This is a genomic window from Nostoc sp. FACHB-888 (assembly GCF_014696655.1).
GTDB lineage: Bacteria > Cyanobacteriota > Cyanobacteriia > Cyanobacteriales > Nostocaceae > Nostoc.
Genome location: NZ_JACJQM010000015.1, coordinates 1 through 57,671 on the forward strand (window position 1 = coordinate 1; position 57,671 = coordinate 57,671).

At 42.3% G+C, this 57,671-nt stretch carries 52 protein-coding genes (1 of these 52 running past the window's edge); 22 read left to right on the top strand and 30 right to left on the bottom strand.

The features are described 5' to 3' along the window. Window positions 1–98: 98 nt before the first annotated feature. Entirely contained in the window at window positions 99–938 is an 840-nt protein-coding gene (locus H6G26_RS11815) for a DNA/RNA non-specific endonuclease (protein ID WP_190729440.1), read from the bottom strand. A gap of 582 nt (window positions 939–1,520) precedes the next feature. Then, window positions 1,521–2,015, bottom strand: coding sequence for a DUF6174 domain-containing protein (locus H6G26_RS11820; protein WP_190729441.1), 495 nt, complete (start codon window positions 2,013–2,015; stop codon window positions 1,521–1,523). Window positions 2,016–2,298: 283 nt separating this feature from the next. Here H6G26_RS11820 and H6G26_RS11825 point away from each other — a divergent pair, with 283 nt between their 5' ends. Continuing rightward, window positions 2,299–2,484 carry a transposase gene (locus tag H6G26_RS11825; protein ID WP_190729442.1) on the top strand — a complete coding sequence of 62 codons (186 nt, stop codon included), beginning with the start codon at window positions 2,299–2,301 and terminating at the stop codon, window positions 2,482–2,484. 135 nt (window positions 2,485–2,619) lie between these two features. Here H6G26_RS11825 and ctpC read toward each other — a convergent pair whose 3' ends face one another. Together ctpC and ispG are read right to left on the bottom strand one after the other, a co-directional pair. Continuing rightward, window positions 2,620–3,903 (bottom strand): carboxyl-terminal processing protease CtpC, encoded by a 1,284-nt coding sequence (gene ctpC / locus H6G26_RS11830; RefSeq protein ID WP_190729443.1) that lies wholly within the window; start codon window positions 3,901–3,903, stop codon window positions 2,620–2,622. Between the two features lie 254 nt (window positions 3,904–4,157). Then, window positions 4,158–5,384 (bottom strand): (E)-4-hydroxy-3-methylbut-2-enyl-diphosphate synthase, encoded by a 1,227-nt coding sequence (gene ispG, locus H6G26_RS11835; protein WP_190729444.1) that lies wholly within the window; start codon window positions 5,382–5,384, stop codon window positions 4,158–4,160. Window positions 5,385–5,870: 486 nt separating this feature from the next. On the opposite strand from ispG, the gene H6G26_RS11840 reads away from it, so the two are divergent. Next, complete coding sequence (locus H6G26_RS11840; protein WP_190729445.1) at window positions 5,871–6,905, top strand: isochorismatase; 1,035 nt, start codon at window positions 5,871–5,873, stop codon at window positions 6,903–6,905. Window positions 6,906–6,989: 84 nt separating this feature from the next. On the opposite strand, the gene H6G26_RS11845 is transcribed toward H6G26_RS11840, so the two are convergent. Then, a complete protein-coding gene (locus H6G26_RS11845; RefSeq protein WP_190729446.1) occupies window positions 6,990–7,883 on the bottom strand; it encodes a M23 family metallopeptidase in 894 nt (297 codons plus the stop codon). Between the two features lie 263 nt (window positions 7,884–8,146). Here H6G26_RS11845 and H6G26_RS11850 point away from each other — a divergent pair, with 263 nt between their 5' ends. Then, the gene (locus H6G26_RS11850; RefSeq protein ID WP_190729447.1) at window positions 8,147–9,355 is read left to right on the top strand and encodes an HhoA/HhoB/HtrA family serine endopeptidase; all 1,209 of its coding nucleotides are present in this window, start codon (window positions 8,147–8,149) and stop codon (window positions 9,353–9,355) included. A 519-nt stretch (window positions 9,356–9,874) separates the two neighbouring features. Here H6G26_RS11850 and H6G26_RS11855 read toward each other — a convergent pair. From H6G26_RS11855 to ispD, 3 genes are all read right to left on the bottom strand, one after another. Then, window positions 9,875–10,222, bottom strand: coding sequence for a DUF760 domain-containing protein (locus tag H6G26_RS11855; protein WP_190729448.1), 348 nt, complete (start codon window positions 10,220–10,222; stop codon window positions 9,875–9,877). Between the two features lie 171 nt (window positions 10,223–10,393). Next, the gene (gene scpB, locus H6G26_RS11860) at window positions 10,394–10,936 is read right to left on the bottom strand and encodes an SMC-Scp complex subunit ScpB (RefSeq protein WP_190729449.1); all 543 of its coding nucleotides are present in this window, start codon (window positions 10,934–10,936) and stop codon (window positions 10,394–10,396) included. A 206-nt stretch (window positions 10,937–11,142) separates the two neighbouring features. Next, window positions 11,143–11,826 (bottom strand): 2-C-methyl-D-erythritol 4-phosphate cytidylyltransferase, encoded by a 684-nt coding sequence (gene ispD, locus H6G26_RS11865; protein WP_190729450.1) that lies wholly within the window; start codon window positions 11,824–11,826, stop codon window positions 11,143–11,145. 69 nt (window positions 11,827–11,895) lie between these two features. Between ispD and H6G26_RS11870 the strand changes: the two genes are divergently transcribed. Then, the gene (locus H6G26_RS11870; RefSeq protein WP_190729451.1) at window positions 11,896–12,855 is read left to right on the top strand and encodes a glycosyltransferase family 9 protein; all 960 of its coding nucleotides are present in this window, start codon (window positions 11,896–11,898) and stop codon (window positions 12,853–12,855) included. Window positions 12,856–13,175: 320 nt separating this feature from the next. Here the strand turns inward: H6G26_RS11870 and H6G26_RS11875 are convergent, their stop codons facing one another. Then, a complete protein-coding gene (locus H6G26_RS11875; RefSeq protein WP_190729452.1) occupies window positions 13,176–13,664 on the bottom strand; it encodes a CRR6 family NdhI maturation factor in 489 nt (162 codons plus the stop codon). Window positions 13,665–14,115: 451 nt separating this feature from the next. Here H6G26_RS11875 and H6G26_RS11880 point away from each other — a divergent pair, with 451 nt between their 5' ends. Continuing rightward, window positions 14,116–14,562 carry a Fur family transcriptional regulator gene (locus H6G26_RS11880; RefSeq protein WP_190729453.1) on the top strand — a complete coding sequence of 149 codons (447 nt, stop codon included), beginning with the start codon at window positions 14,116–14,118 and terminating at the stop codon, window positions 14,560–14,562. An 87-nt stretch (window positions 14,563–14,649) separates the two neighbouring features. Here the strand turns inward: H6G26_RS11880 and H6G26_RS11885 are convergent, their stop codons facing one another. Then, the gene (locus H6G26_RS11885) at window positions 14,650–17,823 is read right to left on the bottom strand and encodes a pentapeptide repeat-containing protein (RefSeq protein WP_190729454.1); all 3,174 of its coding nucleotides are present in this window, start codon (window positions 17,821–17,823) and stop codon (window positions 14,650–14,652) included. A gap of 144 nt (window positions 17,824–17,967) precedes the next feature. Here H6G26_RS11885 and H6G26_RS11890 point away from each other — a divergent pair, with 144 nt between their 5' ends. Further along, window positions 17,968–19,719, top strand: a complete 1,752-nt coding sequence (locus H6G26_RS11890; protein ID WP_190729455.1) for a DUF3685 domain-containing protein — start codon at window positions 17,968–17,970, stop codon at window positions 19,717–19,719. A 49-nt stretch (window positions 19,720–19,768) separates the two neighbouring features. Then, window positions 19,769–20,476, top strand: coding sequence for a phosphatidate cytidylyltransferase (locus tag H6G26_RS11895; protein ID WP_190729456.1), 708 nt, complete (start codon window positions 19,769–19,771; stop codon window positions 20,474–20,476). A gap of 184 nt (window positions 20,477–20,660) precedes the next feature. Here H6G26_RS11895 and H6G26_RS11900 read toward each other — a convergent pair whose 3' ends face one another. The 6 genes from H6G26_RS11900 to H6G26_RS11925 form a co-directional block, all read right to left on the bottom strand. After that, window positions 20,661–20,864, bottom strand: a complete 204-nt coding sequence (locus tag H6G26_RS11900) for a hypothetical protein (RefSeq protein ID WP_206757538.1) — start codon at window positions 20,862–20,864, stop codon at window positions 20,661–20,663. A 136-nt stretch (window positions 20,865–21,000) separates the two neighbouring features. Beyond that, window positions 21,001–22,455: an NAD(P)/FAD-dependent oxidoreductase gene (locus tag H6G26_RS11905; protein ID WP_190729458.1), complete on the bottom strand. Its 1,455-nt coding sequence runs from the start codon at window positions 22,453–22,455 to the stop codon at window positions 21,001–21,003. Window positions 22,456–22,606: 151 nt separating this feature from the next. After that, window positions 22,607–23,701, bottom strand: a complete 1,095-nt coding sequence (gene cobD, locus H6G26_RS11910) for a threonine-phosphate decarboxylase CobD (RefSeq protein ID WP_190729459.1) — start codon at window positions 23,699–23,701, stop codon at window positions 22,607–22,609. A gap of 26 nt (window positions 23,702–23,727) precedes the next feature. Next, entirely contained in the window at window positions 23,728–24,012 is a 285-nt protein-coding gene (locus tag H6G26_RS11915) for an HU family DNA-binding protein (protein WP_010998076.1), read from the bottom strand. A gap of 489 nt (window positions 24,013–24,501) precedes the next feature. Then, window positions 24,502–25,200, bottom strand: coding sequence for a Crp/Fnr family transcriptional regulator (locus H6G26_RS11920; RefSeq protein WP_190729460.1), 699 nt, complete (start codon window positions 25,198–25,200; stop codon window positions 24,502–24,504). Window positions 25,201–25,208: 8 nt separating this feature from the next. After that, entirely contained in the window at window positions 25,209–26,606 is a 1,398-nt protein-coding gene (locus tag H6G26_RS11925; RefSeq protein WP_190729461.1) for an amidase, read from the bottom strand. Between the two features lie 208 nt (window positions 26,607–26,814). On the opposite strand from H6G26_RS11925, the gene H6G26_RS11930 reads away from it, so the two are divergent. Further along, window positions 26,815–28,257 carry a hypothetical protein gene (locus H6G26_RS11930; RefSeq protein WP_190729462.1) on the top strand — a complete coding sequence of 481 codons (1,443 nt, stop codon included), beginning with the start codon at window positions 26,815–26,817 and terminating at the stop codon, window positions 28,255–28,257. Window positions 28,258–28,440: 183 nt separating this feature from the next. On the opposite strand, the gene map is transcribed toward H6G26_RS11930, so the two are convergent. The 5 genes from map to H6G26_RS11955 form a co-directional block, all read right to left on the bottom strand. Further along, window positions 28,441–29,268 carry a type I methionyl aminopeptidase gene (map, locus tag H6G26_RS11935; RefSeq protein WP_190729463.1) on the bottom strand — a complete coding sequence of 276 codons (828 nt, stop codon included), beginning with the start codon at window positions 29,266–29,268 and terminating at the stop codon, window positions 28,441–28,443. Window positions 29,269–29,547: 279 nt separating this feature from the next. Further along, the gene (locus tag H6G26_RS11940) at window positions 29,548–30,072 is read right to left on the bottom strand and encodes a cupredoxin domain-containing protein (protein WP_190729464.1); all 525 of its coding nucleotides are present in this window, start codon (window positions 30,070–30,072) and stop codon (window positions 29,548–29,550) included. Window positions 30,073–30,175: 103 nt separating this feature from the next. After that, window positions 30,176–33,037, bottom strand: coding sequence for a pitrilysin family protein (locus H6G26_RS11945; protein WP_190729465.1), 2,862 nt, complete (start codon window positions 33,035–33,037; stop codon window positions 30,176–30,178). Between the two features lie 141 nt (window positions 33,038–33,178). Beyond that, window positions 33,179–33,622 carry a VOC family protein gene (locus tag H6G26_RS11950; RefSeq protein WP_190729466.1) on the bottom strand — a complete coding sequence of 148 codons (444 nt, stop codon included), beginning with the start codon at window positions 33,620–33,622 and terminating at the stop codon, window positions 33,179–33,181. A 116-nt stretch (window positions 33,623–33,738) separates the two neighbouring features. After that, on the bottom strand, window positions 33,739–34,251 hold the full coding sequence (locus H6G26_RS11955) for a TIGR02652 family protein (protein ID WP_190729467.1): 513 nt from the start codon (window positions 34,249–34,251) through the stop codon (window positions 33,739–33,741). Window positions 34,252–34,490: 239 nt separating this feature from the next. On the opposite strand from H6G26_RS11955, the gene H6G26_RS11960 reads away from it, so the two are divergent. The 3 genes from H6G26_RS11960 to H6G26_RS11970 all read left to right on the top strand — a co-directional run bounded on the left by H6G26_RS11960 (window position 34,491) and on the right by H6G26_RS11970 (window position 36,979). Continuing rightward, on the top strand, window positions 34,491–35,018 hold the full coding sequence (locus tag H6G26_RS11960; RefSeq protein ID WP_190729468.1) for a gamma carbonic anhydrase family protein: 528 nt from the start codon (window positions 34,491–34,493) through the stop codon (window positions 35,016–35,018). A 184-nt stretch (window positions 35,019–35,202) separates the two neighbouring features. Beyond that, a complete protein-coding gene (locus H6G26_RS11965) occupies window positions 35,203–35,328 on the top strand; it encodes a photosystem II protein Y (RefSeq protein ID WP_012411301.1) in 126 nt (41 codons plus the stop codon). 268 nt (window positions 35,329–35,596) lie between these two features. Next, entirely contained in the window at window positions 35,597–36,979 is a 1,383-nt protein-coding gene (locus tag H6G26_RS11970) for a folylpolyglutamate synthase/dihydrofolate synthase family protein (RefSeq protein WP_190729469.1), read from the top strand. Window positions 36,980–37,103: 124 nt separating this feature from the next. Here H6G26_RS11970 and H6G26_RS11975 read toward each other — a convergent pair whose 3' ends face one another. Beyond that, a complete protein-coding gene (locus H6G26_RS11975) occupies window positions 37,104–38,402 on the bottom strand; it encodes a sugar ABC transporter substrate-binding protein (protein WP_190729470.1) in 1,299 nt (432 codons plus the stop codon). A 143-nt stretch (window positions 38,403–38,545) separates the two neighbouring features. On the opposite strand from H6G26_RS11975, the gene H6G26_RS11980 reads away from it, so the two are divergent. From H6G26_RS11980 to H6G26_RS11995, 4 genes are all read left to right on the top strand, one after another. Next, on the top strand, window positions 38,546–39,652 hold the full coding sequence (locus H6G26_RS11980) for a type IV pilus biogenesis protein PilM (protein WP_190729471.1): 1,107 nt from the start codon (window positions 38,546–38,548) through the stop codon (window positions 39,650–39,652). Between the two features lie 4 nt (window positions 39,653–39,656). Then, the gene (locus H6G26_RS11985) at window positions 39,657–40,433 is read left to right on the top strand and encodes a PilN domain-containing protein (protein ID WP_190729472.1); all 777 of its coding nucleotides are present in this window, start codon (window positions 39,657–39,659) and stop codon (window positions 40,431–40,433) included. After that, on the top strand, window positions 40,430–41,209 hold the full coding sequence (locus H6G26_RS11990; RefSeq protein WP_190729473.1) for a pilus assembly protein PilO: 780 nt from the start codon (window positions 40,430–40,432) through the stop codon (window positions 41,207–41,209). The genes H6G26_RS11985 and H6G26_RS11990 overlap by 4 nt, the downstream gene beginning before the upstream one ends. A gap of 129 nt (window positions 41,210–41,338) precedes the next feature. After that, window positions 41,339–43,669, top strand: a complete 2,331-nt coding sequence (locus tag H6G26_RS11995) for an AMIN domain-containing protein (protein ID WP_190729474.1) — start codon at window positions 41,339–41,341, stop codon at window positions 43,667–43,669. A 535-nt stretch (window positions 43,670–44,204) separates the two neighbouring features. On the opposite strand, the gene H6G26_RS12000 is transcribed toward H6G26_RS11995, so the two are convergent. From H6G26_RS12000 to H6G26_RS12020, 5 genes are all read right to left on the bottom strand, one after another. Further along, window positions 44,205–44,552, bottom strand: coding sequence for a cupin domain-containing protein (locus H6G26_RS12000; RefSeq protein ID WP_190729475.1), 348 nt, complete (start codon window positions 44,550–44,552; stop codon window positions 44,205–44,207). A gap of 42 nt (window positions 44,553–44,594) precedes the next feature. Next, window positions 44,595–44,780 (bottom strand): hypothetical protein, encoded by a 186-nt coding sequence (locus H6G26_RS12005; RefSeq protein ID WP_242053678.1) that lies wholly within the window; start codon window positions 44,778–44,780, stop codon window positions 44,595–44,597. Window positions 44,781–44,863: 83 nt separating this feature from the next. After that, the gene (locus H6G26_RS12010; protein WP_190729476.1) at window positions 44,864–45,403 is read right to left on the bottom strand and encodes a GNAT family protein; all 540 of its coding nucleotides are present in this window, start codon (window positions 45,401–45,403) and stop codon (window positions 44,864–44,866) included. A gap of 15 nt (window positions 45,404–45,418) precedes the next feature. Next, window positions 45,419–46,210, bottom strand: a complete 792-nt coding sequence (locus H6G26_RS12015) for an EndoU domain-containing protein (protein WP_242053680.1) — start codon at window positions 46,208–46,210, stop codon at window positions 45,419–45,421. A gap of 270 nt (window positions 46,211–46,480) precedes the next feature. Continuing rightward, window positions 46,481–47,347, bottom strand: coding sequence for an aldo/keto reductase (locus tag H6G26_RS12020; protein WP_190729478.1), 867 nt, complete (start codon window positions 47,345–47,347; stop codon window positions 46,481–46,483). A gap of 386 nt (window positions 47,348–47,733) precedes the next feature. On the opposite strand from H6G26_RS12020, the gene H6G26_RS12025 reads away from it, so the two are divergent. Together H6G26_RS12025 and H6G26_RS12030 are read left to right on the top strand one after the other, a co-directional pair. After that, on the top strand, window positions 47,734–48,270 hold the full coding sequence (locus H6G26_RS12025) for a hypothetical protein (protein ID WP_242053681.1): 537 nt from the start codon (window positions 47,734–47,736) through the stop codon (window positions 48,268–48,270). Window positions 48,271–48,544: 274 nt separating this feature from the next. After that, on the top strand, window positions 48,545–48,811 hold the full coding sequence (locus tag H6G26_RS12030; RefSeq protein WP_190729480.1) for a DUF3146 family protein: 267 nt from the start codon (window positions 48,545–48,547) through the stop codon (window positions 48,809–48,811). Window positions 48,812–48,858: 47 nt separating this feature from the next. Here H6G26_RS12030 and H6G26_RS12035 read toward each other — a convergent pair whose 3' ends face one another. The 3 genes from H6G26_RS12035 to ntcA form a co-directional block, all read right to left on the bottom strand. After that, window positions 48,859–49,314 (bottom strand): pre-16S rRNA-processing nuclease YqgF, encoded by a 456-nt coding sequence (locus H6G26_RS12035; protein ID WP_190729481.1) that lies wholly within the window; start codon window positions 49,312–49,314, stop codon window positions 48,859–48,861. A 115-nt stretch (window positions 49,315–49,429) separates the two neighbouring features. Next, a complete protein-coding gene (locus tag H6G26_RS12040) occupies window positions 49,430–50,920 on the bottom strand; it encodes a DUF3084 domain-containing protein (protein ID WP_190729482.1) in 1,491 nt (496 codons plus the stop codon). A 168-nt stretch (window positions 50,921–51,088) separates the two neighbouring features. After that, window positions 51,089–51,760, bottom strand: a complete 672-nt coding sequence (gene ntcA, locus H6G26_RS12045) for a global nitrogen regulator NtcA (protein WP_017652326.1) — start codon at window positions 51,758–51,760, stop codon at window positions 51,089–51,091. A gap of 380 nt (window positions 51,761–52,140) precedes the next feature. On the opposite strand from ntcA, the gene fabI reads away from it, so the two are divergent. The 5 genes from fabI to H6G26_RS12070 all read left to right on the top strand — a co-directional run. Next, window positions 52,141–52,917 carry an enoyl-ACP reductase FabI gene (fabI, locus tag H6G26_RS12050; RefSeq protein ID WP_190729483.1) on the top strand — a complete coding sequence of 259 codons (777 nt, stop codon included), beginning with the start codon at window positions 52,141–52,143 and terminating at the stop codon, window positions 52,915–52,917. A gap of 87 nt (window positions 52,918–53,004) precedes the next feature. Beyond that, a complete protein-coding gene (gene hisB, locus H6G26_RS12055) occupies window positions 53,005–53,646 on the top strand; it encodes an imidazoleglycerol-phosphate dehydratase HisB (protein ID WP_190729484.1) in 642 nt (213 codons plus the stop codon). 159 nt (window positions 53,647–53,805) lie between these two features. Then, window positions 53,806–54,789 (top strand): ABC transporter ATP-binding protein, encoded by a 984-nt coding sequence (locus H6G26_RS12060; protein ID WP_190729485.1) that lies wholly within the window; start codon window positions 53,806–53,808, stop codon window positions 54,787–54,789. Window positions 54,790–55,289: 500 nt separating this feature from the next. Continuing rightward, on the top strand, window positions 55,290–56,765 hold the full coding sequence (locus H6G26_RS12065; RefSeq protein ID WP_190729486.1) for an SLBB domain-containing protein: 1,476 nt from the start codon (window positions 55,290–55,292) through the stop codon (window positions 56,763–56,765). A gap of 850 nt (window positions 56,766–57,615) precedes the next feature. Beyond that, window positions 57,616–57,671, top strand: the beginning of a protein-coding gene (locus H6G26_RS12070) for a right-handed parallel beta-helix repeat-containing protein (RefSeq protein ID WP_242053682.1). 1,318 nt of this gene lie beyond the right edge of the window; only the first 56 of its 1,374 coding nucleotides appear in the window; the start codon lies at window positions 57,616–57,618; its stop codon lies beyond the right edge, outside the window.

Sequence of the window (57,671 nt, forward strand, 5' to 3'; positions counted from 1 at the left end):
TTAAATTCGTTGAGTATTATTTTCTTAATTATCCTAATTTTTTGCGTTGTCATTAACTGAAATTAATTCATACTTCAAATTGAAGTGCGGAATGTGGGTTATAAATTATCGATTTGCGCTTCTATTACAGACTGAATAGATGTTGAAACTTGTGAGAGAAAATTGTATCCAGTTAGGGATTCTAATGAGTCAACGCTAACCCGATAGTTTCTCCAATCCGCTGTTCGCACCCCTTGTATATTGGGAATATTTACAGCAATGACTCTCGTGCTATTTGTCACGCCAGCAAGACCTAAACCTGGAGTATCGAGGACAACAATAATTTTCCAGGTTCTATTAGGGACTTGAACCCGTCCATTAGCTATTGTATAGAACCTTCCATTAGAACCAGTACCGCCCATCCCATATCCACCAGATATAATGTAGAGTTCTTTACCCTGTCTTACTAGAGTTCTGGCATATTCCTCTAGGTTTGCCCAAATCCCCTGATTGTTATCTGGGGCTTGAGCAATCATGTTGCTCATCAAAAAGGTGGCAGAATTATTGTTAACACTACTAGTCCTGTCACCACTAGGGGTCATGTGACCACGATCAAACCCACTTCCACTAAAATCGGTAGATTGAACTTGATAGCACCCAGAAGGAAGGGTTGTATCAGCCCGGAAATTATCTTGCCTTGATGTGCTACCTAACCAACTACTATTCAATTGCCAAGACACCCAATTTGCTCTACCTGTTCCGCAGTTGTAACCAATTACATACTGTGGTTTGACTAGCAAGTAGTTATTTAGGTTGAAAGTTCCAGCATTGCTTGGGTTGCCAAGGGTTAGGTGAACGCTTACTGATGACTGGGCTGGTACAATCTGTGCCAACCCAATTATGAATAAAACTACTACTACAAATGGTAGTAAAAAGTTGAAAATCTTGACTTTTTTCACATTTTTGCACTTTTGATGACAAAAACAGTGTCCGAGTTCTTCACTTCAATATCAAGCATCCAGTGATACAAAAATCTTTATTTTTGTAATGGTAAATGTGTAGTGATACAATAGCCGGAAATCTTTGTTCGGCAAAAGTTAACAATCAATAAATTACTACTTTACCAGTATCTTAATAACGAGCCATGCCTACGGCGGGCTACGCCTACGCTTCAAATTTCCCATCTCTACACCAACATTTATACATCTAATTAGCAACGCCAATCTATATTTTTAGAGAAAATTTAATTTATGGGATAAATGAAGGCGATGCCTGCGGAAGCAAGGTACGCAGGTATCGCCTTTTCATTTGAGACATTCGTACAGGGGCAGATAGAAACTTGAACGTCAGCAGTTAATAGACCTCTTACAAAAGTCAAAAAATCAGGAATGTCATTCTGATCGGAATGCAGTGGAAAAAAGAATTTTACCAGATGTTTTACTCCGCTCAACATGACAATTTAAGCATTTATGCAAAATGTCTAATAATGAAGGTGAGCATACCTATTGCCTTAATGTCTAACTTTCTGGTTACAGCGGCGGCTATTTAATTACCTTAAAATTCTCAATAGTGAGATATTTTTCTTCATCAGCTATCTGACTGTTGTAATCAATATTAATTTGGGTTGGATAGCCGAATCTAGCACTGTATTGCACATTTAGGCTGAAAGCTTTACGGTTGATAGCATCTTGAATCACATCAAACAGCTTAGGAATTGTGTTGTAATTTTGGAAAAATTCTGGATTAACTGGTTTACCTGTAGCTACAGAAGTGACAGAAGTTGTTTGACCATTACGTACTTCAATTACTACTGGGCCTCTAGCATCGCCTATACAAAAGCAACTATTGCTAACTGTATAACGATAGTTGGAAATATTTTGCTGATTCCACAAATTGCGATTAAATTTTAATCGTCTTAGATTCAAATTCTTACTCGCTGGCGATTGTGCTATCTCTACGGGAGATTTGGACATTACTGGTAGGTTCAGTCCAAAAGATAGCAATAACCCGGCACTGATAATGATAGGTAAACGCATATCCATCTATTAAGTTTCAAAAGTATTATATATGTATTATATATATGAATTTATCTATTTGTTTAAGTACACTTTATATTTTTATTAAAATTCTTCAGTGGGGAGTCAAGAGCAAATAGCAAATTTATGACTGTACAAACTTGTTAGTGAGTGTAGTTTTAAGTCTATAGCTAAATCAGATCCGACGCTTTGGCGCAGCTCCCTTTCGGTATCGCATACGTGCGAAAATATTTTCTCTATGTCGTAAAATTTTTACTGTAAAAACAAATTTTTTATTTTAAGCATGAATGATTCACAAGTTTGGTATATTGTCAAACATTCTGCTGGTAATTGCAAAATTGTCCCCAGCGACAAAGTTGGAGACGATAATGTAGAGATTGTAGAACAGTGGGGGCCTTTTAGTTCGCAAGAAGAAGCGATCGCTCGGCGTGTAGGACTTATTAGGGCTGGAAAGTGCCAACCAGTTTAAGTTAGGAGTTAAAAGTTGACAATGGTTACCTTAAACGTTTGTAGAGACGTTGCATTGCAACGCCTCTACATTCTGTTTCGCAAGCGTCTAATGATGATTTTTATTCCTAACTCCTCACTATTCACTCCTAACTTTTCATTTTTCTGCCGTGGCTGCGCCCTGAGCAGCAATTTTTTTACCTATAACTTCCACTGCTTTAGCAAATTGAGGGTCTTGTAGGGTAGCGAGTTTGTCACGTTCGTTGAGCCACAAATCCTGTCGCTGGGCATCTGTCAAATCCACTTTTATATCTGGATCAATACCATGCTTATTAATATCTCTATCATTGGGCGTATGGTATTTAGCAATTGTCACCGCTAATCCTGAGCCATCTTCTAGTGGACGTACAGATTGTACTAATCCCTTACCAAAGGTTTGAGTTCCCACCAACGTTGCACGTTTGTTGTCCTGCAACGCTCCTGAAAGGATTTCGCTAGCACTGGCTGAACCTTTATCCACTAATATTACCAACGGTTTATTTGTCAGAGCGCGTCCGTTTGCCACTTCTCGCTCTCGCTCACCTTGGCGGTCAATGGTAGAAACAATTGTGCCTTTATTCAGCCACATCCGGGCAATATCTATACTAGAGAAGAGTAAGCCACCTGGATTACTGCGGAGATCAAGGATATATCCAGCTACCCGTTTGCTTTCTAAATCTTTGATTGCGGTTTGCATTTCTTTACTAGCATTGGCACTGAACTGATTCAAGCGAATGTAGCCAAGGTTACCTGCTGGAGTTTTCTTTTGGGAGTATTTAACTGGATGGATTTCAATCCGCGCTCTTTTGATGTCAAACTGTTTTGTCTGACCATTGCGCTGAATCATTAAAGTGACTTTCGATCCTGCTTCACCTCGAATCAGGGATACTGCCTGATTGGTATCCATCCCCTTGGTACTTTTATTGTCGATTTTGAGAATGATATCTTTTGCCAAAACACCAGCTTTAAAAGCTGGTGTATCTTCGATTGGCGCAATTACAACCAATTGCTTGGTTTTTTCATCCTGGCTGATCGTGATCCCAATCCCTGTCAGTTCTCCAGAGGTATCCACTTGCATATTCTTGAATTCCGCTGGGTCCATAAACCGGGTGTACGGGTCTTCTAGCTTTTTGAGCATTTCCCGAATGGACTTATACGCTTCCTGCGGATTACTGTAGGACTTGCTTAAGTATTCCTTACGAACAGCCTGCCAATCTACTTGATTAAAAGTACCGTCTACATATTGGCGTTGAACAATTTGCCAAACTTCATCTACTAATTCTTTGGGACTTGCTTTAAATAAAGCCTGACCTCGCGAGTGAATCCCAAGGCTAGTAACAGCGATTGTGGAGAGTGTCACTGCCGTAGCACCCAAAACAAGCTTACTTTTTGTAATCACCATAATGACAGCTGCGTCAGAGGGAAAATATATAGTCAGTATGCTCAATCTAACACAGGCTACCACTGTACAGACCGAGTATGTATCCCTAATTTAAACAAAATACTTGACAATCCGGCTAACTTGATGGTCTAAAGATACAAAACTTTTGGGCACAGGGCATGGGGCATGGGGCATGGGGCATTGGGTATTGGTTATTCTTCTTATCTCCCTTATCTCCCTTATCTCCCCCTGCTCCCTCATCTCCCCCTGCTCTCTTACGGTTCTACCCAGCGTTCATCGGCCTTAATGAGGTTAATTAATTCCTCTACACCTTTATCTTCTGGGACTTTTTTAATTTCCTCTCTACCACGATACAAAGAAATGTAACCAGGTGTTTTGCCAACATAGCCATAGTCGGCATCTGCCATTTCTCCAGGTCCATTGACAATACAACCCATAACTGCAATGTCTAAACCTGTTAAATGTTTAGTGGCTTCCCGGACTTTGTGTAGCACTTCTTCTAGGTTAAACAAAGTGCGTCCACAGGAAGGACAAGCGACGTATTCCACCATCGTTTTTCGCAATCCCAAAGCCTGGAGAATGCTGTAACAGACGGGAATTTCTTTTTCTGGTGCTTCTGTAAGTGAGACGCGAATTGTATCGCCAATGCCATCAGCAAGTAGGGTAGCAATACCAGCCGTGGATTTAATTCGCCCGTATTCGCCATCACCGGCTTCCGTAACGCCTAAATGTAGCGGATAGTCCATACCCAGTTCATCCATGCGCTTGGCGATCAGGCGATAGGCGGCTAGCATCACCGGTACTCGTGAGGCTTTCATGGAAATTACCAAGTTGCGGAAATCCAAGGATTCACAGATGCGAATAAATTCTATGGCAGATTCCACCATGCCTTCTGGGGTGTCACCGTAGGTAAATAGCATCCTTTCAGCGAGGGAACCGTGATTTACCCCAATTCGCATCGATTTGCCTTGATCGCGCAAAGAAACTACTAGAGGTTCTAGGGTTTCGCGGATTTTTTCGCCAATTTCGTCAAATTCGGCTTTAGTATACTCGGTTCGATTGACGTTGGGCTTTTCAAAAACATATAACCCGGGATTAATCCGCACTTTTTCTATGTGCTTGGAGACTTCCAGAGCGATTTTTAGTCCGTTGTGATGGACATCAGCCACAATTGGCACGTCTTGGTAAGTTTTTATTAATTTTTGTTTAATTTCTGCTAAAGCTTTAGCATGAGCCATACTCGGCACTGTGACACGGACAATTTCGCAGCCAATTTCGTGCAGACGACGAATACCAGCTACGGAACCATCAATATCAAGAGTGTCTTCGTTAATCATCGACTGCACTACAACGGGGTAGCCACCGCCAATGGTGACATTTCCCACCTTTACGGGACGGGTTTTACGCCGTTTAATAGTTGTGTCAAAGGTAGGTTGGCTGGATGTAGTATTTGAAGTATCTACTATGGGGAGAGTTTGCATAACCTGATTAGGTAAATTTGCTGTCGTTATTTGCTGTCGTTAAAATATCAGATTTGATAAATCTCTGTTTCTCAGATTGCCACAGGTGGTGGCTCTTTGGGACGATTAATATAGAAAAAAAAACGAAAATAAGACAGGCAAAGAAATAAAGAGCAATTCAAAGGTTTTGCTCATTTATAAAGATATATTGCTGAAAAATTCTTTTAACTGAGTAGCTTGAGTAGCGATCGCGCGGGTTTTATAGAAAAGCTTAAGGAAGCGATCGCTTTATTGCTGAGTCATAAATATTACTAATACCATCATAATTCTATGAGCTAACCTGCAATATCACGATTCATAAGAGCGATAACTTCTCTGCGAGACGCTACGCGAACGCTAACGCTAAAATTATGTTTTTCTAATACAAATATACTATTTAGTGTAGGCTTGAGAAAATTTCGGGATTGAAATTATTGATGTTATTACAGAATAAAAGCGACTGTAATTATGAATACCCAAATAAACCCCCAACTATTAATTCCCCCACACTTTAACCCTGAAGAAGTGGGCGAAGTCTGGCGCGTACCTTACCAAGAACGTGCCGCCGAAGCTGAAATCTGGGCAAAACAACACGATATCAAACCCGCATCTTTAGATAAAAGCCGGATTTGCTTGCTATTAATTGATGTCCAAAACACCTTTTGTATCCCAGAATTTGAATTATTTGTAGGTGGAAAATCTGGACATGGCGCAGTGGATGATAACGTCAGATTGTGTGAGTTTATCTATCGCAACTTGGGAGCAATTACAAAAATTGTACCTACTCTAGACACCCACACGGTAACGCAAATCTTCCATCCCATCTTTTGGGTGAACGCCGCCGGAGAACATCCTACCCCAGCAGCTACTAACATCACTCCAACAGACATTGAACAAGGTATCTGGAAGGTTAATCCAGCAGTTGCTGACAGTGTTACTAATGGAGATTATGAATTACTAGAAAAACACGCTTATCATTACATTAGAAAACTCAGCCAAGACGGTAAATATCCCCTCACCGTTTGGCCTTATCATTCTATGTTGGGCGGTATCGGTCATGCTTTAGTTTCATCAGTAGAAGAAGCCATCTTTTTCCACAGCATTGCTCGTCAGAGTCAGGCACAATTTGAAATTAAAGGTGAAAATCCCTTAACAGAGAACTATTCCATTTTACGTCCAGAAGTGTTGGAAGATTTTGAGCAACGCCCACTTGCCCAAAAGAACACGCGCCTGATAAAGCAACTTTTAGAATATGATGCAGTAATTATTGGTGGCCAAGCTAAAAGTCACTGTGTTGCCTGGACAATTGACGATTTATTAACAGAAATTAAACAGGTAGATGCTTCCCTTGCTCAAAAAATTTATCTTTTAGAAGATTGCACTTCCCCCGTTGTCGTTCCAGATGTTGTGGACTATACAGAACAGGCAAATGCTGCATTTGCAAGATTCGCAGAGGCAGGAATGCATATCATAATATCTAGCGAATTTGGGAATTGGGCATAGGGCATGGGGCATCGGACATGGATAAACAATTATAAATAATGGTTCTTCTTCCTTTGCTTACCCTGCTCCCTTGTCTCCTACTTCTCATTTCTTCAAATAACCCTTTGGATCTTCCGCTACCCAACCCAGGGATGAGGTAGAACGCACTTCAAAATGGAGGTGCGGTTGACTGGAGGTTGGTTGTCCACTAGTACCTACTGTTCCCAGTAAGTCGCCTTTGTTTATTTGCTCACCGACAGTAACCTTGATACTGTCAAGCTGGGCGTAGCGGCTTTGGAGTCCGCCAGCGTGATTAATAATGACTAACTTGCCATATGAACCTTGCTCATTAGCAAAGGCTACAGTTCCAGGCGCGATCGCTTGCACATTTGTACCAATTGGTGCTAATAAATCAACACCACTATGGAAGAAAACTTCATTTGTAGCAGGATTAATTTGCCAGCCATAAGCTAATCCCACATTTGCAGCTTCCCCCAAAGGATATCCAGCCAAGGATGCGCGGTTTGGCGTACCTCCACCAGTAGGCAAAGGGGACTTAGTTACAACACCATTGGGCGACCAATTTACCCCCGGAACAAACACAATTCTAGGGTCTTGTTGACAGCCATTCACTTCAAAAAGGCTATCAGCACGAACTTTATATTGTGCCGCCACTTGTCGCCAAGTTTGACCACTAGGCACTTCGACTACAATCCCATTGTAGGGAGGAATTTGAAGTACACTACCAACGGCTGCGATTGCACCGCTCTGCAAAGCTGGATTCATGCCGATAATAGTTGTAGGTAGGAGATTGTAACGCTGCGCTATCCTCTCCAAAGTTTCGCCACGAACAACTTTATGGCGTTGGAAGCGAGATAGGGCTGGAGTTGGGCAACCACCTACAGCAGCGTTGGCGCTGTTAGTGTTTGGCAACATGGATACTAGGCTTAAGGCGCTAACTAAGCTACAGAGAAACAGTTGACGAAAGGGTAAAATCATGTATACATATCAAAAGCGCATTAACTTTAAATTTTAGATGGAGAGTCTGGAAAGTGGGGAGCAGGGAGCAGAGGGGAAAGAGGTAATTTTAATTCTCCCCCTTGCTCCCTGTCCCCTACCCCTCTGCTTCTTTTGCCCCATGCCCAATACCCAATACCCAATATCCAATACTTAATTCCTCATAAATTGATCTATCCACTTGTCGTTAGCTTGACTACACTTAGAAGTTAGCAACTGCATTTCTGTCCTTAAGCAGAATGATTATGAAGTTATCCTTAAAGCAACTGTCGGTTTATTTATTTTTATTGGTGTTCGGGTGTGGTGCAGGTATATTTGGCAGTCGCTATCTCCTGCTAAAAAACCCCTCGTTTCAACAGTTAAAAAATGTAACAATGGCTTCGCCTCCAGAATCTGTAGTGCCAAATTCTTCTAATGGAGGGATTGGTTCTACCGGCGGCGATAATGTGAATTTTATTGCGACGGCAGTGCAAAAAGTTGGCCCGGCTGTGGTGCGAATTAATGCCACTCGCAAAGTTGCCAATCCTATCTCTGATGCTTTGAAAAATCCCCTCTTACGACGATTCTTTGGAGAGGATGAGCAACCAATTCCCCAAGAACGCATTGAGCGCGGTACAGGATCGGGATTTATTTTGAGCGAAGATGGAGAATTACTCACTAACGCTCATGTGGTAGCAGATACAGATACAGTACAAGTCACCCTCAAGGATGGTCGGAGTTTAGAGGGGAAAGTGGTAGGAGTTGACTCGGTGACAGATGTCGCAGTGGTGAAAATAAAAGCTGATCATTTACCGACTGTGAAACTGGGCAATTCGCAAAACTTAATCCCAGGGCAATGGGCGATCGCTATTGGCAATCCTCTAGGTTTAGATAATACTGTCACTATTGGCATCATTAGCGCTACAGATCGCACCAGCACTCAAGTCGGTGTCCCCGATAAGCGAGTCAGCTTTATTCAAACTGATGCCGCAATTAACCCTGGTAATTCTGGTGGCCCCTTGTTAAACGCCCAAGGCGAAGTGATTGGTGTTAACACTGCCATCCGCGCCGATGCTCAAGGGCTTGGTTTCGCCATTCCCATTGAAACTGCCGCCCGCATAGCCAATCAACTTTTTACTAAAGGGCGTGTGGAACATCCCTTCTTGGGTATTGAAATGGCAGACCTTTCTCCCATCAAAAAACAGCAGATTAATCAAGAAAACCAACTGAACATTGAGCAGGAAGCCGGGATTGTGATTAAAGGAGTCACAGATAATTCCCCAGCCAAGCGTAGAGGGCTGCTTCCTGGGGACGTGATTCAAAAAGTTAATGGTAAAGCAGTCAAAACCTCAGCCCAAGTTCAGAAGCTGGTAGAGTCTAGCCAAGTTGGGGACATAATAGCTATCGAAGTCAACCGCAACGGTAAAATTCAAACCTTCAAAGTACAATCAGGAGCTTATCCTGAAAGGAAGTAGGCAGAATAATTCGTAACTAATTAATTCGTAATTCGGAGTTACAAGAATTTCGCAGACTCGCTATAAGCGTACTCCTAAGGAGAAGCAAGTTACACGTAATGATGCGCGCTAAAAAAGTATAAACACTCTTTACGGTCGTTAATTGTTAACTGTTAACTGTTGACGGTTAACGGTTATCAGTCATCAGCCTTCATGTAAATATTCAACTTAAATGGGTAACGGCATAGCAACTTTTAGAGATGCTATGCCGTTACATAGCGTCTTCCCTTCTCCCAAAAGGAGACGTTAGCGCCTGCCGTAGGATGCCCAAAGGGCTATAGGGAGAAGAGAAGGCTTTACGCTGCGTAGTGGAAGCTTTAACTCTCCACTGTCTTATGAACCACCAAATTCAGATATTTTGGTGCTAGCTTGTACCTTCTTAATTACGAATTACGTAGCTTGCCTCTCGCCGGAGGCGAGTATTACAAATTAGTAATTATTTGATCAATAGTCCAAGAATCTATGACTACTGACTATTGATTATTGACCATTAGATAAATGCTCTAACTGCATTCTTTGTTCCATCTGGCGCAGAAAATACCCTGTCATCATGGCCGACGCTAGAAGCCCAGCTAAGTTCTCCCGATCTGTTGTGATTTGCACGTTGAAACTTTCAGCCGGGAGCATTCCCACAAGCCCTTGGACATTTTGCGAGATGATTTGTTTAATTTCGGGGCTGGCAGACTGAGCAATCCTCGCTAAAACATCAGGAGACTGATGCTGTAAATATTTGAGTAACTGATTGGGGTATTGCTCAGAGTGGTCGGAAAGAAGTTGATTAGGGTGTTCCTCAGAGTTGTCATTCAAAAAGTCAGGATTAAACACCATTGGCAGTTTTATTTAGCTTAATTGCTAACTCTACTCTAAACCATAGTACAAGGGTAATGCATTCACCATAGGTATAAGTCATTGGGCATTCGGTACAAGGGGCAGAGAGCAGGGAGCAGAGGGGAAAGAGTAATTTTATTTTATTCTCTCCCTTGCTCCGGGCTTCCTCCCCTAGTTCCCACTCCCCACTCCCTTTAGTTCTAGTTCTAGTTCTAGTTGTTCTTCCTTTTGGCTATTGGAAAGTATTTGCGGGAGTTGTTCAATTTGGAAATACTGATGAAATTTTGGGGTTACTTGGAGTGAATAGGAGCGAGAATCATTGTCTCGGCGCTTTCGGATGAAACCAAGTTCGACGAGTTCCGGAACGTGTTGATATACTCCTGAACCGCGTAGATTAATCAAGTCGCTCTGGAGTATAGGACTATTAAGGGCGATCGCAGCCAAAGTCCGCAATGCACCTACACCCAATTCTACTGGTATCATCGTTTGCACTAAGTCATGAAAGTCAGACCGGAGTTGCAAACTGTAACCATCTGGGGTTTCGATTACCTCTAAGGCACTATCTCGGTGGGCATAGTTGTCCATTAGTTCAATTATCCCTTCCTTGACAGCAGCGCGATCGCACGCGGCATACTCGGCAATTTCGCCGAGCGACAAGGGTTTACCCTTTAAATACAGAATTGCTTCTATCTTCGTCGCTATGGCTGTAATCATTTAGTCATTGGTCATTAGTCATTGGTTATTGGTCATTAGTACATGACAACTAACAATCAACAAGTGTGTGGCATTATATCGTAAATTGCCAAAATATTGTTTGAAACTTTCAATTAGGGCATTGAGAAGAGGCAGAGGGGAAAAAGATAATTTTTATTCTCCCCCTACCTCCCCTGCCTGCCCTGCTCTCCCTGTCCCCCACTCCCTCAAAAACCTCTAGTTGTGAGAATAAATTCTGCGATCGCTAAATCTTGTGGAGTAGTCACTTTTAAATTTGTCTCTTCTCCCTCGACAATTCGCACTTCAATACCACACCTTTCAAGTAAAGCCGCGTCGTCAGTTACTTCCCAGCCTTGACGGACACCTTCAGCGTGGCACTGTTTCAACAACTTGACATTAAATCCTTGGGGAGTTTGTGCTGCCCATAATTGTCGTCTATCGGGTGTTTTTTGAATTATGCCTTGTTCATCGACAACTTTGATGGTGTCTTTGACAGGTACACCTGCAATTAAACCAGGACAGTGGCGAATGGCCTCGGCACAAGAGTTAAATAAATCTGGTGTGACAAGGCATCTGGCCCCATCATGAATCAATACTTGTTCTGCGGTCGCTGGTAGCGCCTGCAAGCCGTTGTAAACAGATTCCTGGCGGGTGGAACCACCTGTGATCAATTCCACTGGTTTAGTTAGCTTGAGATCGGCGAAAATTGCTTTGAAGTCTGGCCAATCAGTAGGCTGAGAAATAATCCCGATCCAACTGATGGTATTCGCGGCTTCTGCGGCTAATAGAGTCCAAGCAATAATTGGTTGCGATCGCACGAGCAGCAGGAGTTTATTGCGGTTACTCCCCATTCTTTTTCCGATTCCCGCAGATGGAATTAGTAAATACACAGAATTCCTCAATCTTTAAGCTATATATTTTCCCCTAAAATAGGGAGCGAGTAAGCGTCAATAAATATTATGCGAGTAGTAGCCCTTGTACCTGGCGGAATTGGCGACCAAATTCTCTTCTTTCCGACTCTAGATGACCTGAAGCGTAATTATCCTAACGCTCAGATAGATGTCGTTGTTGAACCCCGGTCAAAGGCTGCCTACCGAGTGAGCAAGTCAGTTCACGAGGTACTGACCTTTGATTTTCAAGACCGTAATAGTCTGGCAGATTGGGGTAACCTGGTGGGCACAATTCGCGATCGCGAATACGATATTGCCATTGCTGTTAAGCAAAATTGGTTGGTGGGTCTGATACTCTGGTTGACAGGAATCACCACACGCATTGGCTACCAAGGCAAAGGGGCGGTTTTTCTTACCAACGCTGTCCTATTCAAACCATCCCAGTATGCGGCGGCAGTATATCATGATTTGCTGCAACCATTAAGCATAAAAACCCCTGTTCCAGAGTTAGCTGTAAATGTGCCAAAACCAGATATTGAGTGGGCACAAAATGAACAAAAACGCTTAGGGGTACATGAAACAGGCTATATCTTGATTCATGGCGGTTCTGGCCAGTTATCCCAGGCTAAAGAACTGGATAAAATTTACCCTGTCGATAAGTGGCACCAAATTATTCAAAACTTCCAAGATAAGCAGCCGGATCTGCCTGTGGTGGTGATTAAGGGAATTGATGATGAGCAGTTTGTGCGATCGCTTCTGGGGTCTTCTCCAGATATCAAGGTGACTGCCCCAGATGATATTGGCAAGGTAACTGCTATAATTGCCGGAGCAAATCTGATGTTAGCTACTGATAGTGCGGCACTACAACTGAGTGTTGCAGTCCAAACTTATACCATTGCCCTATTTGGCCCCACCAATCCAGCTAGGTTGTTGCCGAAAAACGATAAGTTTTTGGCTATTGAATCCCCTACGGGAAAAACGGCGGATATTTCACCAAACGCAGTTTTAGAGAAAATCTGGGGTGGCTAAACCAGCAGGTTGTCCCAATTTATGCAATCAGCTTATTGGATATCCAATGTAGTTATGCGTTTGTTAAATGACCGCAAAACCTGGCCGTGACAGCTAGATTTTGCGGTTATTTCAGTATTTAAAAAAGAAGCCAGAAGTTATACCAATTTGAAAAAAGAATGCGACATATGGGTAGGGGCACAACAATGTTGTGCCCTTACAAATAATTGATGTGTCGCAAACATTATTTGAATTGGTATTAGAATTCAGAGTCAATACCCTCTCTACGAGACGCTATTCTATCCCTCGGTAGCACAGAATTCATCCTGAATTCTTTTTTGTTAAAATATCTCAAAAAAAGCATCCTCTAATTCATAACCCAGCATTTGGGCCATAGACTTCAGCCGCGAGAGACTGGGGATATCCTGCTGTTTGAGCCAATCACCTAAAATAAAGATTTTGTGCATCAAAAATATTTCTAAGGCTTCAGGATTATACTGAATGCCTTCCTTGGAACTGAACTGGTGTGGTACTAGCATGGCGGCATAACGAGCAAATTCTCCAGCTTTCCAATCTAGTAAAAATGGTAACCAAGGGTATTTGGCATCTAGGCGCACAAACCACAGCCGCACCTCTGGAATTTCTGAGAGTTCCCGTGGATCGTCAGGTTTGAGTTCATAATTGATATCAAAGCATAGCTGCTGTTCATGGGATGCGACCCCACCATCTTGCAGCAGTTGTTCAATCACCGTAGACGCAGGCGATAAATCCAGATTGTTAATGAAGTCATTATTCAGTGCGATCGCAATTGTCTTTGATTCAGCAGCCACTTTCTTGATGCTCAACTGTAGGATCGAGAATATACAGTAGCAGCTTTTAGGACTTGACGCTACATTGACCTTTACTAGCACAAAGTCTTCTTCACAAAGCAATTAGTATTTAGTGATACCAATTCTCCCTCAACTTGTATTTAATACTTACTTTTTAGGTACTTCCAACAAATAAATTATCTAATCTTCTGGGTGTGCGTCTCGCCTGCCCCAAAGTGGACATTTACAGCAAATTTAAGTTAAAGTTGTAATGAGTTTGTTTTAGATTAAGGTCTGACAAAGTAGCCATCAACAAGCAAAAAAATCATTATCGCAACCTGTAACTTCCGCAGCATCAAAAGCCAAAACACAAGTACAGGGAGAAAAAGCTGTGTGCAATATCATTGCATATATTAAATAAGCAATAAACATTGAAATGGGAAAATTCCCTCAACAGTTAACAAGCTGTAATATGCCAAAACAAACAATTTCTACAAAACCAATTCGTTCATTAGAAGATGCGCTAGATCGCTGTCAAATCCTGGGTATGCGCGTCAGCCGCCAGCGTCGTTTTATTCTGGAATTACTTTGGCAAGCAAATGAACATCTTTCTGCTAGAGAGATTTATGATCGCTTGAACCAAGAAGGTAAAGATATCGGTCATACCTCTGTTTATCAAAATTTAGAAGCATTATCCAGTCAGGGTATCATTGAGTGTATTGAACGCTGTGATGGGCGTTTGTACGGCAATATTAGTGACTCTCACAGTCATGTCAACTGTATAGATACAAATCAAATTCTTGATGTTCATGTGGAACTTCCAGAAGATTTGATCCGCAAAATTGAAGAACAAACAGGAGTGCGGATTACTGACTACAGTATTAACTTTGTTGGCTACCGCAACCCGCAAGAAAGCTGATGGAAGTTAGGAGTCATTCAATTTTAGATTTTGGATTAAATAATAGATTTTAAATCTAAAATTGACGGCTTTCCTAGCTAATAAAACCTAATAATCATTATTATCATCAATAAGGTTATTGCCAAAAACTGTCTCATCATCGACATCATCATCATATAAATCTACTGGTGCAATTGTGCCTTCAGAGCTTTCAATTAGTCCGTTCGCAGGGAGTTTGTTCCAATTATTATCTGTGTTTGCCGTAATTTTGACGGTATCTAAGAAGGGTTGCTGCGATGCCTGCGGCGGTAAACTACGCAAATGTTTCAGTCCTTGAAAGGATTCTTTGGAGAACAAGGCACCATTATCAGCAGCTAATTCTTTGTCAGCCTCAATGAGAATTGCATCCAATAAGCAGGCCTTGGTGAGATCGGCTGAATTAAGATTTGTCCCCATAAGGTTAGCTTGTTGGAGGTTTGCGCCTGTAAGGTTAGCCTGTTGGAGGTTTGCACCTGCGAGGTTCGCCTGTTGGAGGTTTGCACCTGCGAGGTTCGCCTGTTGGAGGTTTGCACCTGCGAGGTTCGCTCCGATTAACTCCGCATTGGATAAGTTTGTCTGCTCAAGATTTACCCCAGTTAACATTACTTGCCACAAAGAGGCTCCCGATAAATTGAGTCCAGCCAGAGACTTAATTCGGGTTGTGAAGGTATTTTTATGCAAAAGGGTTGTTCTAGCAATTAACGCACTTAAAGCCTCTGGATTGAATTCTGTTAAATTGAGTGGATTGCCACAAGGCCAAAAAGGAATTTTTGTTTCTCGGTAGCAAGCACAAAGCAATATAAATACATTCAGTCCCACCGCAGCATTCACTTGCTCAACATTCACTGGGTTTTGCAGTGCGTGAAAATGAGTCAAAGCTTGGTGAGCTATTCCTTCATCCAACCAATAGCCCTGACAGTAAGCACGCCAGAAAGACAAAAGCCGTTGAGACAAAACCTCAAAGGAAAACTTGTGCTTTTGCTCGCGGCGCAAAATTGCGATCGCCAGTTCTTCAATTTCTTGGCTAAGTATCCCATAACCCAGTAAATTGTAGAGATGCTGGGCTACGCTACTAGGAGAATCAAGGACAAAGGTGAGTGTGCCATAAGCTTCATTTTGGTACTGAGTTAATAATTTCAACTCAGCAGTCACAGCTTTAGCACAAAGAAATTCTCCTAACTTGACATGAGAAAACTCAATTAGACTACTTTGTGCGGCAGTCGCTACAACGTGCGTTGGGCGGCTTTGCCGACTTGTACCCCTGCGGGGAAACAAGCTACGCGCAGCGTTCTTGACAGGAGAAGCAAGTGGCGTGGGAACCTCCGCAATGCGCTGCCTTGCCTGTGCACCTCTTGAGCTTTCTAAATCTTGAATTTTAAAGTAAAACCCTGGCAAAGTGTTAGGTTTCTCAGCCAAATTAATTTGATGACGTTGTGAGTGTAGAATTTTTAGAGCGATCGCTTGCATCTGCTCAAGTAAATCTTGGGGACGACGATTAGCGAGTAAATTAGCGATCGCTTCTGGAGTCCGATGGATATGAGCCGATCCTGAGCGCAGTAGCATCGTTTTGATCCCACCAGTTAACGGATAGCCCAACAACCATCGGCTCAGGCGATGATAAATTTCCCATAACAGAAAAGACTTTGGGGTATTAGCAGCTAATTGCAATACCTCATCATCTAGCAGTCCGTCGCGGTGTAAAATGCCCAATAAATGCAGCATTAGGGGTTGACGGACAAGGACAGATAGTTCTGTTAACTTTGATTGACTGGTAAATAAGTCTGCCTGTTTTAAGAATGTAAAGAAATTTTGAGCGATCGCCAATGATTGAACCTTTGCCCACTGCTGAAACCATTGTTTGAGTTCCTCGACATCCAACGGCTGAATGATAATTCGCTTCAATGGTAGGGGTATCTCTGGGGCGATTTCCTGTAATGTTGTTGACCGGCTCGTTAACACAATTTTGTGTCTATGCTGAGACTGAAAGTTCAGTAATTGCTGAATAAAAATTGCTTTTGCCCTTATACCATGAGTAGAAGGGGGCAGTTCATCCAAACCATCCAGCAGCAACAGACAAGGGAGATTTTCTTGCTCTAACCAAGTTGAAAGATTAATAGGAAAAGCAGAATTTAGGGTATCGATTAAAGTTTTGCTATATTTTACATCCCGTAACCTAATTACTATAGGCATCCAAACAGGGTAAAACTCTTGTGCTATCTGTGCTGCCCAGAGTTGGCAAAAACTCGTTTTTCCATAGCCAGGTTCCGACTCAATGACAGCAATGGTTTCTAAATCAGCTAGCTGTTGCTGCGCCCATGTTTTTAAATCAACTGGTTTAACAGTTTTTTTATCCTGCTCAGAAATACTTTCCTCTATTGGTAAGCCTTTTTGTGCAACATAGATATCCTTAAGGGAAAATGATTCTGTAAGTAAAGGCATACTGAGGTTTTTAATCAAACTTGCACGGTAATGTTCTCGATGCAAGTCAATTTTCTCAGCCACTGTAGAACCAACTTCTGGAGCGATCAAACTGGGAGATAACGAAATTCCCAAACGGAAAAATTTTTGTAGTTGAGCTAAAGAGGCAGCATTCTCAGTAACGACTACCAGTAAGTTACCAGGAAGTGAGTTGACCAAACGTTCTGTTAAGAGTTTAGCTTCAGGTTCCTCTGCACCATTGGCAACTAACCAAGCTATGGCAGCATTATTTATTTGTTGCACCAGTAAAGAATCTGCAACCAGAGACAGTGCTTGCTCCGCTTGAGTGTCAGTCAATTTACCTGGGCTGAGAGTTTTTAATAATCCTTGCAGTTGTGAGTCTTGGAGGGTAAGTTTACCCACATCCTCTTTAGGTATTTGTGCTTTGATTGGTATACTTGCCCGATCTAGCCACGGTCTTTGCAGCCTTGCTTCCTGCTCTATAATTGCTTGCAAAGCTTGGAGGTAGGCGATTTGGAACGCTAGCCATGTGCCTTCGTTACGTTTTAATGGTTTTTTTTGGCTGAGACTACGCAAGAGGTTTTCTGTCAACTGGGAAATGACACTGATTTCTTCCCAAACAATTCCTAAAGGCAGTTCTAAAACCTCTACCAAAGTACAGATATCAAAAGGCATGAGGCTTTTGACTTCCATATCCTGAACAATTCGGTAGGCAATACCTGCCAATTGCCCCTCCGAAAATCCTTTAATTTGATTGATTGCGAGATAGCGTTCTGCCAACCAGTGCCGAATACTCAAGTTCATTTAATTACACAGTGACGGCTGCATAAGGCAATTATGATCGATTTATTCAGTTTGCCAAAACAGGTGACAATAGGGAAGACAAAGTTTTGTATCAAAGCTGTTTTCTGATTGGCAAAAAACAGTGCTTGTCTAATCGAGTAAACTATGAGCGATCGCCATCTCAAATTATTGTTAATCGACCAAGACCCGATTTTTCGTTTGGGATTACGGGTAGCTCTAGAAGCAATTCCTAGTCTAGAAGTAACAGGAGTAGTTGAAACTGACACTGCTGCCTTGCAGATTTTAGCAGAAATTGCCCAAGAAGACCCTAAACAGGTAAATTTGGTTGTTTTAGAATTCGGTAATGGTCGCTCCACCACCAGTCAGCAGCTAGGTTTACAATTCTGTCGGCAACTCAGAGCTTTGTACCCTAACTTGCCAATTTTGCTCCTCAGTTCTATTCAAGAACAAGGATTGCTATTGGCTGCAAAATCTGTTGGTGTAAATGGCTATTGTCCCAAAGGCACACCACTTACTGAGTTAGTCGTCGCTATGCAAGAAGTTGCAGATGGTGGTTCCTATTGGTTTCGGGAGATAGAAACAATCACAACTCCTAATTCCCCACTCCCCACTCTCCACTCCCCACTCCCTTTTTCTAAACTACGAAATAATTTACGTTTGTCAGGAATTGATTACATCAATACTACCCTAGCCGCAGTAACAGCACAATTACAAGTTCCCGGATTACCAGTATTAGATCGGGCAATTCTAGCTGGACAGAGGCGAGAACTACTAACGGCTCGTTGGTTGTTAAATCGGTTGTTGGTTTCATCACAAGAAAGGCAAGAGGAAGATATTCCGGTTGCTGATCAGCCTCCTCTGCCTCCTTCGTTGAGTAGTGCCATTCAGCGAAGGCAAACGGTGTCACCTTTACTTAGCCCAGGAGCGCTACAATCTGCCTTGTTTGCGTCTTGCATTACTAAACTTCAATTTCCTTTACAAAATGTCACAGATGTCCCTTTAGAAATTGACATTTTTCGTGAAGATAAAAAACGTGAATTACTTTATCTTATCCTACAAAAATTAGCTAAACAGTTAGATGAACTGCGTGTTTCTGGAATTGAGATCAATCAATTATATGAGGTGAAACTTACCTTATTGCGTGATTTATGGCAATCAGCAATTACAGATTTTTTTGGAAGGTTCTCTCGAATAAAAATAGGAAATCGAAATATAGAAATTATTAATTTATTACTCCAAAATACAGAAGTTGTCCAGAGAGATATTCTCAATAACATTCCGCTAGTTTATGAATTGTATTCTTATCTACTATTTCAAACAGAATTGAACATTGATAATACCTCCTATCCAGTAGTGAGTGCTGAAGCCAAGTCCCAAGCATCAATGATTTTAGAAAACTTGTTAATTCAGGTAGCGAACGGAGTAATACAACCACTATTAAATTCTTTAGCAGATGTAGAAGTGATTAAGCAGAATTTATATGGACGCCAATTTATTTCCACAAGAGATATTGAACGGTTTAGAAATGATTTATCGTGGAAATATAGATTAAGAAATTATATAAATGAGCCAAAAGCAGTTTTTGAAAGCCGTTATGATTTATTTGTAATTGCGCCTCGCGGTATTGCCAATACTTCAGTTTATGCTCCTCGAAATCAGGAGTTAGCAAAACTTTCTAATATTCCTTTAGTAGTGACATTATTTTTAGAATTTAGTGATGCGATCGCACCGCGTTTAAAATCACTATTAGCTTTTGCAGGTAGCGGTATAGTTTTTATTCTTACCCAAATAATTGGTCGTGGTTTAGGTTTAATCGGTCGTGGTATTCTTCAAGGTATTGGTAGTGTTTCGTTAATAGAAAAAAACTTGAGACGAAATAGCGATCGGACTAAGTGAAGGAGCAGGGGCAGGGAGCAGGGGAAGAAGAATTATTGATAAATGACAAATGACAAATGATTTTATCGGGCTTGCAATTTCTTATGTTTACGCTATTAGTCTGCTCGTTATTGGCGAGGGACTGCGTAGGCTTTTTGACGTGAAGCCGGATTTGACCCGCAAAGTGATCCATGTTGGTGCAGGGATGTGGGTTTTCGGTGTTTTGCTGCTATTTAATCGGTGGGAAATCGGAATTATACCTTTTGCTACCTTTATCGGACTCAACTACCTGTTCTACCGATACCGATTCATTGGCGCAATGGATACTCAAGATAGCTCCCCTGGTACGGTTTATTTCGCTATCTCAGTGACGCTGCTTTTCGGGCTACTCTGGCGACCAGATGGGCCAGTAGACAGCGCCCCAATCGCTGTTGCTGGGATAATGGCGATGACCTGGGGAGATGCACTAGCAGCATTAATTGGTAGACGCTTCGGGCAGCATAAATACCAAGTGGGAAGTTCTGTGCGTTCTTGGGAAGGTTCAGCAGCAATGTTTGTGGCGAGTACAGTAGCTATTTTCTTGGTGCTGTTGCTGCTACCTGGCTCGTCACTAAGTCCCTTAGCAAAACCTTTTAGTTTGGCATGGGCTTTGTTCACTACGGTAATAACTGCTGCTTTCGCCACCCTAGCAGAGGCAGTCTCACCCCACGGTACGGATAACCTCAGCGTGCCTCTAGTAGCTGCGGGGGTAGTTTGGATTATCATGCAGGGATTTTAAGTGACTCCAATCACCTCATTCCCAGTCTCCGACTGGTAATACCTACGAAGAGGGTCCGCCTCCTGATTAGCGGCAGAGCCGCTTTGAACTGAAAATTTCAATTAGTCCGCGAACTGATAGTTTACCTTGTGGCACATCTGACTTTACAAAAGCAGGGCATAAACCTAGTAAAGCGCAAAGGAAATCAAGCTAATTGTTCTCGAGTTTGAGCAACCTCTAAATTAAAGGTTTGACCTGCAAGATTCGCTGTAGCTGAAATTGGTAATATCTGTCTTTGGCTCAACGGTTCTTGGTTTGATTGTGCTAGTACTATTGGATTTTCAACAAAGATAAATCCTGCACTCAAAACAAGTGTCAAGCAACTATGACTGTTTTTGATACTTATCATTCTTAGACATGACTGTTTTTAATTTTCACGTAGTATATAATACAATATGTCAGTTAAGGTTAAAATCCTTTGTCAAAATCAATTTTTTTAACTTAGACGCATTCGCGGAGCGTCTCGTAGAGAAGCGAATCCTAACTTACAAATTCCAATTGCGACGAAAATGGAAGAAGCCTTCTAAAAACTCTTGCAAAGCAATATTGCTATTTAACTTTTGCTTACTCCACTCTCTTGCAGTTTGTTCTAGAATTTCTGAGAAACTCGGATATACAGGAGATAGATTTGCTAAATCTTTGACTTTAATTTTCTGGGACAGTGCTAAGGCAATCAAATTAATCAACTCTCCAGCTTCTGCCCCGCATATCGAAGCTCCTAAAATTTTGCCATTACGTAGCACAATTAATTTACACATACCAGTGGTTTCGCCTCGAAGTTGGGCTGCTGCCACCGTTTTAAAATAATGTCGTAAAACTAAAATTTCGTCTCGATTAAATAGGCGTTTTGCCTGTGCCTCTGTCAAACCTACTTGCGCCACCATCGGCACAGAAAATATTGCCCAAGGAATGGAGCGATAATCTACTTTTAACCTGGGGAAAAAAAGCGCATTGTTCAGGGCAATTTTTGCTTCATAATTAGCGATATTGGCAAAGTCGTAACCACCAATTACATCACCACAGGCGTAAATACGGTGGTTAGTGGTTTGCAGCTTATCATTCACTACTAAGCTACGCCGATGCCATTTCACACCTACCGTTGCCAAATTTAGGGATTCAAGATTCGGCTGTTGTCCAGTCGCCACTAAAATTTCATCAGTTTCAATGGCTTTCTCTCCTGCTTGAATCCACTTTTTACCCTCAATTAGCCTTACCTGAGTTACTCGTTTATCGGTGAGGACGCGTACACCCTCGACTTCCAACTGTGCTTGAAGCAATATGCCTATCTCAGGGTCAATATTGGGTAAAACATAGGGATGCTTGACTACAAGCGTCACACTACAACCAAACCGTGCTAAAGTTTGAGCGATTTCAATACTTTGGGGAATTCCGCCGAGAATGACCCAATTTTTGGGTAATGTCGGCCCCTGCAAAGATTGCCAAATATTAGAGAGGGTTAGGTAGCCAGTGATTTGCAATCCTTCAATTTCTGGAATTTCTGGACGTGAACCACAGGCTAGCAAATAGGTACGGGCGCGTAGTAGGCGATTGTTAACGGCAAAAGCCAATTGGGGTGAAGATTGAAATTGACCACTGCCAACAATGACATCTACCCCCAGTGCAGCTAGGATGCCTGGAGAATGCTGTTCTTTGAGATTTGAGGCGACGCATTGGGCATACAGCATGGCTTCTTGCCATGCCATAGAGATGTGGCATTCTTCTGAGGTACCTGTGTGTGTAGCATGAATACCAAAACTAGCGGCATCATTCAACTTCTGCCCCAGTTTACCGATTTCGGTAAGAGCATGGTGATGAGTAAATCCGTAGTCTACTTTGGGTTCCACCAGGGCAACTGTAGCACGTAGTTGGGTTGCAGCAAGAGCAGCGTAGTATCCAGCAAGACTGCTGCCAATAATTACAACATCGTAGTCAATAGTCATTTGTCATTTGTCATTTGTCATTGGGCATGGGGCAAGAGGACTTGGGGACAAGGAGAATTGGGGACAAGGGAAAAGACTTGTTTCAAGTTCTCACCTCTTGTCCCCTTGTCCCCCTCATCTCCCCCTGCCTCCCCTGTTCTCCCTGCCTTCCCTACTCCCTACTCAGTACTGAGTTTAACGCTGTTAGTAAGCGTTGGTTATCGGACTCTTCATGTACAGCAACTCTGAAAAAGCGATCGCCTAGTTCTTTAAAACTAAGGCAATCGCGGATTAAAATCTGGTGATGCTTGAGTAATTGTTGCTGTAACTGCGAAGTAGACTTTTGGGACTCAACCAGTAAAAAGTTAGCAGCGCTTACTTGGGGTTGTAATCCTGGTATTTCAGCTAAACCCTGAAAGAGTTGGTTTCGTGCAGGTGGTAGCCATTCCCAGGTTTCCTGCTGAAACTCCGTATCTTGGAGTGCCGCAATTGCCGCCGCCGCCGCTAGCGTGTTTACGGGCCAGGGGTCACGCCATAGCTGCCATTTAGCTAGGCAGTCGGGGTGTGCGATCGCATATCCTAATCGCAGTCCTGGGAGACTGTAAAATTTGGTTAGCGATCGCAATATTACTAAATTTGCATATTCCTGTACCACCGGAATCAGGCTTTGTTCATCATTGGGCGGCACAAAATCCATAAATGCTTCATCCACCACTACCAAAGCAAATTGCTCTAGGTAGGGCAAAATAGAGTCCCGTGAAAATATTTTTCCGGTTGGGTTGTGGGGATTATTCAGCAATAACCCGCAGTCAGTATTACCAAGCTCTGAGTGCTGGATACTGAGCAAAGCTTTTAACTCAGCATCCAGCATTCGTTGCTTAGAACCAATCAGGAAACACTCCAGCACATTAGCGTTATATGCAGCCAAGGTTCGGTAATAGTCACCAAAGGCTGGAGTGATTAAAATCGTCGCGGCTAATTGAGCTAATTCTCTACCTACTAAAGTAAGTAATTCTGCGGAGCCGTTACCCGGCAGAATCCACTCAGGCGGCAGTTGATGGAAGTGACTGAGAGCTAGTCTCAGTTCACTATAGTTTGGGTCTGGATAGTGCTTAAGATTACCAAGTTGGGACTTAATAGCAGCGATCGCGCTGTTTGGAGGCCCCAACGGGCTGATGCTAGCAGAAAAATCCAGAATAGCATCAGGGGGACAGCCAGCCAGTGCTGCTGCCCAGGCTAAATTTCCCCCGTGTGCAGGTTGCCGCATTAAAAAAGGGTTCCCGAAGACAGAACCTATGCTTTTGGGGGTGCTACCTTTTCTCTAAACAGTTTCCCTGCCGAGAAGGCAGGAACTCTTGTCGCGGGAATTTCCATTTTTTCATTTGTTTTCGGGTTGCGGCCTTCACGGGCTTTGCGTTCCCGTGATTCAAATGAGCCAAATCCCACTAACGTTACCTTATCACCAGAGGAAACCGCTTCAATAATCGTTTCCAAAGCGGCAGTTAAGACTGCATCCGCTTGTTTTTTGGTAACACTAGCTTTTTCAGCTACGGCATCAACTAATTCACCTTTGTTCATGTCAAACTCCTGAAGGTTTACTTGAGATTCTTTACGGATGCACCCTGGCGCATCTGTACTGAAATCTTTGTTCGCGGAAATACAAAAATCATCCTTTGGGAGTATTTTTACTCAAAACGGCTGTACATCCCATCGGCTCGACTTTTCAATGAATCATTCTAAGGTGTTGTAGCCTGATGTGGATAGATGAAACCATTAATTTATATAGATTTCGGGATTTTTTGTAATTTTGGGGTACTTGTTTCACTAAAAACTACCCCAAAAGTAGGAAAAAGTACCTAGTAAAAACCGAGATTGCGAAGGTAACAGGGAAGTAGGAGGGTAGGGCATGGTTAATATTTGTTGGGATTAGTTACCAATGTTGAAGAGTTATGAAGTCCCTTACAAACGCCGTGCGATCCTCCTAAATCTAACTGATGACTGATAACCTTTAACCGTTAACCGTCAACAACCGTAAAGAATGTTTATATAATTTAGGCGCGCATCAGCTTAATCTATATCTCCAGAAGCGATCGCATCCAATTTCTCAGCATCAAGTATAATAATCGTTCCACCCCGACGATAGGCAATTACTGGCTTGAGACTTTTAATTAACCGCACACATTCTTCGTAAGTAATGCCGCTACTGCGAGCCATGCGGTAATAAGATAATTTGACTTTTAAACACTCGCCTTGTGAAGTAGATTCAGTTCCCGATTCAGCAGCAAAATATTGAATTAATCTGGCAAGGCGAACAATAGCTCTTTCAGAAACCAATCCGTGGACTATTTCATGTAATTGCTGAATCCGACTGTTAAAAACCATCAGCATTCGTAATGCGATTTCAGGATTTTGTCCAATAGCTTTTAATAAAGCATCTCGCTCTACAGTGAGAATCTCACAATCAGATTCAGCAGTCACAGTTGCCGGGGAAATCCCATTTCCTAATAAAGCAGGAGCCGCAAAAATTTCCCCAGCAGCTAAAGCGCGAAGAATTGTTTCTTTCCCCGTCATTGCTGTTTTGGTAACTTGGATTGCTCCACTGACAACAGCATAGAGTTTTGCTGGTAAGCGATCGCCCTCATGCAGAATAATCTCTCCTTTGCGATGGCGTTGCACCTGAGTGTAAGGCTGCAAACTTACTTTGTCTGCTGTTTCTAAACCTGCAAACACAGTAATTTGCGAAAGTTGTTCTAGGGATGCCTGCATGGTTAGCCCTATATTGCAAAGGCTGGACGATGATGAATCCAAGGGTTAGCTGCTTCTAATTGGGCTGCTAGGCTGATGAGTGTGGCTTCAGCAGCAGGCTTACCAATTAGCTGCACACTGATGGGCAAACCATTACTATCAAAACCTACAGGAATTGCGATCGCAGGTTGTCCAGTTGCATTTGCAGGCGGACAAGGGGCAACCCACTCAATAATGTTTTGGAATATCTCTTCTGGACTCAGCGAAGCCCATTCCCCAACGCGGATAGGTGAATGTAGATAAACTGGCAATACCAGCACATCCACGGTATCGAAAAAAGCTACAATTTGCCGTGCCACAATCTGCATTTGAGAAACTGCTTGCAGGTATTGAGCAACAGAACCTGTGCGGGCAAATAGCCAGCGATTCAATGGTTGTAAAGCTTCAACTGGAAGCCCTGACGCAGCTACTCCAGCTTGCCAAACGATTTGAAATGATTCAACTAAACCGCTAAAATCTGGACATTTCTGTTCAACGTGGTGGCCAAGTTGTTCTAATAACTGGACTGTTTGCCGAACACCTTGCTGACAGTTGGCATCAGCTTCTCCCAAAGGAGGAATGTTAATGTCAAAGGCAATTCGCAAAGCACCGAGTTTTGTCTGAGTGGCGGCGAGAAATGATGGTTCAGGATCTGGCAACCAGTAAGGATCGCCTGTAACATAGCCAGATATGGTATCCAAAAGGGCGGCAGCATCAGCCACAGTCCGGGCGATCGGCCCGTTGGCGGCAATTCCAGCGAGGCGTTCACCTACGGGTGCTTTACTCACCCTGCCCCTGGATGGTTTGAGTCCCACCAAACCACAACAAGCCGCAGGCCCCCGAATTGAGCCACCACCATCAGAACCCTGAGCGATCGCACACAATCCTGCTGCTACTGCCGCCGCCGCGCCACCACTAGAACCGCCAGGGGTGTATTCTAGATTCCACGGATTTCTAGCTGAGGGAAAACCCGTAGGTTCTGTGTAAGGTAATGAACCTAATTCGGAAGTGGCTGTTTTACCGAGAATAGTAAATCCAGCTTGCTTAAGCCTTGCTACAACTCCATCATCATAGTTAGGAATATTGTTTAGTAATGCTGGATTTCCATAAGTACACGTAACACCTGCTACAGCATTTAGGTCTTTAATGGAAATCGGCACCCCAAAAAATGGTGGTAATTCTGAGGTAGTTGTCAATAATTCTGTTTTGGCTTTGGCATCTGCCTTCGCTAATTCTGCCGTCACCGTAAAATAACTTCCTAATTGGGGATTCAACTGCCCAATCCGTTCTAAATATATTTCCACTAACTCTAGCGGTGATACTTCCCGGCGATGAATTAACTGCGCCAACTCTAGTGCTGGGGTAAATGCTAAATCAACTTCATTCATAAGTTAGTGAATGGGTAGTTTTGGCTTTCTCTGGGATTTTTAACCTAAATTGTTACTTTAGCAGGATTTCTGGGAACTATATATTTTATGGCTCCTGGCATTTGTCACTCAACTAGGATGCTCAGATGCAACAGGCGTGGTTACGTTCTTACTCAAGCGATTTTAATTGTTTTGCAATAAACCTTCGACAAATCCCTAAGAGGTATTTATGGCTAACTTAGAAATACTTGTTAGTGAATTGCCAACACTGATTCAGAGTCTAAAACTGACTATTGGTGATTCCAATGAAATCACAGAACAAGTTGTCCTGATCAATAATGCTCAGGAACAACTACGAAATATTCAAAAATTAATTGCTCAGGAATTTCAATTTCAGAACATCAAAACTTCTGCGATCGCTACACTGCCTCGAATAGATACAGTAGCTAGTTTGCTCATACCTAGTGTTGGATTCGTACATCCAGCGATCGCAAAAAAATTTGGCAACTCAGAAACTCAAATTTCACTAACTGAACTAAAATCAAAAATTGATGACTGGATTGAATGGGGTTATTTTTTACAGGCAATAGCTACTGATATTCTCAGTGATGTTAAGTTGGTCAATAAACTAAATTCTGATATTAATCATCTTAGCCTATACGCCAAATTTCAACTGATTGCTGAAAGCTTACAAATTAACTTAGTCTTTGAAGATTCTCAAATTTTAGAGCGTCAGATTCAAAAAATAACTAATTCTCAAAATGAACTCTTACAGTTACAGCAAAAGTTAAATTATATTTTTAATACCATTAAAAATAGCCGTAGCTTGTTAAATATTTTATTAGGAGCGTCTGCTTTCTATGGTAAATCTGGCTTTGCTTTAGAGTGGTTAGATGATAACCACGAATTAATTATATCAAGTGATGGTAAATTTCAAGAGTTGACAGATATTCTTAATGAACGTGATTTTTTTCAAGAGCAAATTCATGCTTTAATTATTCAGTCTGACATTTTAAAGGAACAGGCAGAAGAAGCCTTAAAAAAGATTGGACAGAAAATTAGCCAAGAACCAATTATTAGCCAGCAGTTAGAAATAGTACCAAAATTTTCGACACAAAAAATAGTGCGTTCGGCTTTGATCATAGCCTCAAGTATATTAATCTTAGGTTTTGGTAGTTGGAAAATTAGAGAGCATCTAAGCTTAACTCAAGAAAGAAGCGCGATCGCTAATTTTAAATTTGCTCAAAAACTCGGTATGGAGGCTGCTTCTCTAGTTCAAAGTCCACCGCATCTTCTAAAAACCTGGCAACAAGCAGAAACCAAATGGCATCAGGCAATAAACTTGTTAGATAGTATTCCTCATGAAACATCGGTTTCTGATCGAGCAGAGGAAAAATTAGCTTACTATCGGATTAACTATAAATCTATCAGTCAAAGAATCTTAATTGAAAAGCAAGCTTTAGCAAACTTAGAATCAGCCCAAAAGTTAGCAACAGAAGCTAATTTATATGTACAAAACCCACCTGATTCGCTACTAATTCAACAACAAGCGAAAGATAAATGGCAACAGGCAATCAATTTATTAGAAGCGATTCCAAAAAGTACGTCTGTCTATATACAAGCTAAAGAAATGCTTCCTAGTTATAAAACTAACTATGCTGCTATCAAATAAATATAGCAGTAATAAATTAGACCCCCGACAACTTTTACGAAGTCGTTTTCTAATCACATAAGGTACATCACACATCATAGCCCCCTCCTCGCTTGCGGGGAGGGGGTTGGGGGTGGGGTTCTTCTACCTCACTCAACCGAGAACCGTTATATGTCTTCTCAACAACAGATAATTACCTAACAATTACAGCTTAGAACGGTCAGTCAAAATCTCATAACCAGTCTCTGTAACTAACACTGTATGCTCAAACTGAGCCGATAAAGAATTATCCACAGTCACTGCTGTCCAACGGTCAGATAATGTCCGGGTGTGTCTAGAACCCGCATTTAAAATTGGCTCAATAGCCAGCGTCATCCCCGCACGGAGTTTAACATTTGGCATCTCGCGGGTACGATAGTTGAATACTGAAGGTTCTTCGTGCAGGTTACGCCCAACACCGTGTCCAGTGAATTCTTCGACTATACTAAAGCCGTTAGATTTCACATGATCTTCAATTGCTCCAGCTAGGTCAAGTAAGTATACACCAGCCTTAACTTGCTCAATGCCTTTATATAAAGCTTCTTCTGCTACGCGAATTAATTTAGTAGCTTCTTGCGTCACTTCACCCACAGCAATTGAAATGCAAGAATCACCATGAAAGCCTTGATAATAAGCGCCCGTATCTACTTTTAATACATCTCCTACGCGAATTACTTTCTTAGGACTAGGAATGCCATGCACTGCTTCATTGTTAATGCTGGAGCAGATAGAACCTGGAAACCCATGATATCCTTTAAAACTCGGTGTTGCACCCATTTCGCGGATGCGTTTTTCTGCATAAGCATCCAAATCAGCCGTGGTCATTCCTGGCTTTACTAGCTCGGAAATTTCTTTTAGGACAGTTGCCACAATTGCTGATGATTGCCGCATGATTTCAATTTCACGCGGCGATTTAATTTCAATCCCTCGACGTTGTTTTTTCGCAGGTGCAGGCTGAGTCGCTTGAGAAAGTAAGTTACTGAAGATGTTCATGGGAAATTAATAATTACTGGTGGCTCTGGCGCTGAAGTATTAATGCTTTCTCTAGATTACTTGAGAAATAATATCTATAATTTAAGTTATTTTAATCCCTGATAGGGGTTCTTTCAGTTAGCCGCTAACGTATATATAATAACATATTCGCCTATTCTTGATGTGTTGAACTTGAACCAAAATCGCCCTAACTTATTTTTCGCTGCACATTATGGGACTTCGCTCAATTATCTTTAATTGAAAGATTAGAACGCTACCAAATACTAAGTCGAATAATTTTTAATTCTTGATGACAATTTCTCCAGTCATACCTGCTTCTGTATGTCCCAGTATTGGACAACGTAAGCCATAAGTGCCAGATTTTAGGGGCACAAATACCCATTCTGCCTCAGCACCCGGCTTGAGTTCCAATTCATGAATGGCTCCTTTGATTTCTACTTTGCCTGCTTGGACTTTTTGTGTCCAGATGCTATCGGCAAAATCTTTAGCAGTAAAATAGTGCTTCAGTTGGCTGGGATTGGTAAGCCTTAGTTGATAGCGTTTACCAGCCTCGAATTCCAAATGATTTGGCTCAAACTTAAGTTCGTTAGCCGAATTACCCAAGCTAACTGTAATTTCTGTGGCTGGTTGTTTGAGTAAATCACTAGACAAATTAGCCGCCATTGCTGGACTAGCAGCGATAAAATTTAGGCTGAAGAATAACGTTAATATCACGTATTTTAGCCGTAATATTTGCATCCAAGCATGAGTTAAGTAAGTAAAATATTTAATTACAATTTCGTAAAAATGATTGTAAATTTTCATCACTATTTCTCAAAAGGCAGTGCTGATGAGTAAGAAAAATTAATAGGTAGCGGAAAAAACCACTTTACCCATTCTTTATATTATCCATCCCCAGTGCCCATCTCTACTTAATGCTTTTCTCTGCTAACACAGATGGCCCAGCAGTAACGACTACAATTTGATCTGGGTGGAGTAACTCACGAGCCGCTTGATTAACTTGGGTAAGGGTGACTTTCTGAATTTTGTCAGTGAAGGAGTGCAATTCTCCTTTATCGAGTCCGTACACCTCATTCATCAGAATTCTATCTGTTAATTCCTCTGGGTTTGCCAAGGAAACGTTGTAGTTACTGATGAGGGTGCGTTTAGCTGTTTCTACTTCCAGTGGGGTAACGCCTTGTTGATGGATTTGCTGTAGCATTTGGCGGGTGCTAGCGATCGCTTTTCTGCTATCTTCAGGACTAGTTTGCATTTCTATCAAAAATGTACCTGCATTCTTCCCGGCTTGGAAGGTGCTATAAATTCCATAGGTTAAGCCTTGGCGATCGCGCACTTCTGCACCCAGTCTACTAGATAGGGTATCGCCTCCCAAAATCTGGTTCAATACTAAGGCTGCGTGAAACCGAGGATCATAACGGTTAATAGTTGTGTAACCCATATAGGTAACGGCTTGGGCTTTACCTGATAAAACTGGGTTGACACTGACTATTTTCTCCGGCATTGGCACCGTGGGATATTTTAATGTTGGTGCTTGGCCGCTAACTTCCCAGTTACCAAACTGATTTTGAATGAGCGATCGCACAATGTCTAGATCAAAATCTCCCACTAACGCTAGCACTGTCGTGTCGGGACGATAATGTTTGGTTTTGAAATCAATCACATCCTGACGCTGAATCTTCTGTAAACTCTCCTCTGTGGGAAAAGTATGTAAGGGATGTTTTTTCGGGTAAATTGACTGAACAAATATTCTTCTAGCTACTTCTGATGGCTCATCTAATTCGAGTTGTACATCAGTTAAAGCTTGTTGACGATACAATTCCAACTCTTTGACTGGAAAGGTACTATTTTTAACAACATCTGCCAATATCTCAAGGAGTATCGGCAAATCCTTTGCTAAACTATCACCCTCAATCCGCACACCTTCACGGTAGGCTTCAAAGTCTAAACTCGCCCCTCGTTCTGCTAAAACTTTGGCAATAGTTAATACATCTTTGCTCTTAGTACCATTTAGCAAATTCTTTGCCACAAAAGCAGCCAGTCCAGCTTGCTCATCTAAATCAAATTCCTTTCCGGCTTGAATGTGACCACTCAAGGTAACAGTGGGAGTACTATGATCGGGTAACAGTAATAACCGCAGTCCATTAGTAAATTTAAATTGCTGTGGTAATACTTGTGCGATTGCATCTGTAGCTAAATCCACAGGCGGTAAGTACTTCACTACTTCAGACAAGAGCATGGGAGCTACAGTAGAGAAACTCTCTGTTGTTTGAGCTGAGTCTGGTTTGTCGCCAATCTCTGCTATTCGCTTCTGAGTAGGTTCAAAAAAGCCTACTGTCCGCGTTTCTTTGGTGAGGTATTTGTTGATGACAGCAACGACATCCGCCGGCTTCACCAGACGAACAGCAGCCAAATAGCGGTCTGTGTAACGATAATCACCAGCAGTTGTCTCATCATTGCCCAATTGCATTCCTTGAGAAGTGATATCACGGTTACTCAAAATTACATCTGCTGTTAATTGGGTTTTGGCTCGTTCAACTTCCTCTAATGTCACGCCTTTTTTTGCTACATTAGCGATCGCACTACTCAACACTGAGTCAATTTTTTTCAAATCTTGTTTAGAATCAGCCGTTATCAACATCTCATACCAACCAGATTCTCGCAAACTGGTAACCGATGCTGTTAATTCACTAGCTAAACCTGATTCTACCAATGCCTGATAAAGTCTAGAATTTCGTCCCTCTGTCAAGATGTAATCCATCACATCCAGCGCAGGCACATCCGGTTGGTTTATATCTGGTAGCGGATACACCGCCTGCAAAAGCCTCCCTGCTCCCGGTTCTCGCAATACTATCGGAGATGAGGAAGAAATAATTCCTGCCTCCTGCCTCTTGCCATCTGCCGACGCTCGCGGACTCGCTAACGCTGCGCTATCCTGCCACCTGCCCTCTCCCTCCTGCCTCTTCGGTAATTTGCCAAATACCTCTTTAACTATTTCCAGGGTATTTGCAGTTTGAAAATCTCCAACAATTACTAAGACAGCATTATCGGGACTGTAAAAATTGCGGTAATATTTCTGTACCTGCTCAACTTCAAATTTCTCAACATCAGCTTTGGTACCACCTACAGGCAACCCATAAGCGTGATTAGGAAACACCGCCTGCATTACAGCACGGTTGAGGCGATATTCTGGACTATTTTCGTAACCCTGCAACTCGGAAATTACTACTCGTTTTTCACTCGCTAGTTGTTCTGGCTCAATCTGGGAATTTTGCATTCTGTCTGCTTCCAGCATTAAGAGCGCTTTCAGCTTGTTTCGTTCCACAGTACCGTAATATGCGGTTTGGTCATAGCTAGTAAAAGCATTGGAATCACTACCTAAAGCACTAAACAAACGTCCAAATTGAATTGGACGATTTTTTGTGCCTTTAAACATCATGTGTTCCAACTGGTGGGCAATGCCATTCACGCCCGGTTCTTCGTTGCGTGAGCCAACCTTATACCACACTTGCACCGTCACTACTGGCGCAGTATGCACTTCCTTTGTCAGGATAGTTAGACCATTCTCCAGCACTGTCTTGCGGACATTTTCTGTCAGTGTTGAGGGCATTATTCTTTTTGCTAACAAGATTGATTGATATTTTTCTTTGTTAGATATAGTTGCATATTGGCTATAAACAGGTTGATCGCTCAATAAAAAAACCGCTACTAGCCATAAGCTTAAAAGTAATAACGGCACAGGATATTTATAAAATCTGGAAGCTCGATACATATATTTAGCAATTATTCTGTAACTTAAGTTACAGAATTGTTTTGAAGAGTGGTATTAGTTTAATCTGGCAAAAAAATCTGTTGCCTCGGTAACAATACAGAAAAACAATATATTAGCAATAAAGCTAATAAAAAAGCTAAATTATGGGAGTTTTACTAAAACCCGAATAAATTCCAGAGGTAAGCCATCGGTATCGGCGATGAAAGCCACTTCATAAATGCGATCGCCTATTTGTTGTTGTGTCGGTTCTAAAAGTACCTTCAACGGTTGTAATTCTTCGGTTTGACTCTCAGCTGCAAGTGATACACGTTCTTGTAAATTTGTCAACCAGCTAGGTAAATCTGGTGTAATCTCTGTTAAATCGAACGAGAGATGATAGTAGCCCACATAATGTTCGTCAGCAAAGGCATCTGGGGCTGGCTTTGGTTCGGGAATTTGGATCAGTTCAATTCTGCCGCCCAATCCTTCCATCCAGCAAGCTAGAGTGTAGCCTGTGGTAAAGCGTTCTGAGATTGTAAACCCTAAATGTTCGTAGAAAGCGATCGCTCGATGAATATTCGCAGTCCGAATAGAAGCATGGTGCATAATTTGTCCTCTCTTACAAAGTCTGAGCGAAGTTTCCTCCGCTCAGACTTTGCGCTTTGCTTTGTCAGTTGTCATTAGTTATTTTCAAATGACCAATGACTAATGACCAATGACCATTACTCAAACAACCTGAAATAGGGGTAGCGTACAGGGACGCCAGGCTCTTTTTCCAAGTCAAAATTAATCACTTCCCAACAGTCATCTTCTGAGGTATCAGGGCTAAATTCCACGGGTAAGCCATACAAACGCGTAGCAGTCGCTTCTGGTTGTCCAGAACGCCAAGGCGTGCTTCGTTCTAAGTAGCCACTCATCAATTCCTGATAGCGTCGAGCGATAATCACTCTTGTTGCTCGATAGCCTTGGGTATAGAGCTTGTCTAATGCTTCGTGAATTTCAAACCGAATACCATCGGGATGAGTATGCTGTCTATACCATTCATTATTCCACCTTCGCCAATGACGCCCCGATTGCAAATGGATTAACTCTCCATTTTTAGGATTAGCTTCAAACGCGCCATGACGCGAACACAAATAGGTATCTGTTAATGTCAGCGCCGGAATAGTCTGGCGACAATGGGGACACTGTATTTCAGGCCCAAACATTGGGTACTGCAAGGCTGGATTCATCATGAAGTGCGTACAAACATAATTTTGTCTTCACTAGCACTAGTGTATTTTATTATACACCTTAGCTCCACCACTTTGGGTTACTTGCTCGTTGCTGCACAGACACGTAGTTGCGCCAGGAACATTGTTCACTAGTGTTTTCCTCACTGTAGAGGTTTGACGCTGTGATATCCTAGTTGTGCAACCAGCCTCAAAGGTTGGAGTTTCTCCAGTGTTCCTGGGTACCATATTCATATTCTATCGTGTCTACCGCTTCTTACTGGCCATCTGTCGATTTTTCTCAAGCTGCGTTTATCGCAGCCAATGCCGTTGTTATAGGTTCGGTAAATATAGCAGCAGGGGTGAGCATTTGGTATGGAGCAGTGGTTAGAGGAGATGTGGAACGGATTGAAATTGGCGAATGCACAAATATTCAGGATGGTGCAATTTTACATGGCGATCCTGGTTTTCCGACAATTTTAGAAGATTATGTTACCGTAGGGCATCGCGCTGTGATACATTCTGCTTACATTGAGCGTGGAAGTTTGATTGGCATTGGCGCAGTAATTTTAGATGGGGTACGAGTAGGTGCTGGTAGCATTATTGGCGCTGGTGCAGTCGTAACCAAAGATGTACCTGCCCTATCCCTAATTGTTGGTATTCCTGGCAAAGCGTTACGGCAAGTAACAGAGGCTGAAGCCGCAGAACTGATTGAACATGCCCAACGTTACCAAAAGTTAGCTTTAGTTCATGCTGGCAAAGGTACTGATATCGGGTTTAAGAAGTCTTAGGGACAAGGGGACAAGGGGACAAGGGGACAAGGAGATATAACCATGCCCAATTCCCAATTCCCAATTCCCAATAATTTAAACATTCTTTACATTTGTATTTGGAAAAATTGCCCACTTCAGCTAAAAATAAAAATGAGAGCAGTTGACAAAACTTTAATTTCTACTTAAGAGAGGGGTTCTAGATATGGATATCGATTACCGTATAGCGATCGTTTTAGCACCAGTTGTCATTGCTGCTAGCTGGGCAGTGTTTAATATTGGTGCTGCGGCTTTAAGACAAATTCAAGGCTTTTTGGATAGAGAAGCCTAAATTCGATTTAATATCATCAATCTTGAATCGGCTGTTTCTATTTACAGAGACAGTCGGTTTTATAGCATTTCCTAATCATCATAGCCCCCTCCCCGCTCTTCGAGAGGGGGCTGGGGGTGGGGTTCTTGTACCTTGCAAGGGCCGAGAATTGCTGTATAACGATTAATGAGGCATTAGGCATGGAGCATGGGTGAATCATACATAATGGTTCTTCTTCCCCTGCTTCCCCTGCCCCCTGCACCTTGCCCCCACTCCCCTTTCCCTTTCCTTGGATATCGATTCTGTAATACAACCCCTACAACGCTTTGGTGTCCATCTGGGACTCGATCGCATTGCCAACCTATTGGCAAATCTCGGCAATCCCCATCACCAAATCCCGGTAATTCACGTTGCTGGCACAAATGGCAAAGGTTCGGTTTGTGCCTATCTTTCCTCGGTACTCACTGAGGCTGGTTATCGGACAGGACGCTACACTTCCCCCCATTTAGTGGACTGGACGGAACGTATTTGTTTAAATGAACAGCCAATATCCTCTGAGGAATTGAGCCAATTATTAGAAAAAGTGCAAGCGGTTATTGGTGCTGATGATGAGGAGATCCCCCCAACCCCCCTTAAAAAGGGGGGCTATGTTCCACCCTTGAAAACGGGGGCTAGAGGGGATCAAGCCTTATCGAAGAAGTATGGTAACCCGACTCAGTTTGAAGTAATTACCGCAGCTGCTTGGTTATATTTTGCCCAGCAACAAGTCGATGTGGCTGTGGTAGAAGTCGGACTAGGAGGGCGCTTAGATGCGACAAATGTCTGCTTAGAACCCTTGGTTACGATCATCACTTCCATCAGCCGGGAACACTGGCAACAACTCGGCCCTACCATCGCTGATATTGCTAGAGAAAAAGCAGGTATCCTTAAGCCTGGATGTCCTGTTGTGGTTGGCGCATTGCCACTGGATGCAGAAGAAGTTGTGCGATCGCGTGCTTTAGAATTACAATGCCCGATTTTTACGCCTCAACCCGCCCGTCAAATCGCTACAGGATTGGCAGAATATCAAAATATTCAAAATTCAAACTTAATTAAATACCCTTTGCCATTAGCGGGACAAATTCAATTAGCAAATTCAGCTTTGGCTTTAGCTACTTTAGAAATTCTCCAACAACAGGGTTGGCAGATTTCTGAAGAAGCCATAATTAACGGCATGGCAAAAACTAAATGGCCGGGGCGGATGCAATGGACTACCTGGAAAAACCATAAATTATTACTTGATGGCGCTCATAATACCGCAGCTGCTCAAGTTCTTCGCCAGTATGTCGATAGCTTAGACGCAGTTAACCTTAAGCCAGTCAATTGGGTTATCGGAATGTTTTCCGATAAGGATCATGCTGATATTTTTACCGCCTTACTGCGCTCAGGCGATCGCCTTTTTTTAGCACCAATACCAGTAGAATCTTGGCCGGGCAGAACTTCTGCTGATTTAGACTACTTAGCAAATCTAGCTTATAGCCTCTGCCCCAAATTAAGCGATCGCCAAATCCATCCAGATTTATTCACAGCACTAGAAGCCGCAACCTCAACCACCACCACAGACGATTTAATAATTGTGTGTGGTTCCCTTTATTTAGTTGGCGATTTTTTACAAAAAGGGAATAAGGAGTAGGGAGTGGGGAGTGGGGGAAGCAGGGGAGGCAGGGGGACAAGAGATGAGAAATTGAAACAAGTCTTTCCCCTTGTCCCCAAGTCCTCTTGCCCAATACCCCATGCCCTATGCCCAATCCCCTAATTTATCTATTGTTCCACTCTTGCTCCGCATCTTCTACAGCTTTATCTACAGTCTTCTGGTCTAACATTGCTGCTTGCAAGTTCTCATAAATTGCCTTTTGCAGTTTGTTTGAATCCTTCAAAGTAGGAGTTAATATTTCTGCCTGTTGCAGTTGTTGAGCAGTGATAACCCGCGCTTTCTCTACTGTTGAAGCATTAGCTGGAACCTCTTTAAAGTAACTATCAGATAATGCTTTGACTGTAGAAGGTAGGACATTTGCAGCTTTAGCAAAGGCTAACTGATTTTCGTCATTGGTAACAAATAAAGCAAATTTCACAGCACCATCTGGTTGTTTGCTATCGCGGGGAATAACCATGTTCATCACCGCGACATTCTTCTTACCTGTGTCACCAGTGAGTTGAGGTGCGATCGCTGAAGCTTGAGCAATTTTCGGGGCATTATTAGCGATCGTTTTCAGAAACTCTGGCCCAGAGGCTAGAAACGCAGTCTCTCCAGATTGGTATAAATCGATCGCGTGGCGATGTCCTTGGGTCAAAGCTTCTTTAGGAAGCAGCCCTTTTTTATACAAGTCTACCCAATACTGAAACGCTGCCTTACCTTGTGCTGAATTAAACGCCGCTTTCCCTTCAGCATCTACTAGGGTGACTCCCATTTGCACGAAAGATTCCAACACTTCACCAGAATCTTGTGGTACGAAAGTCACAAAAAACGCATATTTGCCGGTCTTATCTTTAATTTGTTGCGCTGCTTGTGCCAATTCTGCGTAGGTTGTGGGTGTTTTATTGATACCTGCCTGTTTTAATAAATCAGTGTTATAAATGGTTAGCCGTGTGGTGAGATACCAAGGAATGCCAAAACTCTTGCCATTGAGCGTGCTTGCTCTCCAGATATTCGGTAGATAGGAGGAACGTACATCGTTTGGGACTTTCGTATCTAAATCTAACCAGGCATTTCGTCCCGCAAGTTGGGAAGCAAAACCCGGATTGAGGTTAACTACATCAGGTGGCGTTTTTGCTGAGACAGCTGTTAAAATTTTGTTCTCCATCGCCGCCCAAGGTACATCAACCCAGTTAACCTTTATACCTGGGTTTTGCGATTCAAAATTCGCAATTAGGCTTTTGAAGTAGTCGGTAAATTGAGGTTGGAGTTGCATCGTCCAAAACTCAACAGTTGCCGTACCGGAAGTAGCCTGTTTTGTATCTGTACTGACATTACCTGTGCCGCAGCTTACAACCCAACTGGTTAATAGGCCAAGCAGTACAAAAGCAACAAGTTGTTTAAATTTTCTTAATTGAATCATTTTCCCAGTATTTTTACGCTTGCTCAGTGTGAAAAGCTTAGATCAGAATTGTCGAGATTAAAGGTTAAATAAATTACCTAAGCACCAAGTCCATTTCTTAGTATCATTTAAATTTTCAATTTAGCAGTCCAGCGGGCACAACTGTGGTAAAAAGCTTCAATAGTCTGTTTGGCAAATCGAATAAGGGGGTCGGCATTGAACTTGCTCCCGAACGGGTCAATGTAGTTCAGCTACGCAAGCAACGTCAAGGCTTAAAACTAGAAACCTTTACATCGGTAGCAGTTCCAGAAGGCGTAGTTACCGATGGTCAAATCACCGACACCGCAGCAATGGCGCAATTAATCCAACAGGCGCTAGCTGAGAGCAAAATCAAAACTTCTCGCGTTGCTACTGGTGTACCAGGGCGAGATTCCATCGTTCGGATAATACCAGTACCAGCAGAGTTAGATGATAAAGAACTGCGAGAAATGGTGCTGAACCATGAAGCAGGTTTGTATTTACCCTATCCTCGTGAAGAGGCTGATGTAGATTATCAGAAACTTGGGTACTTTGTAGATGAAGATGGCATTGAAAAAGTACACGTACTCCTAGTTGCCACCCGCAAGGAGATAACAGATACCTATATAAGTACATTCGAGCAGGCAGGATTACAAATTGATGTTTTAGAAATTAACAGCTTTGCTCTAATTCGGACTATTCGTGAGCAATTGCGACAATTTGGGCCGCAAGAAGCAGCAGTACTAGTTGATATAGAGTTCGATAGTACAGAAATTGCCATCATCGTTAACGGAGTGCCGCAATTTTCGCGCACAGTTCCAATCGGGACTTATCAAATGCAAACTGCCTTAGCAAGGGCAATGAGCTTACCCACATCACGAGATATGGAACTGTTACATGGGATGGTTATTCCCCCAACTCCCATAGACGGCGGTAAAACCGGCGTTACTGAACTCAATCCTGGTATGGCAGCCATATTGAGAGTATTGGGAGAACTAACGGATGAACTACGCCGTTCCATCGATTTTTACCTGAATCAAAGTGAAAATTTGGAGGTAGCGCAGATTATATTAGCTGGCCCAGGAGGTGGACTCCAACAACTAGATGAATTCTTTACCCAACGATTGAGCTTGCCAACTACCCAAATAGATCCAATCGGGTCTTTGTCTTTGGAAGTTGACACGGATAAATATCCACAGGTGCAACGCTCAGGCTTGGCAATCGTACTTGGTCTAGGAATGCGGGAGGTGTAACAAAATGTACAGCCTAGATGTTAACTTTCTTAAAGATCGCCCAGCATACCAGAAAAAGCCTGAGAGAAAGGGAGGAATATCCCTAAATCTGCCTACAGGGGATTTGACACCAATCTATGCGGGAGTTGCAGTAGGTGTAGTCCTTCCAGCTTTATTGGGGCTTGGTTGGTGGCTGTTGCAAGGGAAGATTGTTGAATTAGAGGCACAGATAGCACAATTAGAGCAAGAAAGCAAGAGATTAGATACAGAAATCGGAAATATTAACAAAATCAAAGCCGAGACGAATGCAATTAAAGGAGAAACCCAAGCTTTAGTTACTGTATTTGACCAAATTCGGCCTTGGTCAGCAATGCTGCAAGATTTGCGCGATCGCATCCCGGTGGCAGTGCAAATCCAGACCATCAAGCAAATCCCACCCATTCCAGCGGCGGAGGGGCAGCCAGCAAGCAATCCTGCCGGGGGATTAGAAATTACTGGATTGGCTCGTTCTTTCAACGATGTCAATGATTTCTTATTGAGTTTACAACAGTCTCAATTCTTGAAGTCCACAGAAAGCAGAATTCTGACAGCAACGTTAGTGGATGCTCCTTTACCACCTGGTGTGGATCAACTTACTAATGGTGTAACAGTTAAACCGCCGCAAGTAGTTAAATACACCATCCAATCGAGTATGAACGATGTTCCTGCTTCAGAATTAATCCGGGAGTTGGAAAAAAAAGGCACAGTGGGCTTAGTGGCTCGAATTCGTAGTATGCAACAAACAGGAGTCATTTCAAAATGACGCTGAGTGATGATTTAAATTTTGGCGAACATGGTGGGGAATTCGATTCGGAAACGCCAGCTTACCCTATGGTATTTGGTATTGCCTTCACACCAAAAATCATTGGGATTTTGGTGGGGGTAATTGGTTTAGCGGGAGCAGGTTATATATTTTTAAACCTGCTGATGCCAGCTTGGGAAAGCTATCAGCAGCAGCAAGCAAAAAGCTCTGAACTGCAAGGGCAAATTGAGCAAAAAAAAGCCAGTATCAAACAAATTGACCAAGTTAAAGACGAACTAGCACAGGCAAAACAGCAAAAAGTTCAGGTTTTAGGTTTATTCGCTGACGAAAAAACCTTGGATACATTGCTGCTGGATATGAATCGCTTAGTTGAGTCTGGCAATACTGCTACTTCTCTGAATGTAGTCAGAGCCAAACTAAAGAAATTTGTGCCAGTTTCCCAAAAACCAGAACCAATTATCGATGGAAGTTTAGGAGTACAGGTTGACGGTAAACTGCAACGCAGCAGTATTAATGCCGAAATTACAGGAACTTATGAACAAACGCAATCGATAATGCGTAACATCGAGCGTTTACAGCCTTTGTTAATAGTTAGAGATTATCAAGCAACTTTGGCTCCAGTAGAGTCAAGAGATCCATTAGATAAAACGCCTGTGCAGGTAGGACCAGCAGCGATTAATACATCATTCCAGTTACAGGTATTGATGCCACTTAGTCCAGAAGAAATAGCCGCCGCAGCCGCCGCAGCCGCAGCTAAAGCTGCCCCGAAAAAGTAGTTAGGAGTTAGAGGTTAGGAGTCAGGAGTTAGGAGTTCTCATTCCTAACTATTCACTCATAACTTCTCACTTTTAGCGAACTACTGAAAGTTTTTTGTAAACAAGGTGTTATTAGGTGAGGAATGAACTGTGAAACAGCTTCACGGTAATAGTTTTATATTAGGTACTGCCGCTTTTGTATTTTTGGCAGCTCAACCAGTTTGGGCACAAATTAGTCAAATTACTGATGTACAGTTAAATGCAGTTAATGGTGGAATTAGCGTTGCTTTGAAGACTTCTTCAGGGTCGCGCCCCCAAGTTTTCACTACAAAAAGAGGCAAGGCATTAGTCGCAGATATTATCAATACTCAATTACGATTACCACAAGGTAATAGTTTTCGTCAAGATAGCCCAGCACCAGGAATTGCCTCCGTCGAGATTAATCAGCTTGATGCCAATAGTATCCGAGTGACGGTGACTGGTAGTAACAATACACCTGGCAGTCAACCTGTGGTGCGATCGCCAAATGGAATTACACTCAGCTTTAGCCCATCTGGTGGCACTACAGCATCAGCACCAACGCCAACAGCGCCAACATCGACAGCACCGCCTGTTACTACCCCAGCCCAACCGGGTCAAAATCCAAGTGTTCTCGTTCCTAACCCGGAAGTCACCATTGACGGACAACCTGCACAAGCTGCTGGGCCAGGTCAACCCGTGAGTCAGGCTCCACCTTTCTTACCTAGAGCCGTCGCGCCACCCGTAGGAGATATTGCCATCTCGAATACTGATGCTTCTCCTAGCACCATTGACTTAGGAACTCAGGAACGTGTACCGCGTCTAGTGCTGCGAGATGCACCGGTGCGTGAGGTTTTGTCACTGCTTGCCCGTGCTGCTAATTTAAATCTGGCTTATATCGGAGGTGAGCAAGCTGCTGGTGCTGGTGCTGGTGCTGGAGTTCAGCAAGCTGGTGCTGCTAATGCACAAGCAAGCTCTCAAACTATTTCCTTAGATATAGAAAACGAGCCAGTGCAAGATGTGTTTAACTACGTCTTACGCTTGAGCGGTTTAGAAGCTAACCGCAGTAATCGCACGGTTTTTGTGGGGCCCAAACTACCTAATTCCACCCGTGACATGGTTATGCGTAGCCTGCGACTCAATCAGGTGACAGTGGGAGTCGCCCTGAACTTTTTGGTCGGCTTGGGAGCAGAAAGTGCCGTCAGCCGCGAACGACAAGTTACCAGTGTTAATGCTGTGCCTGTTGGGGATGGAGTTACGCCTATCACCCAAACTCAGACTACTACGGAAAGCAGAGTTGAAACTCAACGCGTTAATTTTACAGACTCTAGCCCATTACTTAGAGGTTTACAGGCATTAGGAGATGAGCGCACCAATTCCCTGACCTTGATTGGCCCTCCTCGGCTAGTTGAGATGGCAATGAATCAACTAACTCAGCTTGATATCCGCCGTCGTCAGGTGGTAGTTAACGTGAAGATTATCGATGTTAACCTCTTGAACACCCAAGACTACAACACTAGCTTTTCCTTTGGGGTTGGTAACAACTACTTTACAAGTGATGGCGGTGCAGCATCTCTCAACTTTGGCGGTTCCAGACCAGCTACAAGAGCTGAAGCATCAACTAGTGTGACTAGTAGACCTGTCATCCAGAATCCCATAACGGGAGAAGCATTTTTGGATGTCCAAAATAATAGTGTACAGTCCGCAAGAGCTAGTTTAGGCGATCCGCTGCAACCTGGTGTTACGGCCTTCACCCCAGGAACAGGTACAACTCCCGCTCAATCTACATTCGCTCTCCCAACTTTATTCCAATTCCCTAGGCGTCTTCTCGCTAGCTTGCAGGCTCAAGTCCAAAATGGCAACGCCAAGATTTTGACAGATCCAACCTTAATTGTGCAAGAAGGTCAAACCGCTAATGTCAACCTGACTCAGGAAGTGGTAGGTAACATTGTAAGGGAAATAGTTCGTGACGCAAATCTAGCCACAGAAACGATTTCAGCAGAAAAAGACCGAGTAGGTTTAACCCTAGCTGTTAAAGTTGAGCGGATTGACGATAACGGTTTTGTCTCTCTATCGGTAGCTCCTGTCGTCAAAGCACCCCAAGCTCCAGCTACCATAAATGTTGGCGGAGGTGGTAGCCAACAAATATTCTTGGTATCGGAGCGCTCTCTTAATTCTGGCTCGATTCGCTTAAGAGATGGTCAAACACTAATTCTCTCAGGTATTATTCAAGATTCAGACCGGACAACTGTCTCCAAGATTCCCATTTTGGGTGATCTTCCACTAATTGGTTCACTATTTAGAAGTACAAACAGACAGAACCAGCGCAATGAGGTGATTGTATTACTCACACCTCAAATCATGGATGACACAGAGAACTCCTCCTACGGCTATAACTACACTCCAAGCCCAGATGTGCGGCAAATCCTTGAGCGTCGGGGGTTGAAAGTTCCGGCGAGGTAATAAAGATGACAAACAGGTGAGTCACCTCTGGCTCAAACCTTCCTAATTATTGCCAAGGAGTTCATAATTAAATCCTGCCCTTTTTAAGAGGATGTTTGAACAGTTATTTGTGAAGTATCAAATACTTGTAGCTCCTCCTAAATCCCCCTTAAAAAGGGGGATTTAGATTTTTATCTCTTAAAAGGGTTACGGGGTGAACACGATTTTAGAAAAGCTCGATTTCCTATTGTTTTCTCGTTCCTATGCAGAGTATAAGAATGGCTGATTAGGGACTGTTACTTCCAGTCAGATATTGAGTCAGAGTCTCAATGAATGAGAACGCGAATTAAGAACTAACAGCGTATTTCAGGTAAATGAAGTACATGGGTAGGGGCACAATATGTTGTGCCCCTAGGATTATCTATACCTCACTAACTCGCAATCTGCTGTAAGTTAGAGACTTTGATGGTATTTCTCCGAATTGAGTATCAGGAAAATTTCAATTTTTAGCAATAGTTAAAAGTAGCGATCGCATTTTCCAAGACTCCATAAATAACTAATTACTCTCTGCTACTTTTTCAGAAAGTGTGAGCAGGAATGTCATATTTTCTTCAGCTTTTAAGGCATGGAGCACATTAGCAGGCATAAAGACAAAAATACCAGGTTTAAGGGCAATGTTTTCTCCAGGTAAAGTAAGTAAACCTTTACCTTCGATGACGTTGATCGTGGCATTACGAGTAGAAGTATGCTCAGAAATATCAGTATTAACTGCTAGGCAAAATAGAGTGTATTGACAAGCATTATCTTTCAGCAATACTTTGCTGATAACTCCTGCACTGGGGTATTCAATTTGTTCTCGTAATTGAGTGACGAAAGATGGGCTATTTGTGATTGAATTGGTCATAGTATTTTAGGATTATGAACCGTAAATAAAAGCTAATAATCATTAAAAGATTAATTTTTGATTAAAGCTATAACCTAGCTTTAAAACTGTCTCTCCAAGCTGAAAATTTGCCAATTCAAATAATTTATCGGTGGCTATCCTTCCACCAGGACGTAGATATTTTTTACCTGCTGCTGCTAAAACTTTGTGTCCGGTAGTTGTTTGGAAATTGAGGATAGTGTTGGTCATCTCTGCGACCCTCGGAACTTGTCTTACCCTCAATTTCTCAGGAATTTATGATATTGTCTTTGAGGTAGCTCATAGAAGCAGTATTACTTTGCTTTCCACTCGTGGTCAAGGATAGCGTAAAGAAAATTGTCATACCATCTGCCTTTGATTAACTCTTTTTCCCGCAGATGACCCTCACGACGCATACCAATTTTTTCTAATACCTTTACAGAAGCAACATTCTCCGTTACACACCAAGACCAAATACGATGCATTCCCAGTTCTTCAAAGCCAAACTTTAAAATGGTCTGTGCTGCTTCTGTTGCATAACCTTGTCCCCAATACTGAGTATTTAATTCATAGCCGATGTTTGCTTCCCGCAGTTCAGAATCGTTTACGCGGATGCCACAATTGCCAATAAGCCGATTTTCTTCTTTGAGGACAACAGCTAACTGAAACTTTGTTCTTGGTTGCTCTTTTTGCTGACCAATAAACATCTGTACAAATTCGTAAACATCTTTCTGTGTGCGATGTGTCCAATAGTTATAACGCAAGTACAAAGGATCAGATTGATAGGTAAAAACCGCCTGCCAGTCTGCCTTTATAAAATCACGCATTAGCAAGCGGTCTGTTTCTAAGATCATGTTTTTTCTCTATTTTTAACTTTCACATCTTGCACCTTGAGGAGTAGCATCAGGATAATAGGTAATGATTGCTTTTTGTTTAGTAACAAAAACTGTAGAAAAGGATTTACCTGTTTCTTGGTCACGTACATTATAAATACATGCTCCGTCATTATTACCTTGGAGCTTATATATTCTGGTGGCATCTAAAAGCATTTCTTCGGCATTGCTGAGGTAGCCATAGCCTTTGATGACATCTGTTACTGTCCGATTTTTTTGCTTAATGACTACACCCATTGTATAAATGGCTCCAGGAACAACTTCCTCTCGTCCTTGATTATTTGGCAACCGTCCGCCTATTCCTTCATTTTGCAACTGTAAATATCTGCCGTGAAAATGTAAGCCACCTATATCATTGGCGTTATATATTTCACCACAAAATATATGCTCAAACCCTCGGCGTTGAAACCAGATATTCGTTAAATCTTCGAGAAATTGTGCTTTATTCTTACGTCCTGGACGAAGTTCACCGCCGCTAACTTGCTGAAGTTTCTGCAAAACATCTGGGTAATAAGATAACAATTGTTTAAAATTATTAGAACTAACTCTTGTACCAATAGAGCCGCAGAGGTCTAGTACAGCCTTGTCAAAAGGATTGAGCAGAGGTGGAGGTGGTGTGATATCTACCTTTTGTGTTGCGGGGAAACGAACAGTAACCGGGTTATCTACATTGTCAAAAAACGGCAGAAGTTGCGTATTTGGCTGAGGTTGCGCCTTCACGGAATTTTGCCAGCAAAAAGGGGAAACCAGTACCAAAAAAGCAAGCATATTTACCATCTGCTCTGACCTATTGGTTAAAAGATTTGGCTGCATAATTTTAAATTAATTACTTAGATAGCAATACTACATCAAGCTTAATTTAAGGAATAGGATACTTTATAAAAAACCCGGTTTTTTTAATAAACCGGGTTGATGAACTTCTTTAAAAGTCTGTTGACTTGAAATTTTAAATTGTTGATTACGCTATCTTAAACTAACCAAACATGGTGCGTAAATCTTTGGTAATTTTCCCTAAATCGGCGTTAGCGAGTGGAATCATTAAGTTGCCCGATCAATTTTTTGCACTTCTTCTTCAGAGAGTTTCACATTGATAGCTTGTGTTGAGTCTTCAATGCTAGAAACCTTGCTAGCACCAGGAATTGGTAAAATAACTGGCGACTTGGAACGCAACCACGCCAAAACGATATTATACAGTGACACACCTTTTTCTTTAGCTAAGTGAGCGATCGCAGGGATATCTTGTAAGTTCTGATGGCGACGCCTACCACCAAAGGGACTCCAAGGCAAAAACGTCAATCCTTGTTGTTCGCAATACTTCAATACGCCGTCATTTTCTGGCTGTCGTTGCCAAGGGCTGTATTGGTTCTGCACTGAGACAATATCCACCACATCCCGCGCCCGCTTAATTTGTTCAACGGAAAAGTTAGAAACTCCCACAAACCGAATCAAGCCAGCTTCTACTGCTTCTTTCACTGGTGCAAGGGATTCTTCAATAGTGTAATTAGTATCGGGGGAATGGTATTGCCAAACATCAATGGGTTTAGCACCACCTAACGCCTCAAAACTTACTCGAATTGTTTGGCGCAAATGTTCTGGGTTGCCGTTGCTTGTCCAATTACCATCGGGACGCATCAAACCGCCCTTAGTTGCCACAATTACTTGACTAACATCGCCTTTGTAACTAGCAAGTGCCTTGTGAATTAACCGCTCGTTGTGATGCTTATCTGACTCATCTTTGCAGTAAGAATCGGCAGTGTCAATAAATGTAATACCCAAATCCAAAGCATGATGAATAACTTGGATTGACTCTGATTCGGGAGGACGATTAGAGATTGACATGGGCATACCACCCAAACCGATCGCACTTACAAAGATGCCAGTTTTTCCTAGCTGTTTAGTTTCCATGCTTCTAGCTATAGCTTTCTGCCCCAATTATCTATCAGTTAGCCAAAGCTTTTGTAGCTATTCATCATAAATCCTCCCTGGTACTTAGACTTAATGATCTGTGAATGAGCTACCAGGGGAATACTCTACTCAAGGGTTAAGTATTCTATACACAGGCACTGATGAAAATTGTCAAGGAAACCCGTACCAGATTGCAGCTTAAGCATCGGCCACTCAGAGATTGGCTTACTGGGTGGTGCATTCTTACTTTATGCTTAAGCTTTTTGATTTACTGCTTATTTTTTGAGTCTGCTTCAGTTAAGATAACTTGCGCTCGCCTCTCATCAAACCAAATTAATTGTGAATTGAGGCGGTTCACTTTGCTGGCAAGCATGGAGAAACTTAAAATGTTTGATCTCCAGGAAGCATACATTCTTACAAAGACTGGTGGTAAAGGAGGGAAAACCTATCAAGTTGTGATTGTAACTCCTTTTAGATACTTTGCTCTTTTATCTCATGTTAGCTATCAAGAGAATCAGGAAGTTACTTTTAAAATAAACGATTTTATTAATTCTGGGCGAACATCGCTATTAGTACAGCAAAATCAACGGCATTATCTATTTTTCTTAAGTTTATTTTTATTGGTTATGATAGCGCTCGCTGCTTTTTTTGCTACATCACCTGTAACTACCTGTACCTTCTATAAAAGTATCGATAAGGTATTTATCGAACGTAAAAGTTTGCGTGTAAACCAAGTTATTGAACATCCAATAGAAAATATTCTGCGTTTTGATATCCAAGAAAAGCAATTTAGATACTCTAAGCTTTATCGGGCTGTTATTGTGCTGAAATTTTTCAATGAAATTCCAATTAACCCACAATATACTGATGAAAATAGCATCCGATATACAGTTTCTAGGATACATTCATTCCTAAAATTTTAACAAAAATCATTTCCATTCCCTGACAATGTTCCCTGAAGCTGAAGTCATTCGGCTCATTAACACAACCTAGTACGCAAGGCGGAAGTCAAAAGTCAAAATGAATCAATACAGCGTAAGCGTTTCCCTGATTTGGAATGGGTTATTTATTTCCGCAGCGCTGTATTAGTCAACTATAAATACCTACTTTGTCAGTTTGTTTAATTAAGCTATGTTTGGTAAATAAAATAAATAGCCTACGTGATCGGCTGTTATTCTACACTTGACATAAAGCATAGTGAGTGCCAAAAGACGACTGCCAGAAACCACTGCCCATGTCAGAATTACCCGCCAATCCTGGCAACACGGCTTCCTTGAGGGCGAAGTGAGTGCCGGTGAGTTTGAGTGGCATTTTCAGTGGCATTTTCGCCGGGGAGAACTTGCCGTCAAGCCTTCCCAAGGCCGCGCCTTAATCAAAGAACCCCTTGGTCGATTCTTGGAGCAACAAGATTATCAACTAGAGCCTGGAGGAGATTATGCTTTTACTATTCGGGCGGAACTTTAAAAGTTAGTAGTTAGTAGTTAGGAGTTAGGAGTTAATGATCTAATTCCTCACTCCTGACTGCTGAGTGTTGATTCTGTGAGGCGATTTAAGTATCTTTCGATTAAGAGGATGGCAACAATGTCATCTATCGGTCTTGGTGGCTGTCGCAGACCCTGTGGTAATAGCTTTGTTAGCCCTTTGGGTGGGAACATTTGCCAATAGCGATCGCGTGCTTCTAAGGTTGTGTAGCGCTCATCCACTAAAATAATACTCAACGGTTCTGTCAATTCTTGATATAACTGCTGTCTCCACTGCTTGGCTGTAGTTTGGTCGCCCATCACCATCAAGGAGATCGGAAACTTTTGACGCAGTGTCTCAATGGTAGCGATCGCTTCTTTTGCCAGTACGACATGATGATAATACAATTGCCGATCCAGTCCCATCACCGCTAAACCACACTTATCTCGACCTGGATCAAACCCCAAGATGACTGGTTGCATTGGTGAAAATTCCCGGAAAGTCATAATAAATTAAAATTAAAAATTAAGAATTATAAATGAATAAATGCAATCACAGCAACTATTTTGGCTGCTTTTCAATATGTTTAAATCTTACTAATAACAGTGTGCAAATAATTTTTTAAGTACTAAAGATAATTTGTCCGTTGACTATTGCCACTAATTTTACTCTCAATGGTCCGGCTGTATAAGTATCGTTTGCTGCGATCGCTTTGATTTCCAATGGTTGATTGTACTGTCTTAATTGGTTGATAAAGCGCAGAAAAGTCCCGTCTACTTGCACATTTTCGATAATTCCGGCGTTACGGGCACGAAACTGGGAAGCAGAAATCAGTATTTCCAGTCGCTGCTGTAACTGATACGATGTCATGGTTTTGGAATCAGCAGTAGTTGTGGCCAGCACCGCGCCTTGCGAAAAAACCAATTCATTCCGAGCGGTATCAGCGAAAAACTCTATCTGCTTTTCTCCCCTGACATAATTACCAGCCGAGAAAATTCGCACCACGTATTCTTGACCATCCTCAATCTGCTGGCTCAATTTCTCAACCCTCTCTTGGGTGAAGCGTAGTAGCTCTGCATTTGCAGAATTTGCCCCAGGCTCACTTAATTCGAGGTTGGCGTTGCGGTTAGCTTCTTGTAAAAGTTGTTCCACTGCCTGACGAGCAGCAGTAGGTTGCGTAACACGAACTACACCTGCGGCCAGAACTTGACCGCGAACTAAGGCCAGCTTACCTAAACGCAGGTCGCGGTAGGACTGATAATATTTTTCTAACCTTGCAACTTCAAGTTCTAGTTGCTGCTGTTGTGCTTCCAATTCTTTGAGGCGTGATTCCCGTTTGGCAATCACTTGCTCTCGCGCTGCAACTTCTACATTACGCTTTTGAATCAGTTGATCGAGTTGGGCAATTTTGCGATCGCGTTCTTCTATGACTTCTTGGCGATTAGCAAGCTCGCGATCGCGTTTTTCAATTGCTGTTTTGGCTTCATCAATCGCTTTTTTAGCTTCAGCATACAGTCTTTGGCGTTCTGTCTTCAGTTGCTCAACTGCCGTCTGTAGCTCTTTTCTCTGATTGTAAACGCTTTGCAATTCAGCTATGGCTTTTTGGTATTGAGTTACAACTTGTCCTAGCTGACCTTGAGTGCGTTGGAGTTGAGTTTGAGTTTGGGCTTGTTGACTAATGGTGCGGTTCAACTGAGCTTGTGTTTGCAGTTGTTTGGCATTCGCCGCCTGCAAAGATTTATTAATTGTCTGTAAGTCTTGTTGTGCTTTTGCTTGGGCAATTCTTGCTTGGTTTAGCTCACTCTCTACCTGACTTTTTTGAGTTTCTGCGGTTTTTAGCTGTTCCCGCTTCTGTCTGAGGTCTGTTTGAATATCCTCTAACTCAAAGACTCCCTTTCGCAAGCCTTCGTCGGCAGCGAATAAAATTCCTAATGTTGATGCTGAAATCAAACCGCCCGTAAAAATAGTTACCAATACAGCAGTATTTTTCGGACGAAGGTTAAAAAGTGAGAGGCGGGCTTTGCCAACTCGTGTGCCGATGCGATCGCCCACGGTTGCAATTACGCCTCCCAGAATTAAAATTGCTGCTATGAGGATGTATCCGGTGGTCATCTTTAGCTACCGAAATCCTTCCAGATACAGCCTACTACTTTTAACCATTGTCTGGGGAGAAGTGGAAATTGGCAATAGCTGAAATTACTCAATTTTAGATTTACCTCTAGCTATTAGTGTCATTTTTCAAAATAGAACACGTGCCGATTCCCCTTTCTCCAATTGATTTTATGTGAATTGCCTACTTAAGGTAACAGGTTTATGCACAGTAATCTTCTTTTTGTGAATAGAAATCATCTTTTTTTCACGTAAATCCCCTAGTAGCCTAGTGACGGTAACACGAGTTGAACCAATTGCTTCTGCGATCGCTTGATGAGATAACTTCAAATCAATTGTGATCCCATCTGCACAAGGAACCCCAAAATCTCGACAGAGAATTAGCAAAAAACTCACCAATCTAGAACCCATATCTCGGTGAGCGAGAGTTTCAATCATCATCTCCGTTTGTAAAATGCGCGAAGACAGACCTCGCAGCATTAACATTGATAATTCTGGATTTTCCTTGAGTGCTTGCTCCACTTGTTCAATTGGTGCTGACAGTAATTCCGCAGGAGTAAATGCAACCGCATGGTAAAACCTATCCGATTTATTTCCCGTCAGCAATGACAATACACCAAATACACTATTTTCCCGCAGCAACGCTACCGTTATTTCCTCTCCTGCCTCGTACACCCTGGAAAGTTTAACAGCACCTTTCAAAAGAAAATAAACTCGTTCGGCAGGATCGCCAGGAAAAAAGATCGTTTTATTGCGTTCAAACGTTTCCACAACTGGCGGAAACGCCCCGGTCGCCATCTGACGAAATACATTTGCTAGGGCTTTATCTTGTGTCACGATCATCTCCCTTCCCCTACCCAATGCCGGAAAAACAAAAACTGATTACCTAAGAATACACCCGAAAAATGAATAAAGCACCGTCAACCTTTCTGTACTTTCCTATACTCAAACTAATCTCTTCATAACTCTTTGTTTACAATGATACATAATTGTTGATCCTTTAAGCTACTAATTGTTGATAAGTACTTCCAATAGCAGTATTAAAAAGGGTTTTTTAAAGAACAAATAAAGATATTTTGAGAATATCTTTATAAAAAATCAAGATTTTTGTCATAGAAAACACCCTTATCAATATTCATTTTTGCAAATCCTGTGTAAAACGAAGACAAAACGTGCCTCAGATTCTAGTATGCTCCTAATGATCGATCGCATTAACAATTTCTATGCTGAATCTGACTGGAAAAAATGCTCTTGTTACAGGTATTGCCAATAACCGCTCGATCGCCTGGGGCATCGCCCAACAGCTGCATAAAGCCGGAGCAAACCTGGGTATTACCTACCTGCCGGATGAACGCGGCAAAATGGAGAAAAAAGTTGCGGAATTGGTAGAACCCCTCAATCCCAGCTTATTTCTTCCCTGTAATGTCCAAAATGATGAGCAGATTCAATCTACCTTTGAGACAATCCGCGAAAAGTGGGGAAAGCTAGACATCCTTATCCATTGTCTTGCTTTTGCCAGCAAAGACGATTTGACTGGAGATTTTAGCCAAACGTCTCGTTCTGGCTTCAACACCGCCTTAGAAATTAGTACCTACTCGCTGGTGCAGTTAAGCGGTGCGGCTAAACCTTTGATGACAGAGGGAGGTAGTATCGTCACCTTGACATATTTAGGCGGTGTCAGGGCAATTCCTAATTACAACGTTATGGGAGTTGCCAAGGCGGGGTTAGAAATTAGTGTGCGCTACCTAGCTGCTGAACTAGGTCCGCAAAATATCCGCGTCAATGCCATCTCCGCAGGCCCCATCCGCACTCTGGCATCTTCAGCAGTGGGTGGAATTTTGGATATGATTCATCATGTAGAAGAAGTAGCTCCCCTACGACGCACCGTCACTCAGCTAGAAGTGGGCAACACTGCCGCTTTTTTATGTAGTGATTTGTCTAGCGGTATTACCGGACAAGTTCTATATGTAGATGCAGGATATGAAATTATGGGAATGTAAGATAATTGGGGCATTGGACATTGAGTATTAGTAAAATTCTTGCCAATTCTCCATGCCCCATTCCCTATGCTCCATTCCCCATTCCCGATGCAAACAACCAATCGCCAAGTTAATTCAAACTACGATAATTCAACTAAAACCTCTCGGATTGCCACTGTTCACCGCACTACTGGTGAAACTGATGTGCAAGTTACCATCAATCTGGATGGTAGAGGAACTTGTACAGCAGCAACAGGTATTCCGTTTTTGGATCACATGTTGCATCAAATTGCCTCCCACGGGCTGATTGATATAGATGTCCAAGCCAAGGGAGATTGGGAAATTGATGATCACCACACCAACGAAGATGTAGGTATTACCTTAGGGCAAGCTTTTAACCAAGCACTAGGCGACAGAAAAGGCATTGTTCGCTTTGGTAATTTTCGTGCGCCACTAGATGAAGCCTTGGTTGAGGTAACGCTAGACTTTTCTGGACGCCCTCACCTCAGCTACGGCTTGCAAATTCCTACTCAGCGTGTAGGAACCTATGACACCCAACTAGTACGCGAATTTTTTGTGGCGATCGTGAACCATAGCCAAATGACACTGCATATTCGGCAACTGGATGGAATTAATTCCCATCACATTATTGAAGCAACATTTAAAGCCTTTGCAAGGGCAACACAGATGGCGGTGGAAATCGACCCCCGTCGTGCTGGTGTAATTCCCAGTTCTAAAGGCGTTCTATGAAAGGAGTCAAATAGGGCATTGAGCATGGGGCGGTAGTTATTCTCCCCAATCCCCAATTCCCAGTTTGCAATAATTGACACACTGCTCGGTGATGGTTATTATCAGGCTACCGGGTAACCTGTAATTAATACCAAGCTGGTAATTAGTAATTGAACCGAGATGAAGTCTGTTGCAGATGACCCTGATTCTCAACTCAATACGGCAGACACTGCGCCAGTAGTTCTGACTTCTGAGTTACGAAAAGTCTATCGCACTGGTTTTTGGCTAAATCAAAAAGTTGTATCTCTTAAAAACTGTTCTTTAACAGTTTACAAAGGCGAAACCTTTGGGTTGCTAGGGCCAAACGGTGCTGGGAAAACAACCCTTTTAAAATTGTTGCTGGGAATTATTCGTCCTAGCTCTGGACGGGGATTATTATTGGGTAAGCCAATAGGCGATCGCACTGTTAAGCAACATATCGGCTATCTGCCGGAAAATCCCTATTTGTATGACTATCTCACTGGCTGGGAATTTTTGCAGCTAGCTGCTGGGCTATTCCAAATTCCCAAAAGTGTCCAACGCCAACGCATTCCCCAACTGCTGGAATTAGTGGGTTTATCCCAAGCTGATGCCCGCAAAAAGTTGCTGCGCCGTTATTCTAAAGGAATGCTACAGCGTGTTGGTATGGCACAGGCGCTAATTAACGAGCCAGATTTGGTTTTTTTGGATGAACCGATGTCTGGTCTTGATCCGGTGGGACGCTACCAAATGCGGGAAATTATTCTGGCGCTAAAAGCTGCTGGTAAGACGATTTTTTTCAACAGCCACGTTCTTAGTGAAGTAGAACAGATTTGCGATCGCATTGCCATCCTCGCTCAAGGTGAATTAATTTGCTCTGGTTCCCTCAATGAACTCTTAGGTAAAAACAACACATATTATGTAAAAGGTCAAGGTGGTGACTGGGAAATTCTCAAAAAATGGATACCCACTCTAAAATTTGAACCTGATGGTTCCTGGCAAGGTACACTACAAGACGATTATTATGATTTTCTGTCCAGTCTTCGTCTTATGGAGGGTAAAATTATTGCCATGAACTTGTCGCGTTATTCACTAGAAGAGTTTTTTATTCAACAAATCCAAAGAAAAAATAACTCGCTTAATTAATCGGCGTTGCTAAATAGTCAATTGGGGTTGACTTGAGGGATAAAACTCAAAACTTCTGGTTTTTCGAGTTTATCTTTGTCAAGCAAACCCACAAAAAATAAAATTCCAATTTCTTTTGCAGGTTATTGGTATTTATTTAATGGAATTGTTCATAATTTTTCTCGCCATCGCAGATTTAAACTCATAGTTTAAATGTCATCAAATTGACTTTGACAACAACATTTTATTCGTAAGTACTTTATTGTTTAACAAAGAATTTCTTGTATAAACTGTGTTTATTTGCGTAAGTTCTAATGTTTTTTGATAATTCCTGTATTCAAGTTGGCTTAACTTTAAATTAAATTCACTAAAAATTCAAATTCAATAGACAAATTTACTCCGGAAAATGACAGTTTTCGAGGAAAATAAGAGTGTCGGGGAACTTGAATACTTAGGTATAGTCAAAATAAAAATATTTAGACAATACTTTATTAATCGTAGTTTCAGAGTCTCAGGTAAATATGCTTAACACAACTTTGTTTAAATTCCTAACTCAGCCTGTTGTGGGTGTGGCTTTGTTAACTGCTGTCAATGCCGTTGTGCCATCTGTCAGTCTAGCCCAGGGACAACCATTACCAGCAACTACACAGCCACCAATCACGCCAACACAAATAGATACTAATTATTCATTAGGAGGCGGCGATCGCATCCGTGTAAATGTATTTGAAGTCCCTGAATATACAGGTGAGTACCAAATTCCCCCAGGTGGAGCCATCAACTTACCTTTAATTGGCAGTGTGTCAGTCCTCGGTTTAACAACTGAACAGGCTGCTGACGAAATTGCCAGAAGATACTCTCGCTTCCTCAAACGTCCCTTAATCTCAGTCAATTTGTTATCGCCCCGTCCCATCAATGTTTTCGTTGCCGGAGAGGTGACACGTCCAGGGGCTTACACCCTAAACTTGAGCGGAGGCGCGGGAGACAATCCAGGCGTACAATACCCCACTGTATTAGCCGCACTGACAACAGCACAAGGTGTAACCCTGGCTGCGGATGTGACTCAAGTTCAATTACGGCGTAAAGTAGGACGTTCTTCAGAGCAAGCCGTTACCGTTAATTTGGAGGAACTCATCCAAACAGGCAGGTTATCACAGGATATTACCTTGCGGGATGGAGATACCATAGTTGTGCCAACTGCAACCAACTTCGACGTGGCAAAATCCCGCAATATATTTGCATCTAACTTTGCCGCTAGCCAAACCACACCCCGCACGGTAACAATTATTGGTGAAGTTAACCGTCCAGGTTCGTATCTTGTCACCCCAGCCAGCACAGATGCACAAGGTGGCGCAACCGCTACCACTAACAGTGGTACTACCACTCCCAATGGTCTACCAAATGTGACACGAGTTATTCAACTCGCTGGGGGAATTACAGCACAGGCTGATGTTCGTAATCTTAAGCTACGCCGAGCTACAAGAACTGGCTCAGAACAAGCTATAGATATCAATCTTTGGCAACTATTGCAGAGTGGTGACGCCAATCAAGACATCATCGTGCAAGATGGAGATACAATTGTTATTCCAACGGCAACTGAAATCATTCCCGCAGAAGCTACTCAATTAGCTACTACTACTTTGTCTCCTGCACGCATTCAAGTTGGCGTGGTAGGCGAAGTTAAAAAACCAGGTTTAACAGACGTTCAGCCAAATAGCTCTTTAAATCAAGCTATACTCGCTGCTGGAGGATTTAATGATGCCAGAGCTAGTAGTAGTGCTGTTGATTTGATTCGCCTCAACCCTAATGGTTCTGTGACTAAACGTATAGTAAAAGTGGATTTCTCTGCTGGGATTAATGAGCAAACGAATCCTATACTCCGTAATAATGATGTTGTGGTAGTCAATCGATCTGGTTTAGCTAAAACTGGCGATACTACAAACACCATAACTGGGCCTCTAGGTGTTATTTTTAATATTTTGAGGTTGTTCGGAATTTAGTTTGAATTGCGGATGTAAATAGGGGACGTTGCTCAACCCTCTTCGTCCCCAAAATTGCACTATGTATGAGTCAAGGCTCAATAGTCAAGAGTTTATATAGCCTTACTTAATCATTTGTGAGACAGAAAAAGCCGAAACGCTGATAAATACGTGTTTTTCATATCCGTGTTTTCTTGGGATTTAATTCCGATTGCTATAAAAAACAATTATGCTTCTTTGAAAATCGTATTTTCTATGCCCGTTTTAGGATATTTTCAAGTAGTATTACTCATTGACAAATCTACAAACTTAAAAATTTAACTGAAAACTCCTAATCTGTTATTGATAGGCTTTTTTTAACCTTGTTTTAGTTACTCTGCTTTTTTATGATAATGAGAATATTTTAGAATACAAAGGCAGTAAGACGTAGAATATACCTTACTTTTGTTTATTTATTGATTATTATAAGAATTATTTAAGTATATCAACTAACTGATAACAGATATACTATCTTAACCACAGATACCACGTATACACAGTAGAATAATGTCGAATTGGAAATGACGCCATTTGTACGGTTGCTTGGTGTCCATTAAGGGGGTAACTCTGGATACTAACTATTTTCCTCCAGTACTTTTACTAGAAGTTACTATTTTTTGGAAGACAAGCTAAAAAGGCTTTTCAGCCTTATTTCCGTGGAAATTCTCAGGTTGGAATCTGAGAAACGGTGTATAAACTTACAAATGGCAAGTACACGCTATATCCAATACTGAGTTACTGACTAAGGCTAGAGTTACAGACCGTTGACGAATCAGTTTTTGCAACATACCCTATTTTCCCTATGATGATTCATGGTTTAAGTTTTCTCAGTTTGAGCGCATCTCTTGTACTTCCCTGGGCAATAACAGGTGTGGTTCAAGTAGAGAA

Coding starts and splice junctions, on each gene's coding strand:
- H6G26_RS11820 (WP_190729441.1), bottom strand. CDS start 2,015: ATGCGTTTACCTATCATTATCAGTGCCGGGTTATTGCTATCTTTTGGA.
- H6G26_RS11825 (WP_190729442.1), top strand. CDS start 2,299: ATGAATGATTCACAAGTTTGGTATATTGTCAAACATTCTGCTGGTAAT.
- ctpC (WP_190729443.1), bottom strand. CDS start 3,903: ATGGTGATTACAAAAAGTAAGCTTGTTTTGGGTGCTACGGCAGTGACA.
- ispG (WP_190729444.1), bottom strand. CDS start 5,384: ATGCAAACTCTCCCCATAGTAGATACTTCAAATACTACATCCAGCCAA.
- H6G26_RS11840 (WP_190729445.1), top strand. CDS start 5,871: ATGAATACCCAAATAAACCCCCAACTATTAATTCCCCCACACTTTAAC.
- H6G26_RS11845 (WP_190729446.1), bottom strand. CDS start 7,883: ATGATTTTACCCTTTCGTCAACTGTTTCTCTGTAGCTTAGTTAGCGCC.
- H6G26_RS11850 (WP_190729447.1), top strand. CDS start 8,147: ATGAAGTTATCCTTAAAGCAACTGTCGGTTTATTTATTTTTATTGGTG.
- H6G26_RS11855 (WP_190729448.1), bottom strand. CDS start 10,222: ATGGTGTTTAATCCTGACTTTTTGAATGACAACTCTGAGGAACACCCT.
- scpB (WP_190729449.1), bottom strand. CDS start 10,936: ATGATTACAGCCATAGCGACGAAGATAGAAGCAATTCTGTATTTAAAG.
- H6G26_RS11870 (WP_190729451.1), top strand. CDS start 11,896: ATGCGAGTAGTAGCCCTTGTACCTGGCGGAATTGGCGACCAAATTCTC.
- H6G26_RS11880 (WP_190729453.1), top strand. CDS start 14,116: ATGCCAAAACAAACAATTTCTACAAAACCAATTCGTTCATTAGAAGAT.
- H6G26_RS11885 (WP_190729454.1), bottom strand. CDS start 17,823: ATGAACTTGAGTATTCGGCACTGGTTGGCAGAACGCTATCTCGCAATC.
- H6G26_RS11890 (WP_190729455.1), top strand. CDS start 17,968: ATGAGCGATCGCCATCTCAAATTATTGTTAATCGACCAAGACCCGATT.
- H6G26_RS11895 (WP_190729456.1), top strand. CDS start 19,769: ATGACAAATGATTTTATCGGGCTTGCAATTTCTTATGTTTACGCTATT.
- H6G26_RS11900 (WP_206757538.1), bottom strand. CDS start 20,864: ATGATAAGTATCAAAAACAGTCATAGTTGCTTGACACTTGTTTTGAGT.
- H6G26_RS11905 (WP_190729458.1), bottom strand. CDS start 22,455: ATGACTATTGACTACGATGTTGTAATTATTGGCAGCAGTCTTGCTGGA.
- cobD (WP_190729459.1), bottom strand. CDS start 23,701: ATGCGGCAACCTGCACACGGGGGAAATTTAGCCTGGGCAGCAGCACTG.
- H6G26_RS11915 (WP_010998076.1), bottom strand. CDS start 24,012: ATGAACAAAGGTGAATTAGTTGATGCCGTAGCTGAAAAAGCTAGTGTT.
- H6G26_RS11920 (WP_190729460.1), bottom strand. CDS start 25,200: ATGCAGGCATCCCTAGAACAACTTTCGCAAATTACTGTGTTTGCAGGT.
- H6G26_RS11925 (WP_190729461.1), bottom strand. CDS start 26,606: ATGAATGAAGTTGATTTAGCATTTACCCCAGCACTAGAGTTGGCGCAG.
- H6G26_RS11930 (WP_190729462.1), top strand. CDS start 26,815: ATGGCTAACTTAGAAATACTTGTTAGTGAATTGCCAACACTGATTCAG.
- map (WP_190729463.1), bottom strand. CDS start 29,268: ATGAACATCTTCAGTAACTTACTTTCTCAAGCGACTCAGCCTGCACCT.
- H6G26_RS11940 (WP_190729464.1), bottom strand. CDS start 30,072: ATGAAAATTTACAATCATTTTTACGAAATTGTAATTAAATATTTTACT.
- H6G26_RS11945 (WP_190729465.1), bottom strand. CDS start 33,037: ATGTATCGAGCTTCCAGATTTTATAAATATCCTGTGCCGTTATTACTT.
- H6G26_RS11950 (WP_190729466.1), bottom strand. CDS start 33,622: ATGCACCATGCTTCTATTCGGACTGCGAATATTCATCGAGCGATCGCT.
- H6G26_RS11955 (WP_190729467.1), bottom strand. CDS start 34,251: ATGATGAATCCAGCCTTGCAGTACCCAATGTTTGGGCCTGAAATACAG.
- H6G26_RS11965 (WP_012411301.1), top strand. CDS start 35,203: ATGGATATCGATTACCGTATAGCGATCGTTTTAGCACCAGTTGTCATT.
- H6G26_RS11975 (WP_190729470.1), bottom strand. CDS start 38,402: ATGATTCAATTAAGAAAATTTAAACAACTTGTTGCTTTTGTACTGCTT.
- H6G26_RS11985 (WP_190729472.1), top strand. CDS start 39,657: ATGTACAGCCTAGATGTTAACTTTCTTAAAGATCGCCCAGCATACCAG.
- H6G26_RS11990 (WP_190729473.1), top strand. CDS start 40,430: ATGACGCTGAGTGATGATTTAAATTTTGGCGAACATGGTGGGGAATTC.
- H6G26_RS12000 (WP_190729475.1), bottom strand. CDS start 44,552: ATGACCAATTCAATCACAAATAGCCCATCTTTCGTCACTCAATTACGA.
- H6G26_RS12005 (WP_242053678.1), bottom strand. CDS start 44,780: ATGACCAACACTATCCTCAATTTCCAAACAACTACCGGACACAAAGTT.
- H6G26_RS12010 (WP_190729476.1), bottom strand. CDS start 45,403: ATGATCTTAGAAACAGACCGCTTGCTAATGCGTGATTTTATAAAGGCA.
- H6G26_RS12015 (WP_242053680.1), bottom strand. CDS start 46,210: ATGCTTGCTTTTTTGGTACTGGTTTCCCCTTTTTGCTGGCAAAATTCC.
- H6G26_RS12020 (WP_190729478.1), bottom strand. CDS start 47,347: ATGGAAACTAAACAGCTAGGAAAAACTGGCATCTTTGTAAGTGCGATC.
- H6G26_RS12025 (WP_242053681.1), top strand. CDS start 47,734: ATGTTTGATCTCCAGGAAGCATACATTCTTACAAAGACTGGTGGTAAA.
- H6G26_RS12035 (WP_190729481.1), bottom strand. CDS start 49,314: ATGACTTTCCGGGAATTTTCACCAATGCAACCAGTCATCTTGGGGTTT.
- H6G26_RS12040 (WP_190729482.1), bottom strand. CDS start 50,920: ATGACCACCGGATACATCCTCATAGCAGCAATTTTAATTCTGGGAGGC.
- ntcA (WP_017652326.1), bottom strand. CDS start 51,760: ATGATCGTGACACAAGATAAAGCCCTAGCAAATGTATTTCGTCAGATG.
- fabI (WP_190729483.1), top strand. CDS start 52,141: ATGCTGAATCTGACTGGAAAAAATGCTCTTGTTACAGGTATTGCCAAT.
- hisB (WP_190729484.1), top strand. CDS start 53,005: ATGCAAACAACCAATCGCCAAGTTAATTCAAACTACGATAATTCAACT.
- H6G26_RS12060 (WP_190729485.1), top strand. CDS start 53,806: ATGAAGTCTGTTGCAGATGACCCTGATTCTCAACTCAATACGGCAGAC.
- H6G26_RS12065 (WP_190729486.1), top strand. CDS start 55,290: ATGCTTAACACAACTTTGTTTAAATTCCTAACTCAGCCTGTTGTGGGT.